This is a genomic window from Ornithinibacillus caprae (assembly GCF_009728145.1).
GTDB classification, from domain to species: Bacteria; Bacillota; Bacilli; order Bacillales; family Amphibacillaceae; genus Ornithinibacillus; species Ornithinibacillus caprae.
The window spans coordinates 1-57671 of record NZ_WOCA01000010.1 but is presented as its reverse complement, the minus strand read 5'-3'; the positions used below and the strand labels follow the sequence as shown (position 1 = coordinate 57671).

General features: G+C 34.9%; 56 protein-coding genes, 1 pseudogene and 1 other annotated feature (1 of these 58 running past the window's edge). Of the genes and pseudogenes, 38 read left to right on the top strand and 19 right to left on the bottom strand.

Going from position 1 to position 57671, the window contains the following annotated elements:
* From GMD78_RS13050 to GMD78_RS13040, 3 genes are all read left to right on the top strand, one after another.
* On the top strand, positions 1 to 1183 hold the 3' portion of the coding sequence (locus tag GMD78_RS13050) for an AbiA family abortive infection protein (RefSeq protein WP_155669256.1). The gene continues 749 nt to the left of window position 1, outside the view; the window shows 1183 of its 1932 coding nt (coding positions 750-1932); its start codon lies off the left edge, out of view; its stop codon occupies positions 1181 to 1183.
* Positions 1184 to 1890: 707 nt separating this feature from the next.
* Positions 1891 to 2217, top strand: a complete 327-nt coding sequence (locus GMD78_RS13045; RefSeq protein ID WP_155669255.1) for a hypothetical protein — start codon at positions 1891 to 1893, stop codon at positions 2215 to 2217.
* A gap of 564 nt (positions 2218 to 2781) precedes the next feature.
* Positions 2782 to 3093 carry a hypothetical protein gene (locus GMD78_RS13040; protein ID WP_155669254.1) on the top strand — a complete coding sequence of 104 codons (312 nt, stop codon included), beginning with the start codon at positions 2782 to 2784 and terminating at the stop codon, positions 3091 to 3093.
* A 346-nt stretch (positions 3094 to 3439) separates the two neighbouring features.
* On the opposite strand, the gene GMD78_RS13035 is transcribed toward GMD78_RS13040, so the two are convergent.
* Complete coding sequence (locus GMD78_RS13035) at positions 3440 to 4495, bottom strand: hypothetical protein (RefSeq protein WP_155669253.1); 1056 nt, start codon at positions 4493 to 4495, stop codon at positions 3440 to 3442.
* 366 nt (positions 4496 to 4861) lie between these two features.
* Positions 4862 to 6157 carry an AlbA family DNA-binding domain-containing protein gene (locus GMD78_RS13030; RefSeq protein ID WP_155669252.1) on the bottom strand — a complete coding sequence of 432 codons (1296 nt, stop codon included), beginning with the start codon at positions 6155 to 6157 and terminating at the stop codon, positions 4862 to 4864.
* 80 nt (positions 6158 to 6237) lie between these two features.
* Between GMD78_RS13030 and GMD78_RS13025 the strand changes: the two genes are divergently transcribed.
* Complete coding sequence (locus GMD78_RS13025) at positions 6238 to 7029, top strand: hypothetical protein (protein ID WP_196493813.1); 792 nt, start codon at positions 6238 to 6240, stop codon at positions 7027 to 7029.
* Between the two features lie 210 nt (positions 7030 to 7239).
* Entirely contained in the window at positions 7240 to 8427 is a 1188-nt protein-coding gene (locus GMD78_RS21615) for a YecA family protein (protein ID WP_246187659.1), read from the top strand.
* 90 nt (positions 8428 to 8517) lie between these two features.
* Here the strand turns inward: GMD78_RS21615 and GMD78_RS13015 are convergent, their stop codons facing one another.
* The 4 genes and pseudogenes from GMD78_RS13015 to GMD78_RS13005 all read right to left on the bottom strand — a co-directional run bounded on the left by GMD78_RS13015 (position 8518) and on the right by GMD78_RS13005 (position 9969).
* Positions 8518 to 9138 carry a tyrosine-type recombinase/integrase gene (locus GMD78_RS13015; protein WP_196493812.1) on the bottom strand — a complete coding sequence of 207 codons (621 nt, stop codon included), beginning with the start codon at positions 9136 to 9138 and terminating at the stop codon, positions 8518 to 8520.
* Positions 9139 to 9186: 48 nt separating this feature from the next.
* Positions 9187 to 9321, bottom strand: a pseudogene (locus tag GMD78_RS21980) (hypothetical protein); the annotation flags it as partial.
* Between the two features lie 11 nt (positions 9322 to 9332).
* On the bottom strand, positions 9333 to 9473 hold the full coding sequence (locus tag GMD78_RS13010; protein WP_155669249.1) for an isochorismatase family protein: 141 nt from the start codon (positions 9471 to 9473) through the stop codon (positions 9333 to 9335).
* A 142-nt stretch (positions 9474 to 9615) separates the two neighbouring features.
* Positions 9616 to 9969, bottom strand: coding sequence for a winged helix-turn-helix transcriptional regulator (locus GMD78_RS13005; protein ID WP_155669248.1), 354 nt, complete (start codon positions 9967 to 9969; stop codon positions 9616 to 9618).
* A 159-nt stretch (positions 9970 to 10128) separates the two neighbouring features.
* Between GMD78_RS13005 and GMD78_RS13000 the strand changes: the two genes are divergently transcribed.
* The 4 genes from GMD78_RS13000 to GMD78_RS12985 all read left to right on the top strand — a co-directional run bounded on the left by GMD78_RS13000 (position 10129) and on the right by GMD78_RS12985 (position 16463).
* Entirely contained in the window at positions 10129 to 11187 is a 1059-nt protein-coding gene (locus GMD78_RS13000) for an LLM class flavin-dependent oxidoreductase (protein WP_155669247.1), read from the top strand.
* A gap of 12 nt (positions 11188 to 11199) precedes the next feature.
* Positions 11200 to 11766 carry an NADPH-dependent FMN reductase gene (locus tag GMD78_RS12995; protein WP_155669246.1) on the top strand — a complete coding sequence of 189 codons (567 nt, stop codon included), beginning with the start codon at positions 11200 to 11202 and terminating at the stop codon, positions 11764 to 11766.
* 143 nt (positions 11767 to 11909) lie between these two features.
* Positions 11910 to 12161 (top strand) — a binding site (T-box leader).
* Between the two features lie 48 nt (positions 12162 to 12209).
* The gene (gene ileS / locus GMD78_RS12990) at positions 12210 to 15296 is read left to right on the top strand and encodes an isoleucine--tRNA ligase (protein WP_155669245.1); all 3087 of its coding nucleotides are present in this window, start codon (positions 12210 to 12212) and stop codon (positions 15294 to 15296) included.
* 78 nt (positions 15297 to 15374) lie between these two features.
* Positions 15375 to 16463, top strand: coding sequence for an NERD domain-containing protein (locus GMD78_RS12985; RefSeq protein ID WP_155669244.1), 1089 nt, complete (start codon positions 15375 to 15377; stop codon positions 16461 to 16463).
* Between the two features lie 60 nt (positions 16464 to 16523).
* Here the strand turns inward: GMD78_RS12985 and GMD78_RS12980 are convergent, their stop codons facing one another.
* Complete coding sequence (locus GMD78_RS12980; protein ID WP_155669243.1) at positions 16524 to 16736, bottom strand: hypothetical protein; 213 nt, start codon at positions 16734 to 16736, stop codon at positions 16524 to 16526.
* Positions 16737 to 16939: 203 nt separating this feature from the next.
* On the opposite strand from GMD78_RS12980, the gene GMD78_RS12975 reads away from it, so the two are divergent.
* The 3 genes from GMD78_RS12975 (at position 16940) to GMD78_RS12965 (ending at position 19759) form a co-directional block, all read left to right on the top strand.
* The gene (locus GMD78_RS12975; protein WP_155669242.1) at positions 16940 to 17245 is read left to right on the top strand and encodes a phasin family protein; all 306 of its coding nucleotides are present in this window, start codon (positions 16940 to 16942) and stop codon (positions 17243 to 17245) included.
* Positions 17246 to 17304: 59 nt separating this feature from the next.
* Entirely contained in the window at positions 17305 to 18984 is a 1680-nt protein-coding gene (locus GMD78_RS12970; protein ID WP_343042313.1) for an ABC1 kinase family protein, read from the top strand.
* A gap of 145 nt (positions 18985 to 19129) precedes the next feature.
* The gene (locus GMD78_RS12965; protein WP_343042304.1) at positions 19130 to 19759 is read left to right on the top strand and encodes a nitrite reductase; all 630 of its coding nucleotides are present in this window, start codon (positions 19130 to 19132) and stop codon (positions 19757 to 19759) included.
* 136 nt (positions 19760 to 19895) lie between these two features.
* On the opposite strand, the gene GMD78_RS21610 is transcribed toward GMD78_RS12965, so the two are convergent.
* Positions 19896 to 20273, bottom strand: coding sequence for a cupredoxin domain-containing protein (locus GMD78_RS21610; protein ID WP_343042303.1), 378 nt, complete (start codon positions 20271 to 20273; stop codon positions 19896 to 19898).
* Positions 20274 to 20518: 245 nt separating this feature from the next.
* Between GMD78_RS21610 and GMD78_RS12955 the strand changes: the two genes are divergently transcribed.
* From GMD78_RS12955 to copZ, 4 genes are all read left to right on the top strand, one after another.
* The gene (locus GMD78_RS12955; protein ID WP_343042302.1) at positions 20519 to 21703 is read left to right on the top strand and encodes a D-alanyl-D-alanine carboxypeptidase family protein; all 1185 of its coding nucleotides are present in this window, start codon (positions 20519 to 20521) and stop codon (positions 21701 to 21703) included.
* A 124-nt stretch (positions 21704 to 21827) separates the two neighbouring features.
* Positions 21828 to 22130, top strand: a complete 303-nt coding sequence (locus GMD78_RS12950) for a metal-sensing transcriptional repressor (RefSeq protein WP_155669240.1) — start codon at positions 21828 to 21830, stop codon at positions 22128 to 22130.
* A gap of 13 nt (positions 22131 to 22143) precedes the next feature.
* Positions 22144 to 24528 carry a heavy metal translocating P-type ATPase gene (locus GMD78_RS12945; protein ID WP_155669239.1) on the top strand — a complete coding sequence of 795 codons (2385 nt, stop codon included), beginning with the start codon at positions 22144 to 22146 and terminating at the stop codon, positions 24526 to 24528.
* A gap of 78 nt (positions 24529 to 24606) precedes the next feature.
* Entirely contained in the window at positions 24607 to 24810 is a 204-nt protein-coding gene (copZ, locus tag GMD78_RS12940; RefSeq protein ID WP_155669238.1) for a copper chaperone CopZ, read from the top strand.
* Positions 24811 to 24862: 52 nt separating this feature from the next.
* On the opposite strand, the gene GMD78_RS12935 is transcribed toward copZ, so the two are convergent.
* Both GMD78_RS12935 and GMD78_RS12930 read right to left on the bottom strand, forming a co-directional pair.
* The gene (locus tag GMD78_RS12935; protein WP_155669237.1) at positions 24863 to 25264 is read right to left on the bottom strand and encodes a hypothetical protein; all 402 of its coding nucleotides are present in this window, start codon (positions 25262 to 25264) and stop codon (positions 24863 to 24865) included.
* A gap of 104 nt (positions 25265 to 25368) precedes the next feature.
* On the bottom strand, positions 25369 to 25797 hold the full coding sequence (locus GMD78_RS12930; RefSeq protein WP_155669236.1) for a YugN family protein: 429 nt from the start codon (positions 25795 to 25797) through the stop codon (positions 25369 to 25371).
* Positions 25798 to 25923: 126 nt separating this feature from the next.
* Here GMD78_RS12930 and GMD78_RS12925 point away from each other — a divergent pair, with 126 nt between their 5' ends.
* From GMD78_RS12925 to GMD78_RS12910, 4 genes are all read left to right on the top strand, one after another.
* The gene (locus tag GMD78_RS12925; protein WP_155669235.1) at positions 25924 to 26064 is read left to right on the top strand and encodes a hypothetical protein; all 141 of its coding nucleotides are present in this window, start codon (positions 25924 to 25926) and stop codon (positions 26062 to 26064) included.
* Positions 26065 to 26280: 216 nt separating this feature from the next.
* Positions 26281 to 27513: an MFS transporter gene (locus GMD78_RS12920; RefSeq protein ID WP_155669234.1), complete on the top strand. Its 1233-nt coding sequence runs from the start codon at positions 26281 to 26283 to the stop codon at positions 27511 to 27513.
* Positions 27514 to 27566: 53 nt separating this feature from the next.
* Positions 27567 to 28184, top strand: coding sequence for a class I SAM-dependent methyltransferase (locus GMD78_RS12915; protein WP_155669233.1), 618 nt, complete (start codon positions 27567 to 27569; stop codon positions 28182 to 28184).
* Between the two features lie 21 nt (positions 28185 to 28205).
* Complete coding sequence (locus GMD78_RS12910; protein WP_155669232.1) at positions 28206 to 28814, top strand: class I SAM-dependent methyltransferase; 609 nt, start codon at positions 28206 to 28208, stop codon at positions 28812 to 28814.
* A 49-nt stretch (positions 28815 to 28863) separates the two neighbouring features.
* On the opposite strand, the gene nagZ is transcribed toward GMD78_RS12910, so the two are convergent.
* Together nagZ and pdxK are read right to left on the bottom strand one after the other, a co-directional pair.
* On the bottom strand, positions 28864 to 30552 hold the full coding sequence (nagZ, locus tag GMD78_RS12905) for a beta-N-acetylhexosaminidase (protein ID WP_155669231.1): 1689 nt from the start codon (positions 30550 to 30552) through the stop codon (positions 28864 to 28866).
* 220 nt (positions 30553 to 30772) lie between these two features.
* Positions 30773 to 31582 (bottom strand): pyridoxine/pyridoxal/pyridoxamine kinase, encoded by an 810-nt coding sequence (gene pdxK, locus GMD78_RS12900; protein ID WP_155669230.1) that lies wholly within the window; start codon positions 31580 to 31582, stop codon positions 30773 to 30775.
* A gap of 361 nt (positions 31583 to 31943) precedes the next feature.
* On the opposite strand from pdxK, the gene GMD78_RS12895 reads away from it, so the two are divergent.
* Positions 31944 to 32396 (top strand): MarR family winged helix-turn-helix transcriptional regulator, encoded by a 453-nt coding sequence (locus GMD78_RS12895; RefSeq protein WP_155669229.1) that lies wholly within the window; start codon positions 31944 to 31946, stop codon positions 32394 to 32396.
* A 165-nt stretch (positions 32397 to 32561) separates the two neighbouring features.
* Positions 32562 to 33125, top strand: coding sequence for an NADPH-dependent FMN reductase (locus tag GMD78_RS12890; RefSeq protein WP_155669312.1), 564 nt, complete (start codon positions 32562 to 32564; stop codon positions 33123 to 33125).
* A 35-nt stretch (positions 33126 to 33160) separates the two neighbouring features.
* Here GMD78_RS12890 and GMD78_RS12885 read toward each other — a convergent pair whose 3' ends face one another.
* A complete protein-coding gene (locus GMD78_RS12885; protein ID WP_155669228.1) occupies positions 33161 to 34054 on the bottom strand; it encodes a patatin-like phospholipase family protein in 894 nt (297 codons plus the stop codon).
* A 490-nt stretch (positions 34055 to 34544) separates the two neighbouring features.
* Between GMD78_RS12885 and helD the strand changes: the two genes are divergently transcribed.
* Positions 34545 to 36848, top strand: coding sequence for an RNA polymerase recycling motor HelD (gene helD / locus GMD78_RS12880; RefSeq protein ID WP_155669227.1), 2304 nt, complete (start codon positions 34545 to 34547; stop codon positions 36846 to 36848).
* A 221-nt stretch (positions 36849 to 37069) separates the two neighbouring features.
* Here the strand turns inward: helD and GMD78_RS12875 are convergent, their stop codons facing one another.
* The 3 genes from GMD78_RS12875 to GMD78_RS12865 are packed head-to-tail and all read right to left on the bottom strand — an operon-like array spanning position 37070 to position 39536.
* A complete protein-coding gene (locus GMD78_RS12875; RefSeq protein WP_155669226.1) occupies positions 37070 to 37630 on the bottom strand; it encodes a 5' nucleotidase, NT5C type in 561 nt (186 codons plus the stop codon).
* A 54-nt stretch (positions 37631 to 37684) separates the two neighbouring features.
* Positions 37685 to 38788 carry a bifunctional diaminohydroxyphosphoribosylaminopyrimidine deaminase/5-amino-6-(5-phosphoribosylamino)uracil reductase RibD gene (gene ribD / locus GMD78_RS12870; RefSeq protein ID WP_155669225.1) on the bottom strand — a complete coding sequence of 368 codons (1104 nt, stop codon included), beginning with the start codon at positions 38786 to 38788 and terminating at the stop codon, positions 37685 to 37687.
* Positions 38781 to 39536: a GTP cyclohydrolase II gene (locus GMD78_RS12865; protein WP_155669224.1), complete on the bottom strand. Its 756-nt coding sequence runs from the start codon at positions 39534 to 39536 to the stop codon at positions 38781 to 38783. Before GMD78_RS12865 ends, ribD begins: the two co-directional genes overlap by 8 nt.
* Positions 39537 to 39755: 219 nt before the next feature.
* On the opposite strand from GMD78_RS12865, the gene GMD78_RS12860 reads away from it, so the two are divergent.
* The 10 genes from GMD78_RS12860 to yfkAB all read left to right on the top strand — a co-directional run bounded on the left by GMD78_RS12860 (position 39756) and on the right by yfkAB (position 47736).
* Entirely contained in the window at positions 39756 to 40088 is a 333-nt protein-coding gene (locus GMD78_RS12860) for a PadR family transcriptional regulator (protein ID WP_155669223.1), read from the top strand.
* 2 nt (positions 40089 to 40090) lie between these two features.
* On the top strand, positions 40091 to 40600 hold the full coding sequence (locus GMD78_RS12855; protein ID WP_155669222.1) for a DUF2812 domain-containing protein: 510 nt from the start codon (positions 40091 to 40093) through the stop codon (positions 40598 to 40600).
* 169 nt (positions 40601 to 40769) lie between these two features.
* Positions 40770 to 41093, top strand: coding sequence for a PadR family transcriptional regulator (locus GMD78_RS12850; RefSeq protein WP_343042301.1), 324 nt, complete (start codon positions 40770 to 40772; stop codon positions 41091 to 41093).
* Entirely contained in the window at positions 41086 to 41646 is a 561-nt protein-coding gene (locus tag GMD78_RS12845; RefSeq protein WP_343042300.1) for an HAAS signaling domain-containing protein, read from the top strand. The genes GMD78_RS12850 and GMD78_RS12845 overlap by 8 nt, the downstream gene beginning before the upstream one ends.
* Positions 41639 to 42445: a DUF4097 family beta strand repeat-containing protein gene (locus GMD78_RS12840; protein WP_155669220.1), complete on the top strand. Its 807-nt coding sequence runs from the start codon at positions 41639 to 41641 to the stop codon at positions 42443 to 42445. Before GMD78_RS12845 ends, GMD78_RS12840 begins: the two co-directional genes overlap by 8 nt.
* A 170-nt stretch (positions 42446 to 42615) precedes the next feature.
* Entirely contained in the window at positions 42616 to 43251 is a 636-nt protein-coding gene (locus GMD78_RS12835) for a TetR/AcrR family transcriptional regulator (RefSeq protein WP_343042312.1), read from the top strand.
* Positions 43252 to 43363: 112 nt separating this feature from the next.
* Positions 43364 to 44278, top strand: a complete 915-nt coding sequence (locus GMD78_RS12830) for an ABC transporter ATP-binding protein (protein WP_155669219.1) — start codon at positions 43364 to 43366, stop codon at positions 44276 to 44278.
* Positions 44278 to 45882, top strand: coding sequence for an ABC transporter permease (locus tag GMD78_RS12825; protein ID WP_155669218.1), 1605 nt, complete (start codon positions 44278 to 44280; stop codon positions 45880 to 45882). Before GMD78_RS12830 ends, GMD78_RS12825 begins: the two co-directional genes overlap by 1 nt.
* A 92-nt stretch (positions 45883 to 45974) precedes the next feature.
* Positions 45975 to 46505 carry an RDD family protein gene (locus GMD78_RS12820; RefSeq protein WP_155669217.1) on the top strand — a complete coding sequence of 177 codons (531 nt, stop codon included), beginning with the start codon at positions 45975 to 45977 and terminating at the stop codon, positions 46503 to 46505.
* Positions 46506 to 46605: 100 nt separating this feature from the next.
* Positions 46606 to 47736, top strand: coding sequence for a radical SAM/CxCxxxxC motif protein YfkAB (gene yfkAB, locus GMD78_RS12815; RefSeq protein ID WP_155669216.1), 1131 nt, complete (start codon positions 46606 to 46608; stop codon positions 47734 to 47736).
* Positions 47737 to 47812: 76 nt separating this feature from the next.
* Here yfkAB and GMD78_RS12810 read toward each other — a convergent pair whose 3' ends face one another.
* The gene (locus GMD78_RS12810; RefSeq protein ID WP_155669215.1) at positions 47813 to 48514 is read right to left on the bottom strand and encodes a MerR family transcriptional regulator; all 702 of its coding nucleotides are present in this window, start codon (positions 48512 to 48514) and stop codon (positions 47813 to 47815) included.
* A gap of 197 nt (positions 48515 to 48711) precedes the next feature.
* Here GMD78_RS12810 and uvrA point away from each other — a divergent pair, with 197 nt between their 5' ends.
* The 4 genes from uvrA to GMD78_RS12790 all read left to right on the top strand — a co-directional run bounded on the left by uvrA (position 48712) and on the right by GMD78_RS12790 (position 54248).
* Positions 48712 to 51192, top strand: a complete 2481-nt coding sequence (gene uvrA / locus GMD78_RS12805) for an excinuclease ABC subunit UvrA (RefSeq protein ID WP_343042299.1) — start codon at positions 48712 to 48714, stop codon at positions 51190 to 51192.
* Between the two features lie 27 nt (positions 51193 to 51219).
* Complete coding sequence (locus GMD78_RS12800) at positions 51220 to 52953, top strand: ABC transporter ATP-binding protein (protein ID WP_155669214.1); 1734 nt, start codon at positions 51220 to 51222, stop codon at positions 52951 to 52953.
* 179 nt (positions 52954 to 53132) lie between these two features.
* A complete protein-coding gene (locus tag GMD78_RS12795; RefSeq protein WP_155669213.1) occupies positions 53133 to 53855 on the top strand; it encodes an EcsC family protein in 723 nt (240 codons plus the stop codon).
* A gap of 63 nt (positions 53856 to 53918) precedes the next feature.
* Positions 53919 to 54248 carry an iron-sulfur cluster assembly accessory protein gene (locus GMD78_RS12790; RefSeq protein ID WP_155669212.1) on the top strand — a complete coding sequence of 110 codons (330 nt, stop codon included), beginning with the start codon at positions 53919 to 53921 and terminating at the stop codon, positions 54246 to 54248.
* Positions 54249 to 54771: 523 nt separating this feature from the next.
* Here GMD78_RS12790 and GMD78_RS12785 read toward each other — a convergent pair.
* Entirely contained in the window at positions 54772 to 55692 is a 921-nt protein-coding gene (locus GMD78_RS12785; RefSeq protein WP_196493811.1) for an NHL repeat-containing protein, read from the bottom strand.
* Between the two features lie 252 nt (positions 55693 to 55944).
* Here GMD78_RS12785 and GMD78_RS12780 point away from each other — a divergent pair, with 252 nt between their 5' ends.
* Complete coding sequence (locus GMD78_RS12780; RefSeq protein ID WP_155669210.1) at positions 55945 to 57135, top strand: MFS transporter; 1191 nt, start codon at positions 55945 to 55947, stop codon at positions 57133 to 57135.
* A 204-nt stretch (positions 57136 to 57339) separates the two neighbouring features.
* Here GMD78_RS12780 and GMD78_RS12775 read toward each other — a convergent pair.
* On the bottom strand, positions 57340 to 57671 hold a 332-nt coding region (locus GMD78_RS12775; protein ID WP_196493696.1), incomplete at its 5' end, for a transposase.

Sequence of the window (57671 nt, the reverse complement as noted above, 5' to 3'; positions counted from 1 at the left end):
ATATCTTTGTTTTTTAGATTTGAGAATAGATAGTCTAATGAAATCTCTCGAGTATGAAGAGTATAGTATAATTAGATATTTAGATGATATTTATATTCCTTTTAAGCCTAATAACAATTCTGATAATAGCCAACCTATAAAAGAAGCTGTTGAAATTTTAGCTAAAATAAAGGATATTGCTTTCTATGATTTTCAACTTAACATTAACAATAAGACAAAAATATATAATTTAGGAAGTCCAAACGAGAAAGAAGAATTTTTTAAGGACAGTAAGAATGAATCTGTAATTGAATTTCTAGATGTTCCGATTGATACAGGTGATAATACCCAAGAGGAAGAAAGTCATGAAGTAATAATTGAAAAAATAATAGATGAATTAGAACGAATTAAGAATGGTGGGGTTAATTTAGAAAGAAATAATAGTGAGATTAACCAATACATTCTTCACAAGATTTTTGATAAGGATATCTCAAATCTATTGAATAAGGGAGAAAATAAGACAAAACTTGAATCAATATTTGAGGATTTTAACTTTGATTTGTTAAGTGTAAGTCCTTTGGTATTAACCATTTTAGTGATGAAAAGTGACAAAACAAAAGAGAAATACATTAATTATTTGCTATCAAAGGATGTTTCCACATCTAATGCAAGACTTCTCGTAATTGAAGCGTTACGTCAATTTAATTTTAATCATGAAAAGCTATTTCAAAAGCTATACGAAGATAAACACTTTAACGAAGTCCTAGAGCTTTATAAGATAACTGAATTTGATTACAAAAATCCTGGATATTTTGATTTAAGCATGGAATATATTTATTACTTACTGAATAATAACCCTTTAATTATAAAGCAGATGGAGCTTAGGGTGTTAAATGAAATGAGAGGAGATTATTCAGTTGCCCTAAACCATCTTGTAAATGAATTCCAATCAATTTGTTATTCGCTGGATACAATAAAATCTCAGAACTACAATGCTAATTCTATTGAAGTATTTTTAAAAAAACAAAGTATAGAACATTTTATTTGTATTAAATTAAGAAATATGTTTGATAGAAGAAATAATAATTTAGTATCCCATTCTGGAGATGAGAATGTTCAAGGCTCTGCAGTGACTAAACGTGAGTATGATTATTACAAGAGTGCTGTATCATTGTGTTTAAAACAACTTGAAACAGCTAACTAGGAAGGTAAGGGTTACAAGGTACCTCAGTTTAGTATTAATATAAGAATAAATTTTCCCTAAAAAGACTACATAACAGAAAGTAATGTAGTCTTTTTACTTTTTAATAGTTAATAAGAAGTAAATTAACCTAACTAGGGGATGGTTTAAAGGAATTTTTACTTTTACTCAGATTGTGCTCCGTGTAAGCACTTATAATCATAAATCCGTAAGCGGAATTCTACGATACGAATTAATCAAATGTCATTTTCTTGAAAATTTGCACACAAATTACAATTCTAAATAGAGTATATAACAAAGCCATATTTTCTTCTCAATAATGATTTAGCTAAAACAATGTATTATATTTACCTTAATGCATTTTATTTATGAAGGTCGAATTTTTAACTCCTAATCTTTTGTTAGGTTTTTTTTATGTTATTACATCACTTAAACGTAAAAAAAGTGGGATAAATATTGAATGATAATGTTACTAAGCACTAAGTATGTGTTAAACATAGTTCTTCTATACATTCATTCCTAGCAGTATAGGATTATCTAAGGAACATCTAAGTCGATAGTTAAACAACAGTAGAATGTAATTTCTTACGAGTTAAAGAAAAAATATATTTTTAGGGAGAAATGCTAATATGAATTCAACAATCAATGTAGTAGACGTGCCCTGTGGATATGGAAAAACATCTTGGGCAATACAATAATGAGTGAGTGAAATGGATAGAGACACACATCAATTCATATATGTGACACCCTTCTTGGAAGAAGTAAAGAGGGTTAAGCACTCCGTTACATCTAGAGAATCCTTTGAGCCCTTAGCAAGGAATGGAGAAACCAAATTAGACGACGTCCATAAGTTATTAGGGGAAGGAAAAGATATTTGCACAACTCATGCATTGTTTCAAATGGCAACTGCTGAAACCCTGGAGTTGATAAGGGTGAATAATTATACTCTAATATTTGATGAAGTATTAAATATTATTGTACAAGTTCCATTAAGAAAAAGTGATTTAACTCTTCTGCTAGAAGCGGAAGCTATTTAAATAGATGAAAAAGAAACTGGTTTAAAATATATAAAATGGAACGAGTCAAAAAAAGATTATGGATAAAGCAAAAGGCTTTAACTAACAATTTCATGTACTGTGATAATTCAGCACTCATTTGGAATTTCCCGTGTGAGGTTTTTTCATCATTTCAAAATACCTTTATATTGACGTATCTATTCAAGGGGCAAATACAAAAAGCTTACTATGACTTGCACGGAATTAAATATAGGTATCTATCTGTTATTAGTGAAAATAAGAGATTTTACCTAATTCCATATAAGGATAGGAAACCTTATAACAAAGAAAAGGTTAAAGAAAATAGATATTTATGGTGGAAGTCTGAATAAAATAGGTGATAATACTTTTGCATTGTCTAAAAGTTGGTTTGATAAAACTAAGAATAAGGATTTAATAATAAAGCTTAGAAATAATGCTAGAAATCACTTAGGTAACATTTGTGGTGAGAAAGTTAACAATGTTATGTGGACTACTGTGAAAGGTGATAAAGAAAAAATATAGAAAAAAGTGTCTCCAAAGGGTTTTGTGGGAGGATTTGTTCCCATGACTTCACGTGCAACAAATGATTATAGTCATAGGGAGTGTCTAGCATATTTAGTAAATAGGTTTCTTAATCCTATCGAAAAGAAATTCTTCGAACAGTATGGGGATGAAATCGATCAAGATACATGGGCTCTGTCAGAGTTAATTCAATGGGTATGGAGAAGTAGAATACGAAATGAATTATCTATTAGAATCTATATACCAAGCAGTAGGATGAGAGGTTTATTGAATCAATACTTAAATAGTGATGTATTTGAAGAGGCTCCAAAAGAAGCAATCATTACGGAACCACCTAGCGACTGGCATTTGTGATTCTAGGAAAAACAGTTGCCTAAGAGGGTGTTGAAAACCCAATAAAATCAAGGTGTTTTTGAAAAATCTCTTAAGAGAAGAGTGATTTAAATCAATAATTATGAAATAAAAATAGACGAGTTGAAAGCTTGCTTTCAACTCGTAGACAAGGACAAAGCGAAGCGTGTCCGCGGCAGTAAGTACTGAACTAAGAACCCTTTTTATTATTCTCTATAATCAAAGATTTTAATAGTTTATAATCTATTATTACAATACAAGGGGAATCTGGTTGGGATTGCTTTAAATTTAGTTAACGAATTAAAGAATTAGAGCAAGTTTGAGCTAGCCAGGACTTAACTCAATAATGTTATAATTCTATGACAAACTCATTTTTATTAAATATAGATTTATTTCCTTCCACGAGAAAGTCATTTACTAATTCGAATTTTTTTGAGTCGAGGTTATATTTGTTCTCTACCACTATTTTAATTCGATATTTCCCGTCATATAAAGGTGAGCTAATATAATTTATTAGTTCGAATCTTTTTCTTAAAACAGTTTGTTGTTTTCTGAAATCAAAGGATGCTATTGCCTCTTTGTCTTCATTACTACTCAATAGATGCTTTGATGATGTCTCAAGTACACTATAAGAGCTTTCATAGAAGTCCTTTCTAGGGATTGTAATATCATTAATTAGAACCCCATTATCACCTTTTAATTCGAAAAGGTAAATTTTTATATTTTCTATTTCAAAATTTGTAAATTCTATATCAATAGGTAGGCTACTTTCATCTTGAAAATTAACCTCTATTGTTTGTCCATAATTAGAAGATAGAACGGTTGAACTAAATGCCAGTATAATTAATAAAAATAAGATATAAAACCAAGAACTAAGCTGTTTCATTCTTAATTTTACAAAGCTGTATAATTTCTTAGAAAATGCAATGAAATTTCTTCTGGTATCTCTAATAATTAAAAGAATAATAATTGCTATAACAAAAGTGACATAAACACCTTTTAAGAATACATTAGAATTAAAAAGGGTTGTTTCCAAGATAATCACAAAAACAATTGAAAGAATGATTAAAGTAAGGTTAACTTTCAACATGACAAATATATCGTTAAAATTGTTGTTTGCTACTTTTTTTGCTTCTAAAAATAAAGATTCATCGTCAAACTGCTTTAAGGTCTTTAATTCAGAGTAAACATACTTTACTCCACTTACTAAGATTGATACAAACACACAAACAAAGACTAACGCAATAAAGTGTTCTGAACTATAAATACTATTAAGATATAACTTTTGCGAAAAAATGGTTAATAAAAGGTCTAAAGCCTTTAAAAGGACGTACCATATAACACCTAGAATTGTTAGAGTTACTCCTAACCTTGAAACTCTATCTATTTGTTTTGAATCCTTCACATGTTAGCCTCTTTTCTATTTATATTATGTTGCGTTTGGAATTACTAACCAACAATAGCTCCTGTAATATCACCTAAAAGAAACGCTATAGCTACTTTACCACTAAAATTATGACATCTGGTACAATATTACTATTTTTATCGTTAATCTATTTAACTTTAAATAGAATAATTGTTTTATTTAGTGTGTGTTCAGCTCGTTGAAAAACACTATAGGTTTTCTAGGATAATGTATTAATAACTTTTGGGGAGTTGCTGGGAAGCTTAAGTATGTAAACTATCCCTCCTCTAGACAGCAGTACACACTGTTATGTGGTCTATCCAGAAAGAAGGTTTCTTTTTTAAAATACTTTGCTGTTTATTACTTCTAGTAACCTTTTATTTCTTCGATAAAATTAAAGTAAAAGTGATAAGAGTCCTTATTTATTTTAATTTCTTTGGTGGATTCGTTAATTATCCTACATAAGAGTGATTTATCTAAACCTATAAGATGATAAAGAAACTCTTCAGGAGCATCAATGTGATTTTCATCGTGAACCATTTCAAGAATTTTGTAGAATTGAGTACTTAACTGTTCTCTGTATTCTTCAAATTTTTCGTCGGATAGGTCTTCGAGTAACTTAAATAAAATTCTTTCTCCTCTAGGTTCAAAGGTACCTTTTAATGAAATTTCTTCTCTTTTTGGTCTGTCCCTCCTAATAAATCTGGTAAAAATAATAGTTTCTTTTGCTAGGGTCTTAAAGTAATCCGAGAAAAAATCTTTTTCATTAATATTTAAAAGATAATCTTTATTATCTACCTTATCTACAATGGAGAAATTAACCAATGGGTTTTGCCAAATAGGATATCTTAAATAAATAGTTGGTCTAAAGAAAAAATCATTTGGTAAATCAAACATTAACGTTATACGTAAAAGTTGTTCTAAAGTTGGAAATGATTTTCCTTCAAAATGGTCATCTATTTTCGTCTCCTCAATACCCACTATCCTCGCAAATTCAAGTTTATTATACTTAGAGGGAATGAAGTTAAATATTTCATTTAGCTTCATAGAATATGTATTCGAGTTAAACGAAAAATTGTCCCTAAAATAGTCAACTAAAATCTTATGCATACCAACATAATGCCTTTGGTTCCGCTTAATAACTTGTAAATCATGTTCTTTAAATCTATAACTTCCTTTTAAGTTAATCTTACTTTTTATTGTTTCAAGGTCTTCACTGTTAGCTTCTACACTTCTAGTATTTCTCCTTACATATATTGCATTTTCTCTTACTATTATCCCCTTATTCCCATTTAAAGATTTAGGTGACACTCGAATTTTCTCTGATTTTGGAATAGATAATATGCCCAGTTTCATCTCGTTATCATCAATGTTATGATTAAAATATAATAACTTAATATCAATAGCATAACCCAATATAGATTCTATTTTACCTCCTAAATTAGCTTCATCTAACTCTTCTTCCACTCCTGTTAGATTGCCATTGTTATCGACGCCTAATAATAAATACCCACCCTTTGAATTAGAGAAAGCCAGAATATCTTTTATCAATTCATTAAATTTTTCTTTTGGCTTTATTGACATCTCTTTTTTAAAATCCCAACAGTTATCTTCTCGTCCACTCTGTACTAGTTCCAAGAACTTTGCTTTGCTAACTTCCATATCTCTATACCCCCTTAATTGGTAATTATTAGATTTTAGTATGCTATAATAGCTACACCATATTATGAAGAAGGTGTAACGTGTTGGAAACGAGTTATGAATCTTTGAAAACTAATCTAATAAAACACGATTTAACAAAATCTGTACAACAGTTAATGTTATTATACCTTGAAGATAGTGAATCTTTCATTAGAAACATACTCCTCAGTGAAGTATTATTTGAACCGATTACCTTAGGAGTTAAGGAAAAAGATATTCAGTTTATGAATAGGGTGTTTATTACTGCATTTAAGGTTATAGAAGAAAATAGCATGGAAGAGAAATATAATAATTTCGTTAAAGAATCTACAAGTTTGATAAATTCGATTAATATTATCTATCAAGCTATAAAAGAAAATAACGAATTACTATTAAAAAACGAATTTTTGGAAATTCCATTTAAAAAGCAAGTCCAGATGTATTGTACATTTATAGAGAGTCAAGCTATGTATGCACACAGAAATCTTAAAGACAAAATGAATCAAAAAAAATACCTTACAGGCTTAGAAGAGGTAGTAACGGAGGATGGTAAAAAACACTCAGTTAGTGATAATCTTGAAGCGATTATTGATTTATTTGATACTTTAATTAGATTGCTTCATTATAATTCAAAAGGGAAAATTGATGGGCAATTACACAATACATACTCTGATGTATCACCTTATCTTATTCCGAGTTTAGAAATGATTATGCATTTAACCTCTCATAAGCAAACGCTCGATATTTTGTGGGAAAAGATAAAGTATAGGGATTGGAATTTTTTACGTTATAAATCCCAAGGTGGTAACGTTTTTTACTATGTACCAAGAAATGATTACAATTTTAAACTTTAAAAAGCTGCCATTCTAAGGTACAGGTATAAGGAATTTTTAGATTTTATAACTAATCTCGATTTTAAAATTGCCAACACAGCTGTAGAAGAGGTTCAAAATAACATCAAGTTCTCGGTCAATAAACCTGAAGAAGTATTTAGCGTGGACTCTAAGTTACTTAATTTATGTTATCAAATCTTTAAACCAAGGATAAACTCGTCTATTGAGAAAATGAAAGATAAATTAGGAGATAGATTTCTAACAATAAGAATTGGTCACTCCAAGACTATTTCTCTATCCAACTTGTATAATTGTTTTAGTTATCTATTATCCATAGGGTTTGCCTATAGCAATAACTCTTCTCGTTATTTTAACGACTCTGATTTTTCTTTCTTAACTCCTGTTTTTGATATTAATTACTTTGTTGAGGGGTTTATTAAAAATTATGATATTGAAATAGAAAAGGCAAATGAGTTAATTGAGTTATTTATATTTAAGCCTAAGTTTATGAAGAAAAGCTTAGACATTTTCTCCCAACCGCTTATTTACGTTGGTGATAATCAGGTTGTGTTTTGTCCTCATCTAATAGAACAAATGAATTTAGAAAGAATAGTAGAAAAACATTTAAACGCTTTTAAGATACAACTTTCATCTAAAGGAACTAATTTAGAGAATAAATTAATTTCAATTATGAATTTTGCTCCATTTTTTAAGGTTAATAACACAAAGGTTAAGTTTATAGCTTACGACCAAAAACAAGTAGAATATGACATGATAGGTGTTATGGGTGACAAAATATTGTTAATTGAAATGAAATGTCTAACTCGTCCCTATTCAGAATATGAAATCCATGAAAAAGAAAGAGAAATCTTAAATGGGGTTGAACAAGTCAATAGAAGAGAAAAAATACTAATTAATCAACCCGAAAAGGTACAAAAATACATGGATATTAAATTACCTACAAGCTCACCTACCAAAGATGATATTATAAAGATAGTCTGTACTGATATTTTCGACTTCACTGGAAGAACTGAAGGGGATGTTTATATAACTGATACGTCAGTTTTTATGAGATTTTTCCTAGACCCTAATTTTGAGCAAATTGAAGTTCATGGTGAGGAACATACCGTAATCAACGTTGAAAGTTTATATAATGAAAAGCCTAGTTCTATGGAACTTATAGAATATTTAAAATTACCTTTTGCAGTTAAACCTTATTTTTCTAACTTAGTTGAAGAACCACAACAACTCCTGATGTTAAGTGAACATTCTAACAGGATTGCATTCAAGGATTATATAATACGTAAAAATCCTTTTGAAAAATCTAGTAGAATAAAACCTTCTACTAAGAAGATTGGTCGAAATGATATGTGTCCTTGTGATAGCGGGAAGAAATATAAAAGGTGTTGTGGTAGGTAACTGACTTCCTTTAATAATAAGGAAGTCAGTTTTTTAGGTTTTTCCACCGCAATAACTACTACAACCCTACTTTTTCGATAAAAGGTATATCTAAACTAACCCTCTTAGTGGGTCATGTTCATCCAATACTTTTTTCAACTCATACTGAAAATAGCCAATATATTGCCTAGTAACATCAATCTTTGAATGTCTCGCTAATAACTGTATTTCTCTTAGATTAGCTTTATTCATCAATATGCGTTTAATAAACACATTTCTCATAGCATGGGGAGAAAAGTCTCCTTCAATCCCTAAATCCCGCTTTAATCGCTTAATAAATAACTGTACACCATTCTTAGTAAGCCTTTGTCCCATACGATTAACAAATACAGCAGTAGGCTTTTCATTATATTTGTTATCGACATATTCTTTCCAAGAACTTAACTCTTTAGCTAGTGTTTCTGAAAGAGGAACTGACCCTTGCTTTCGGCTCTTACTTTTCCTGATTGTTACAGTGAAATCTATATCATTCCAATCTAGACTAACTAACTCATTTATCCTTAATCCAGTACCAATAAGAGTCATCATAATAGTGTAGTTTCGAATAAAATAAAAACTATCTTCACGACGTTTCTTTCTTCTTAAATGTCTAAGTGCCAGTTGAATGTCTTCCTCACGTACAAGTTTATTACCTTTACAAATATCCTTGTCAATTATCTCTTCCTCAAGCATCCACCTAGTCCATGCTCGTAACAACTTTATTTTAGAGTTAATGGTCTTGGGTTTATTCCCTTTTTCCATAAATTCTCGTAAGAACGACTTTATCACTTGAGTAGATAAATCTTGTGTATGCTCAATTCCTTGTTCTTTAACCCAGTCACCAAATACATTAAATAGATTCTCATAGGATTTTATGCTATTTTCCGTTAAGCTACTGGTGTCTGACTAGAACGTGCTTGAGCTATTAAATCTTTTAGATTTTGCAGCAATCTTTCTCCATTGTGTACTGCATTTTCTTCTTGAAACATGTCATTTTGAACATCAATAACTAAAAGCGCTTTCTTCATTATTCTCCCCCTTTTTTCTGAAACGTACGTTCCTATATGACTAGTATACACTATTTATATCGAGTGTTGTAAAAAACTGAAGATTTATGAAAAAAGTGTTTTTTTAGTGTTATTGTTATTATCCTCTTATTCTAGGCAAATATTAAAGAGTGTTCTCTTTGTTTTTCAATTTTTCCATTTTGTGTAATGTATGTTTTGTTCCCCACTCATGCATCATTTCTAAGATGGGTTGCAGGCTACGACCATATTCTGTAATGGAGTATTCTACCTTTGGGGGAACTTGAGGATATACTACTCGTTCAATAATATCCTCGCTTTCTAATTCTCGTAATTGTTTGGTTAGCATTTTCTGGGTAATTCCGGGCATACTCCTTTTTAATTCACTAAATCGCTGCGTGCCCTCCTTTAATAAATGAAGTAAAATAATTGGTTTCCATTTGCCTACTAATATTCCTAAGGCATCCTCTACACGGCATAATTCCGGCTCTATTTTCATTGTATTCCCTCCTATAGTATCTTTTTGTATACTATGGTTCATAAAAGTGCGTACTTATGTGATTTATTATTATGTTCTATAATAGCATTACACATGAAAAAGTAAATAATAATGATATAAATTAATAGTTATATTTTAGAAAGAAGGGTGTAAATCGTTATGGAAAAATACCGTATTGATCCGAGTAAAGGTCTTGAATTTGGACTTTATACATTAGGAGATCATATACCTGACCCAAATACAGGGGAGCGTATTTCTGCGCAGCAGCGTTTAAAGGAAATTATTGAGTTAGCTCAGTTAGCAGAGCAAGCAGGAATTGATTTTTTTAGTGTTGGAGAAAGCCACCAGGATTATTTTACAACTCAGGCACATAGTGTCGTACTAGCAGCAATTGCACAGGCGACTGAAAAAATAAAAGTTTCCAGTTCATCAACCATTATAAGCACTTCAGATCCTGTTCGTGTTTATGAAGATTTTGCTACGATTGACTTAATATCTAACGGACGAGCGGAAATAGTTGCAGGACGTGCATCTAGAATAGGGTTGTTTGATTTACTAGGCTATGATGTTCACGATTACGAAGAATTATTCGAAGAAAAGTTTGACTTGCTCTTAAAAATAAACGAAGAAGAAGTTATTAATTGGAGTGGACAATATCGAGCTCCATTAAATAATGCCAAAGTTCTACCACGCCCGAAAAATGGTTCATTACCTATCTGGCGTGCAGTTGGAGGGACACCTGCTTCTGCGATCAAAGCGGGGTATGCTGGTGTTCCAATGTATCTAGCTCACTTAGGTGGACCAGTTTCGGTGTTTAAACGTTCCATTGATGCGTACCGAGAAGCCTTAAGACAGCGTGGGTTTGATCCAGCGGAATTCCCTGTTTCGACAGCAGGTTTTTTCTATGCTGCAGAAACGACTCAACAGGCACAGCGCGAAACATATCCTTATATTAACGAAGGAATGAAGCTTACAAACGGACGTGGGTTTCCAAAGCAGCATTTTGCACAAGGAGCAGACCCTCGTGATGTAATGAATATAGGTAGTCCACAGCAGATTATTGAAAAAATACTTTATCAACATGAACAGTTTGGGCACCAGCGTTATATTGCCCAAATGGATTTTGGTGGTGTTTCGTTTGACAAATTAAAGAAGAATATTGAATTAATTGGAACAGAAATTCTGCCAGCAATAAAAAAACATACAGCCATAGACTAGGGGGGAGAATAGATGAAGATTGTTGGATTGTCCGGATCAAAGGTCGGATCTAAAACAAGAACTGCGATGAACTATACAGTTAATTCAATCAAGGAGAACTATCCGGATGTTGATGTTACCTTAATTGATTTAGCTGAATATGATGTCCAATTTAGTGATGGACGTAATTATTTGGAATATGACGGGGATACGGGATATGTAGCACAAACTATTATGGATGCGGATGCGATTATAATAGGAACCCCTATTTTTCAAGCATCAATCCCTGCTACTTTAAAAAATATATTTGATTTACTTCCAGAAAAAGCATTTCAAGATAAAGTAGTTAGTATGCTTGTTACTGCAGGATCACCAAAGCATTTTTTAATCGTAGAACAGCAGTTGAAACCCATTTTATCTTATATGAAAGCACAAATTGTTCAAACGTATGTGTTTATTGAGGAAAAGGACTTTTATCGAAAAGAGATTACGAATGAAGATGTGATCTTCCGTATCGATCGATTAGTAGAAGATACCGTTGTATTAACAGAAACGTACGGAAAAATTCGCCAAGCAAAAGACGAAGAGTACGGATTTTAATTATCGACAAAATCCGACAAGTGACAGGCACCTGCAGTAATCAACAATAATCGACAATAATCGACAAGTGACAGGCACCGCAATTAAATTCACCTTGACATATTTCGGTTCATACTATATTCTAATTCTTAATATTAATCGGTTAAAATTCGTTGACGAGAACGAGTATGCAGGAGTCCTGATCCACAGAGAGTTGGCATTTGGTGGAAGCCAATGATCAGTTCGTGCAGAAAATCCTCTCCGAGAAGGAAAACTGAAAACTTATTTAAGTTTTCCCGGGTATCCGCCGTTAAAAGGATCGCGTATGCTTGTACGTTGGTTGAGTGCTAGAAGTCGTAATGTAAAAACGACTTCCTAGAATCAGGGTGGTAACACGGGTAGAACTCGTCCCTATTATAGGGGCGGGTTTTTTGTATGTTAAGAGAAAAAAGGAGGAAAGAAGTATGAAAAGAGTAGAAGGTAATGAGTCAGCACTGCAGCGAGAGAACCGCATAAAAGGAATTTGGGAACAGGAAGGTACCTTTAAGGCATCGATTGAAAATCGAGAAGGAAGTGAGACATTTGTATTTTATGAAGGTCCACCAACTGCAAATGGACTTCCACATGCAGGACATGTTTTAGGAAGAGTCATCAAAGATTTTATCGGGCGTTATAAAACAATGCAAGGTTATCAGGTTGTCAGAAAAGCAGGGTGGGATACACATGGTCTGCCAGTAGAACTAGGTGTTGAGAAGAAAATAGGCATCTCTGGGAAACAACAAATTGAAGCATACGGTGTAGAAAAATTTATTGAAGAGTGCAAGAATAGTGTGTTTAATTATGAACGGGAATGGCGTATTTTTACCGAGGCAATTGGATATTGGGTAGATATGGATGATCCTTATGTGACGCTTCGTAATGAATACATCGAAAGTGTTTGGTATATCCTCTCAACTATTCATGAAAAAGGTTTATTAGACCGTGGACATCGGGTAACGCCATACTGCCCAAGCTGCCAAACATCGCTTAGTTCGCATGAAGTAGCGCAAGGATATAAAGACGTAAAAGATTTGTCTGTTACGACTAAATTCAAAGTAGATGGTTCCAATAATGAGTACTTTTTAGGGTGGACGACAACGCCCTGGACCTTGCCAGCTAATGTCGCACTGGCTGTTCATAAGGATTTGGAATATGTCAAAGTCAAAAGCCAGGGAGAAGTATATATTTTAGCGAAAAAATTGGTCGATAAGGTAATGACAGAGCCATATGACGTATTAAGTACTCATCATGGAGATGAGTTTGTTGGTCTATCTTATCAACCACCTTTTGATTTTCTTAAGTTAGAAAAAGGTCATCAAGTAATTGCTGCTGATTTTGTAACCGATACAAGTGGTACGGGGATTGTTCATTTAGCACCAGCACATGGAGAAGATGATTATCATGCGATCAAAGCTAGTGGTTTAGATTTTGTGAATGTAGTCGATCAAACTGGTCGTTACACAGAACAGGTAGGACCACTGGAGGGGGAATTTGCCAAAGAATCGGATGTTCGTATTATAAAAATGTTAGCCGATCATAATCTATTATTTGCCAAAGAAAAATATGAACATAGTTATCCCCATTGTTGGCGCTGTGATTCTCCACTTATCTATTATGCAATGGAAGGTTGGTTTATTAAAACCACAGAAATTAAAGATAAAATAATAGAAAATAATGAGACAGTTCATTGGCATCCGGAGCATATGAAGCATGGTCGATTTGGAAACTTCCTTGAAAATATGGTTGATTGGAATATTGGGCGTAATCGTTATTGGGGTACACCACTAAATGTGTGGGTTTGTAAGAGTTGCAACCATCAATATTCTCCCAAAAGTATCCAGGACTTGAAATCTCATGCTAAACATGCAGTTGCAGATGATTTGGAGCTGCATAAGCCATATGTAGACAACGTTGTACTTGAATGTCCTGCCTGTCAAGGAGAGATGAATCGAACAAAAGAAGTAATCGATGTTTGGTTTGATAGTGGCTCTATGCCATTTGCTCAGTACCATTACCCATTTGAAAATCAAGATGTATTTGAAAAACAATTTCCTGCAGACGTGGTTGTTGAGGGAGTGGATCAAACAAGAGGTTGGTTCTATAGCTTACTAACAGTCTCTTCTTTATTTACTGGTAAACCTTCTTATAAACGAGTATTGTCATTAGGACATATTCTTGATGAAGAGGGACGGAAAATGTCGAAGAGTAAGGGAAATGTTATTAATCCGATGGATCTCGTTAAGGAATATGGAGCTGATGCACTAAGGTGGTCGTTACTTGTAGATAGTGCACCATGGAATAATAAACGATTTTCTGCCAAGATCGTGAGTCAGGCTAAATCTAAACTAGTGGACACATTAACAAATATCCATTCCTTTTTTACGATGTATGCGGAAATTGACAATTTTGATCCTTTTATGGACGGAAACGGTGAAAAGACTTTACTCGACAGATGGGTTTTATCCCGCCTCCATACCGTAACGATGAATGTAACGAAACACTTAGATGATTATGCATTTAACCCGGCAGCCAGGGAGTTAGCTAGCTACGTAGAAGAAGTAAGTAATTGGTATATCAGAAGGTCACGAGATCGTTTTTGGAGCGAGGAAAAGAATGAAACCAAATTAGGAGCGTATCAAACATTATACGAGGTACTAACCACATTAAGTAAGCTACTTGCCCCATTTACACCATTCATTGCAGAAGATATTTATCGAAACCTAACGGGAAAAAGTGTACATTTGGCTGATTATCCGAAAGTAGATGAGAAACAAATCGATGAACAGCTTGAATTAGATATGGATGGCGTACTGCAAGTAGTGGAGCTTGCTAGGCATACACGTAATGCAGCAAATATCAAAACGAAACAACCCTTGTCGGAGTTAACGATAGTTGGGGAACGAGCAAAATCATTAGCGAAATATAGCTATATCGTTGAAGATGAAATCAATGTAAAGCAAGTTCAGTTTCAGGTCGAGAATGATCATGCGGTGCAATATGAACTTCAATTGAATTTTCCAACTGCTGGGCCGAAACTAGGAAAACAAGTTTCTGTTGCTCAAGAGGCGTTAAAAAAGTTATCTGCTGAAGGAGCTTTAAAGGTAGTTAACGAAGGCAATTTTGAATTTGAGACTGATTCTGGTGAATTGATTAGCGTCGGCTTGGAGGATCTACAAGTCAAGCGGACAACAACACCGGGCCTAGAGATGTCAGGAAATGAATCCTTTACGGTGCTATTAAACACAAGGGTCACAGAAGCATTGCGTAGTGAAGGATTAGCTAGAGAGCTCGTTCGGGCAGTCCAGGTTTATCGGAAAGAACTCAATTTACCTGTTGAGCAGCGTGTGACTGTCACATTTGACGTAAGTAACTTTATGAGGCAAGTGATTAAACAACACCAAGAAATGATCGAAAGCAATCTATTAGTTAAACAAATTAATTTTGCTCAAAAAGAATCAATGAAATACGTTGAAATCGAAGGAGAAAAAATAGGGATAAACATCGAAACATGAACATTCGACAAATTTCGACGAGTGACAGGCACTTGTCATGATATAATAAGGTATCATTGTTAAGAGAGTGTGTGTTGTATGGCTGTTTTTGTGGGGAGAGAGAAATTGGTACAGGGGTTTTGGGAGGCGGAGTTAGAGGTTGGTGATGTACTCTGCAGGATTCTGCCAGATGATACGTATATCATTGCCCAACCAAATATTGGGGAGAAGCTTCCCGATTTCTTAGTTATTTCTCCAACGTATGGTTTTCGTATTATCGAAGTAAAGAACTTGACTATTTCTTCTATAGAAGACGTGTTTTCAAACGGTCTCCTTCAAACAAAGTATGGAAACAAAAATCCGTTTGCTCAAGTAAAGTCGTATGCTGTAGCTTGGAAAAACTACCTGTTGTCTAATCACAGAAATATGGGATTAGATGATCCGTTTAGAAATATTGGCTATGTAGTGATTCATAAAGGTTTTTCAAAATTAGAGTTTGAATATAAATTCGGACGTCAAATTCATACATGGGCTACAGGTGATGCCGATAACTATTATAAGTATCATTTCTGTTTTGATGAATTGGACAGTAGCTTTAATGAATTGTTAGCTGAGGCAACTAGATTTAGAAGCTATTCCAATTCATTAAAAAATTATCAAATTAAAGAGATAGTTGAGCATTTAAAGATATCACCTAGTAAACAAACTGATGATCCCGCACTATATAACGAGCAGAACAAAATAACGGATAAGGGAGCGGAACATCAGCCAAAAAAATCCTCACGTAAAAAATGGCTTGTTAATTTAATTCTAATAGCCCTAATCATTATCAGTATTTTTTCAGTCATAAAATTTTCAGGGTATATTCATGTTGGATCAAAAAGTAGCTCAACGGGATCTATTAGCAGCCTTATAGAGAATGAAGAACAAACAGAGGCAATCATTGAAATAACGGCAACGGTTGAGCGATTCTTCTATGATTCAGATAATGATACGAAGTTTATCACTCTAACGGATCATACCGGAAATATGGAAGCAGTTATTTTTAGTGATGTTGACGTACCAATTATCGAAGAAGGGGAAACTTATATCTTTAAAGGGTATATTCAACCATCTGAAGATGAGGAGAAAATGGAATTGAATGTAACGGATGTCGATGAACCTAATCAAAAAAACTCTGATGACTAATTTGCATCAGAGTTTTTTTCGGCCTTATACTGATAAGAATAATTAAGAATTGGCAAAAGCCTAGGAATTATTAAATGTTTGTGATATCTCTTTTTCTGCAATTACTTCATTAGCAGCTTCTAACTTTTTATGTTCTTTTACCGAATCTCCGGTTATCTTATTCATAGAATCAAATGGATAGTTTTCTTTTATTCCACTATGCATGCTGATATTTCCTTGTCGATTGGCTTGAGTAGGCATATCAAATGTTTCTTTTTTGTCTTGTTTCTTCATTTTCTTCTCACCTCTAATATAGCTTTTGTTTTCAACTGGTTTTTATGCCAAAAAATAATGAATGAACATCATCATATTCGGAATACAATAAGTCTAAGTGCTATAATAGTAGTGAAGGATAATATAATAATTAGTTACAAAAGGTTTAATTCTAGTAACACTTTTTAATAATCGAAACTCGAACAAAAAAGGAGAGGATTATAATGAAAAGTACGTTTAAAAAAGGATTGGCTTTAGGACTTGGTTTAGCTCTAACAACGAAAGAGCAAGCAGAAAAAATTGTAGATGAGTTAGTTGAAAAAGGGGAATTAAGTAAGCAGGAATCCAAGGAATTTTTTAATGAATTACTTCAAAAAGGGAAAGAAAAACAAGAAGAACTTGATGATAAAATGAATGAAAAACTAAATCAACTATTAAGTGAACTCGATTTAGCTAAGAAAGAAGAGCTTCAAGAATTAAAAGAACGTATTACGGAATTAGAGAAGAAGCTAGCTCAAAGTGAGAAGTAATACGTGAAGATAACTAAGCGATTTAATTGAAATACAGCTTATGAAGGGGGGGATTACTGATCTTCGAAAAACAAATTCGTCACATACAACGATATCGCGATATTGTAATTGCATTTTCCAGGTATGGCTTTGGATTCCTCGCAATGGAATTGGGTCTACATGACCTTTTGTCATTACCCAAACGCATGTTCATGAAAAGCTCGAAACAAAACCGTACCAAAACAACTGGAGAACGGGTTCGTTTATTTATGGAAGAGCTAGGTCCTACCTTTGTAAAGCTCGGCCAATTTGCTAGCACGAGGTCGGATATTCTACCTAGTGATATTATTATAGAGTTGGAAAAACTTCAAGATCATGTCCCGCCTTTTCCAACGAGAGATGTAAGAAATATTATAGAGGATGAACTTGGAGAACCAATTGATAATGCTTTTTCTGAGTTTCAGGAATCTCCCCTTGCAGCTGCTTCGATTGGACAAGTTCATCGAGCTGTCTTAACGTCAGGGGAAGCCGTAGCAATCAAAATTCAACGACCCAATATTAAAGATAAAATTAGAACAGATTTGGAAATACTTAAGGATATTGCAATATTGGCGGAAAAGCGGCTAGAATGGGCTGCGAGATATCATGTAAAGGATATCATTGATGAGTTTGCTAAATCATTGTTAGCAGAATTAGATTATCGAAATGAAGGACGAAATGCAGAAAGAATTAGTAAACAATTTAATGGAAAAAAGAAGATTTATGTGCCTAAAGTGTATTGGGGCCAAACAACGGAAAAAGTGTTAACCATGGAGTTTGTAGAAGGTATCAAATTACATGATAAAAATGAGCTAATGAATAAAGGTTATAATCCAAGTATATTAGCTGAGCGTGTCGTAAAAGCAATGTTTCATCAAATATTTATAGAGGGATTTTTCCATGGCGATCCCCATCCAGGAAATATCTTAGCATTACCAGAGGAGAAAGTTGTTTTTGTAGATTTTGGATTGGTTGGAAGAGTTACTTCTGAAATGAAAGGTCATCTCTCTATGTTTGTTATTGCTTTAATGCGTCAAAATACAGATGGCATGATTAAAGCAATCAATCGCATGGGGATGATTCCAGATGATGTAGACATGCAAGAATTAAGAAGTGATGTTGAGCTACTTAGAGAGAAGTATTATGATGTACCATTAAGTCAGGTTAGCCTTGGCGAATCAGTAAATGATCTATTTTCAGTTGCTTATCGTCATCATATTCGAATTCCTGCTGATTTAACCTTGCTCGGAAAAACACTTCTAACCATTGAAGGAATCGTTGAGAAATTAGATCCTGAGCTAAGTATTATAAAACTAGCTGAGCCATTTGGAAGAGAATTACTAAAAGAACGATTTCATCCGAAGAACGTAGCTGATAAAGCTTTTAAAGATCTATCTGAATATGGAGAAATGCTTTCAGAATTACCGAAGAATATTCAAGATCTGAAATCTGTCATCAAAAAAGGAAAAGTTAGATTGGAAATTTCCATGCCAAAATTAGACGAATCCTTAAGAAAGCTTGATCGAATTAGTAATCGTCTCTCTTTTAGTATTGTATTACTTTCCTTTAGTATCATCATGACAGGATTAATTATAGGATCAGCATTAGTTAGTCAATCGACACCACTGTGGGATATTCCAGTTATTGAACTAGGTTTTATCGTAGCGATCTTAATGTTTCTATGGATTTTATTTGCGATATTCCGATCGGGATGGTTTTAGTAACGGATTCAAGAAAAATTATACGTCCATGAATAAAGCCATCAACATTAGGTGGCTTTATTTATTTTTTTAAAATACATTGAATACTATACTGGGGTATACTATAATATGGTATAAATACATCTTTAAAGGGGAAGAAAACAACGTGCAAACGAAAAAGTATATTCCGTTGGCTGTCAATGGAGGTATTGGTTATGGTGCAAAGTTAAAACCAAAGCAATTGGCTGTTTTAGGGCAATATTTAGAAGAAGAATCAGAAATAGAGTTGACAACATTACAGCAGCTGATTGTTCAAATACCTGAAGAAGAATTAGATGAGGTAAAACGTCGGTTTGATGAAGTTGGACTCTCTTATTATAAGGTTGGAAAGTTTGTAAAAAACATTCGAACGTGTAACTTCTGCAAGGGAGAAGAGGAAGAGGGAATGCCTGTTGCTAAGGAGTTGAACAGGAGAATTGCTGGGCAAGAAGTGCCATTTACATTGCGTCCAGCTTATACAGGCTGTCCGATAGGATGTGGCGAACCTTTAATTAATGATATCGGTATAATGAAGGATCAAGATACCTACGAATTGTATATTGGTGGTCTGTCTAAAGGAAGAGATGCAAGGCCTGGAAAATTGGTAAGAGCAAACCTTGAACCAGAAGAATTATATGATTTAGTAGATAGAATTTTAGATATTTATCGAGAAAATGGAAAGAAAAGAGAGAAGTTCTATCGATTTGTTGACCGATTTGGCTTTGAAAAAATTATTGAAGAACTTGAGGCTGTATAATATAAGAAGAAAAAAACGCTTGATACAACTTGTATTCAAGCTTTTTTTCATGGAAGCGAAAGCATAAACTTTCCTATCCTGCATAAGTGAAACGAAGGCATTCACCATAAGAGTTTGGCGAATGCCAAGTTAAGAACTATTTTACTATTAATTTGGCTGTCATTTCACTGTGTCCCTGACCACAAGGGATACTGCAATATATGGTATATTCTCCTGGTTCATCTGGTGTAAATGTAGCCTCACCTTCTCCTTCAATGTTTACATCAAATTCATCAATGGAAATACCGTGCATTCCTTCTTCATTCGTTAATGTTATTTTAACTTCTTCACCAGCATTTACGGTGTATTCTGCTTGGTCAAATTCGAAATTTGTTGCTGTTAGATCAACTAGTTGGTTAGTGCTAGAAGACTCGTTTGATGTATTACTTGCCTCTTGATCTACATCATTACCACCACAAGCTGCAAGGATTAATATGAAACTAAATAAGATTGTCACTAATAAACCTTTTTTCACTATAATTACCTCCTATATGGTTATTACTTACACTTTCAATAGTAATTCGTAAATATCGAGTTTCTGTGCAGATAAAAAGGAGAAAATATGAATGTTTAAAGATCTAAAAAATGTTACGTGCAACTAACAATATTATTTCAAGTTTACAACTTTCATATTTTCTGCAAAATTATACTTTACAATTAACAAGACAACCTTTGTCAGATGACAATTTGTAAGAAGATATTACACAAGTAGGTGATCATGTGAAGAAAGAGATATTCTTATTTATTATTATTTTCATCATGGCTACAACCATTCCATTTGAAAAGAGTGCACACCTCAATTCAAATCCTCCCAGTTTGGTTAGTGAATCCGCAATTGTAATTGATGCAAAAACTGGTGAAATTATTTATGAGAAAAATATAGATAGCAACATGTATCCAGCTAGTATCACTAAAATTGCAACAGCAATTTATGCGATAGAAAATGGAAATTTAGATGAAGTTGTAACAATAAGTGAAAATGCAAGAAATACAGGCGGATCCAGTGTCTACCTTGAAGAAGGAGAACAAGTACCCCTTAAAAAACTCATTCAAGGACTGTTAATCAACTCGGGAAATGATGCAGGTGTGGCAATTGCAGAGCATCTTAGTGGAAATATAGAACAATTCTCTTCTGATATAAATCAGTACTTAGAAGAAAAAGTGGGAACTAAGCATACTAATTTTGAAAATCCACATGGTTTGTATGACCCAAACCATCTCACAACAGCAGAAGATTTAGCAACGATCACTCAATATGCTATGGAAAATGAAGTGTTTAGAGAAATCAATGCTACCATCGAGTTGGATTGGGAGGGGGAAACGTGGGATACAACTCTAATTAATCATCATAAGCTAATGCGTGAAATACCATATGAGGGTATTACGGGTGGAAAGACTGGTTTTACTGGGCAATCCGGTTTTACATTAGCAACAACAGCGGAAAGAGAAAATTTAAGTGTAATTGTTATTACGCTAAAGAGTTATTCACAGGAGGCTTCATACACGGACACTATGAATCTATTAGACTATGCTTTTGAAAATTTCCAAACTACTAGTATATCTAAAGGGACAACTTTTTCTACAGGAGATGTTGATTATGAGGTAACGAAGGATATCTTTTATACCCACAAAACTGATGTTGAAGTGGAAGAAAAAATAAATGAAGAAGGTATCTTAAACGTACTAAACAAAAATGATGATACATTGATTGCTACTTTTCAGCTAGATCAAGTGGATTCAGAAGCTAATGATCGGAGTTTAGCGAATAAGGAAACGGAACATGTAGAATTGGCCGAAAAGAAAATGACTTTATTTGAGAGTTATATTATTGAAATTACTTTTGTCTCCATTTTTATATTAGTTTTAATGGGTATTATAAATCGTAAGCGCTGGAAGTTATTTTAAGCAACGTTAATCCATACTCCCCATCTGCTTTAATTACCTAACTTATAAATTAATGAGTTTTATCGGTTGACAGTTATACGTTAGGGGGGTATAGTATAAATATAAAGTAAAGGAAGTGATTAATTTGGATAAATTCCTTCATGATCACCCATCAACACCTAGAACAAAGGATGAAAAACAAGCGGTTATCAATCGATTAAAGCGAATAGAAGGTCAAGTTCGCGGGATTCAAAAAATGGTTGAAGAAGACCGTTATTGTGTAGACATTTTAGTGCAGATAAGTGCAATAAGTGCGGCACTAAAGAAAGTAGGGTTCTCTGTAACAGAGCGTCATATTAAGCATTGTGTTAGTGATGCAATAAAGTCGGGTGAAGGTAATGAAACCATAGAAGAACTAATGGAAGTTATGAAGCAATTCTCCAAGTGAGGGGGGTATTAAAATGAGTGAATCAAAACATGTTACTGTTGGTGTAACAGGAATGACTTGTGCTGCTTGTTCCAATCGAATTGAAAAAGTATTGAACAAAATGAATGGTGTAGAGGCACAAGTAAATTTGACTACAGAAAAGGCTAGTGTAGACTATGACCCAACTTCGACCAACATAGATGATATTACAGCAAAAATACAAAAATTAGGATATGGTGTACAAACAGAGAAGGTTGAGTTTGATGTTACTGGAATGACTTGTGCTGCTTGTTCGAACCGAATTGAAAAAGTATTAAATAAACAAGAAGGCGTAAAGCAAGCACATGTAAATTTGGCTACAGAAAGTGCTACGATTGAATATAATCCCGGTTTAGTTGAAGAGTTAGATTTGATTGGTAAAATTCAAAAGCTAGGCTACGATGCTAAACGGAAGGCAGAAGAAAAAGAAAAACAATCACAAAAAGAGAAACAACTGAAGCAAATGAAAATGAAGTTGCTTGTTTCTGCAGTACTTTCTGCTCCATTACTAGTAACGATGCTCGTTCATTTGTTTGGTGTTGACGTTCCACATATTTTTATGAATCCGTGGTTCCAGCTAGTGTTGGCAACACCTGTTCAATTTATTATTGGCTGGCAGTTTTACGTAGGTGCATATAAAAACTTACGTAATGGTGCAGCCAATATGGATGTATTAGTTGCATTAGGGACTAGTGCCGCTTACTTCTATAGTTTGTATGAAGGGCTGAAAACAATCGGAAACCCACATTATATGCCGCATCTTTATTTTGAAACAAGTGCCATTATCATTACGCTTATTTTATTCGGTAAATACTTGGAGACAAGTGCAAAAAGTAAAACGACTTTAGCTATTTCTAAATTGCTTAACTTACAAGCTAAACAAGCGCGCGTAATTCGAAATGGTGAAGAGGTTATGGTCCCAGTTGAAGAAGTAACAGTTGGAGAGCGAATGGTTGTAAAACCGGGTGAAAAAATACCGGTTGATGGTATCGTTGTAAAAGGTAGAACATCAGTAGATGAATCTATGATCACCGGTGAGTCGATTCCAATTGAGAAGGATGCAGAGTCTACTGTAATAGGCTCTACGTTAAATAAAAATGGTACGATTGAGATGGAAGCAACAAAAGTCGGTAAAGATACAGCATTAGCATCCATTATTAAAGTAGTGGAGGATGCACAAGGATCCAAAGCACCAATCCAACGACTAGCAGATGTTATTTCAGGATATTTTGTTCCAATAGTTGTAGTAATTGCTGTATTAACATTTATTGTTTGGGTAGCTTTTGTTACTCCTGGAAACGTGGAGCCAGCACTAATTGCTGCAATTGCGGTTTTAGTAATAGCTTGTCCATGTGCATTGGGATTAGCAACCCCTACTTCTATTGTGGTAGGAACTGGGAAGGCTGCAGAGAATGGTATTCTGTTTAAGGGTGGAGAGCATTTAGAGCGCACTCACCAACTCGATGCGATTATTTTAGATAAAACTGGAACCATTACTAAAGGAAAGCCAGAGGTAACGGATTTTACTGGTGATGATGAAACACTACAATTGTTAGCAAGTGCCGAAAAGGGATCTGAACACCCACTTGCAGAAGCAATTGTAGCGTATGCGACGGAGAAAGAAATCAGTTTATTAGAAACGGATGAATTTTCTGCTATACCAGGTCACGGTATTCAAGCTACGATTTCTGGAGAACAAATTCTGGTCGGTACTAGAAAGTTAATGAATGACCATAATATTGATGTGAACCATGTAGAAGATGAGCTACTTGATTATGAAACAAATGGTAAAACAGCGATGTTAATTGCAGTTAATAGTGAGTATCGTGGTATTGTTGCCGTCGCAGACACAATCAAAGAAACTGCAGTAGAAGCAATAAGCCAGCTGAAAGATCTAGGGTTAGACGTTATTATGCTCACAGGGGATAATCAACGAACTGCCCAAGCAATTGCAAAACAAGTAGGAATTGATCAAGTTATTGCGCAAGTGTTACCGGAAGAAAAAGCTAACAAGGTAAAAGAAGTACAGTTACAAGGGAAGAAGGTTGCGATGGTTGGTGATGGTATTAACGATGCGCCAGCTCTTGCGATTGCAGATATTGGAATTGCTATCGGTACTGGAACAGAAGTTGCAATTGAAGCGGCTGATGTTACCTTACTTGGCGGAGAGCTGTTACTTATACCAAAAGCCATTAAATTAAGTAAAGCAACGATCAAAAACATTCGACAAAACCTGTTCTGGGCATTTGCGTATAACAGTGCGGGGATTCCGATTGCAGCATTAGGATTGCTTGCACCATGGATTGCTGGTGCTGCAATGGCATTTAGTTCTGTAAGTGTTGTTTCTAACTCCCTTCGTTTGAAGCGAGTTAAGATATAAAGGAATCTTACCTTATTGGGGACGGATTCTCCCCAATAAGGTAAGTCACCAAAAAAATCTCGAAAGGGGAAATAGATGATGCAAACTAGTTTAGATGTAAGAGGAATGACTTGTGGCCACTGCAAAATGTCTGTAGAGGGCGCATTAAATGAATTAGAAGGTGTATCAAGCGTAGAAGTAGACCTAGGAACTGGAAAAGTTCAAGTTACTTATGACGAATCAAAAGTAACACTAGAACAACTACAAGAAGCAGTAGAAGACCAAGGCTACGACGTAGCATAACAAAAATCGAGGGGTGCCTGTCACTCCTCGATTTTTGTCTTTTTATGTCGAATTACTTTCTCTCTTTTAATATGTCTTGGATTATTTCGGTATGGAAGGCTGCCCATGCTTTCTCACGGAAATGTAGGACTAAACTAATGGTTAATACAGTTAGGTAAACAAAACTAAATATAACCCAATTTTTACTTCCTGATTGGAATAAGAAATCTTGTAAGTGGCTGGAAAATAAAAAAAGCAACCATGGAATTGCTGTAGCAAAAATAGGAATAATCCCAGATCCATTTTTCTCTTTAACCATCCGATAATAAATTAATTGTAGTGTGTCCGAGTCAAGCGATTGATAAAACTTTTGAATTTCTTGTGTTTCTTTAAGATAGCCAATGCTTCTGACCTTACCAGGTGACTTTTTTGCGTGAAGATATATTTTATGCGCATCACCGCGAAATGAAAACATTGAATACACCCTTTAATAGTAGATCATTTCATACAACATAGTATTAGTCATATGATACTCCAACAAAAAAATACCCCCAATATATGAGGAGGTATTGTACGAAGTTAGGATACCGATTTATTACTTGGTATATTTTTTGCTAATTGATTCACAGCCTGTTCTCCAACTTCTTCCCACTTGGATTTATGTTGAATCTGTCCATCCTTATCGAGGGGTTCCTGGAATTGATTAATTCCTGTAGCAGCTAATAAGGAGTTTTCACCTTGATCTAAACCGATATGTACAACATGCTTAATGACAAACGGCCGTTTAAATTCAAGCAGTGCATCTGGTCTATCAAGCTGACCTTTTAACACGTGAAACGGAATTCTTACATAAATTGTTTCACCGCCTTCTCGCCATATAATGGAATCGAAAAAACCACCATCATATTCCCAGCTTCCACATAATCCAAAGCCATTGTGCCTAGCAATACTCATCATTTCACCAAAATGGGCAGTTCTACCTTCAATTTCTGTTTCTAACTCTAACAATTATCTCACTCCTATATATATATGATCTTTATTAGCTTTTACTATAAATGGAATAAAATACCTAACAACATATTTCTTTATAGAAATATGTTGGGGGAATAGTATAGGTAAGGAGGTTGATAGGTAATGCCTTACAAAGGGAAAAATCAATATAAAGTGACTTTGGGTGAATATAAAAATAAAACTGGTGGATTAGCGTTTGGCTATGAATACACGAGTGGAAATCGAACCAAACAACAGCAAAAACCTAAAAATAATAACCATTAAATTATAAAAAGCACCTGAAATTTGAGGTGCTTTTTTTAAATATAAATTAATTTAAAATCTTTGCTAAACCATAAAATTAGTGATATATTTTCATATGTATTTCTCCTTCATTTCCCCTTTTTCCTCATTTAATTTTCCTCTATTCAACATAGTATGATCAACAAGGTGGTGTTACGTAAGCGTGGTTAAACATTTTTTTCAACATGTTTACTATGGTTGGTTTATTGTATTTATTGCTGCGCTCGGGGTATTTTTCTCCGGACCAGGTCAAGCGTATTCAATTCAGCATTTATTGACCAATACATAAATGATTTTGGTTGGTCACGGTCACAAGTTTCTGGGATTTATTCTGCAGCAACTTTAATAGCAGGGTTAATTATGATGTTTGTTGGAAGGTCTATTGATAAATATGGACAGCGTGCAATGATGGTGACAATTGGAACACTATTTGCACTAGCTTGTTTTTTTAATAGCATGGTGTCTAGTATTTGGATGCTTGCTATTGGTTTTTTTCTTGTAAGACTACTTGGTCAAGGAAGTATGAGTTTAATTCCAAATACGTTGGTCGCACAATGGTTTGAGAAAAAGAGAGGCGTTGCTTTCAGTATAATGACACTAGGAAGCTTTGCGAGTGCAATGATGTTTCCAATTGTTAACACATGGATGATTGAAACGTGGGATTGGCGATTTGCGTGGCAGGTTTGGGGCGTTTTGCTGTTGGTAATATTTGTTCCAGCGGCACTCTTAGTTGTCCGCAATAAGCCAGAAGACGTAGGATTAGAACCAGATGGATTCGTTGTAAAAAATGAGGGAAAAAATCAACCAATAATGGCTACCAAGCTATTAGAGGCTGAACAGGATTGGACACTTAGTGAAGCGAGAAAGACAAAAGCCTTTTGGGCAATTTTAATATGTGTTGGAATACCAGCAATGGTAAATACGGGGATCACATTCCATATTATCTCCATTTTTGGATCGAATCAGTTATCCCCAGAAATTTCAGCAATCGTATTAAGTTTAATGGCTGTAGTAGGTATCCCAATGTCATTTGTTTCTGGATTTATTACAGATAAAATTCAAACCAATTATTTGCTTGTGGTTATCTTTTTGATTGAGATAGTATTGCTCTTAATGTTGTTAATAACTAATAATATACTTATGGCAATCTTATTTGGAACGCTATGGGGAATTGCAAATGGTCTCGAGCGGATTGGATTAAATGTTATTTGGCCAAACTATTTTGGCAGAAAATATATCGGTAGTATTAATGGAGTTGGTGTTACGATGGGAGTGATTGGTTCATCGTTAGGCCCTCTTCCATTTGGAGTAGGTTATGACCTTTTTCAAAGCTATACACCTGTACTTTTAGCGACATTGATGTTTCCCGTTATTGGTGTAATCTGTTCTTTAATTGCTAAAAAGCCAGATAAATCCCAATTAGCAGGTTAGTATATATTGTTCTCAAGTGTTAAAATGAAACTAAAATTGAAGCGGTGAATTTGATGTTAAAGGATACTGGGGAACGCGTTATTCCTGAAAAAATGAAAATATTAAATGGACTATTACTAGAACATATTGCAAGGTATCATTTTGCTACTCATTACGTATATGGTAGGGTTCTAGATTTTGCAAGTGGCTCAGGTTATGGTTCACATATTATTGCAAAATCTTGTAAGAAAAAAATAGACGAAATAATTGGTGTTGATTATGACAATGATACGATCGAATATGCTAAGGGGAAATATTATCATCCGTTATCAACATTTTTGGTAGGAGACGTAACCGACCCAGAGATTCCAAAAAAATTAGGAACGTTCGATTGTATTCTTAGCTTTGAAACAATTGAACATATAGGTGATGAGGAACGATTTTTAAAAAATGTGTACCAACTGTTAAAACCAGGGGGGACATTAATTCTCTCGACGCCCTTTGGTGAAGGTAGAGGTAAGCCTAGTGGACAGGAGTTTCATGTCCATCAATTAACTGTAGATGAATTTAAACATTTATTTGGTGATTATCAATCTACATCATTCTATTTTCAAAAAGGTGTCGTGATTGAACCAGCATGTGCTGCCGAAAATAAGGATTATCCGCTAGGGATAGCTTTATGTAAAAAATAAAAGGGTATGTAGGAGTCAGCGATGAAAGAATATTACTATGATAAATTATTAAACATCCGTACAACTGGAAAGGGACCTACAAATAATACTACAAATTACCATCCTTATGAACCGACACCATATAGTGCGCTTGAAGAATTATTCGCTAACTATGAGGTGAAGCCTACGGACTATTTTGTAGACTTTGGTTGTGGAAAAGGTAGGTTGAACTTTTTTATACACTATTATTATCAAACTACGGTGACTGGAATAGATTTCAATCAAACATTTTATCGTCAAGCAATGGAAAACCTTCAACGATATAAAACAAAGACGAAAACCAGTGTAGAGAATGTGAAATTTCAATGTAGTAAAGCTGAACAATATATTATTAACCCAAAAGATAATCGTTTTTATTTTTTTAACCCATTTTCTGTACAAATTTTTATGAGTGTTATTCATAATATTCTAAAGTCTATGGAGCAATATAACAGAGCGGTTGATTTGATTTTATATTACCCATCGAAGGAATATATCTTCTATTTAGAGCATCACACAACCTTCGAACTGAAAGATGAAATATTATTACCATATGCTTATGAAAAAGATTCCTCCGAGAGATTTTTAATATACCACTTAGCTATATCATGAGAATAACAAAATTCGAGGAGTGCCTGTCACTCCTCGAAATTTTGTCGAATTATGGCAGTGTTTTGCGTATTAATTTGTTAAGTTTTTCGATTTCAATGGTATTTATTTGCTGGTGATCGATAGTATAGTTTTGTTTTAATTCTAATATTCTAGTTACACTTTCATTAATTCTTTCTTCTGTTATTATGCCTTTTTTGACTACTTGCTTTATGGAATTAATGGTGTTTACTACATTTTGGTACTCATGAGCTACTAGCAATATATCACTCCCAGCATGAATGGATTGAACGGCAGCATCTCCTAATTCATAATTATTTTCAATTGCATCCATTGTCATATCATCGGTAATGATGACCCCATCAAAATTTAATTCTTCCCTTAAGATGTCTGACATAATGTTTTTGGATAGGCTGGCAGGATATTGGGAATCGATCTTCGTTAAAAGTATATGAGCAACCATGACAACATCAGCCCCATTTCGAATGGCATGTATAAATGGTTTTAATTCTAGTTCATGAAGCTCTTGAATATGTTTATCTACTATTGGTAATTCCAAATGTGAATCGACCGACGTGTCACCATGACCAGGGAAGTGTTTGACCACTGAAATGATGTTTTGTGATTGGATTCCTTTCATTGTTTGTATTCCTAGTTCACTTACAATATCAGGATTATTTCCGAATGAACGGTTGTTAATAACGGGGTTATTAGGGTTACTATTCGTATCAAGTACCGGTGCGAAATTAAGGTTCATTCCAAACTCGGTTAATTGTTTTCCTAATATGACTCCGATTTTATAGGATAGTTCTACATCATGAATATCCCCAATTTCCTCATTTGTGGGTAGTTTTTCCAGGTTACCAGGTAGTCGATTAATTCGTCCACCTTCTTGGTCGACACTTAAAAAGAGAGGGATATCATTACTGGCATTCTCTGCTTTAATTTCGTTTATAAGCTTCTTTGTTTGCTCTACCGTAGTTAGATTTTTAGGATAGAAGATGAAACCTCCTACTTTATAATCTTGAATAAGCTCTTTTGTATCAGTTGTTATTTCTGTACCGGAAATTCCTGCGATAACCATCTGTCCAATCTTTTCATCTAAGGTCATTGTTTCAATTTGAGATAAATAATCTTGATCACTAACATTTTGGTGAGAAACTAACGATATATGGTGAACGGTAGGATTAGGGATGGACTCTGTAGGTTTTGGTAGTACCCATTTCAAATCATAGGATTCTCCAATACGGTATACAAGTATAACTTGATCATATTGTTCATCCTTGTAGTAACGTTCCTCATCTGGCTCTCCTTTGATAGTTAAAATATCCTTCATATGTATTTGACTTAATTCTTCATGGTAGGAACGTATATCGTATATGATTGAATCAGAATACCCGATAGTTATATGGTGTTCGGAATACTCACTATACGTACGGTTATTCGTTTCTGCTGAGTGATTAGATTTTCCCCATAGGCTCACTAGCTGATCTATTTTTGTTTCGCCGGCAATAATAGGGACGTCCTTTATTCTACCTTCTTTTGCCTTTTGAAAGATAGACTCAATAGTTGCGTGTGATAATTGCGGTACATTCTCTTTCATTATCGGGGTGTGTATGGACTTAGGAACGGTCTTGAAAAGATAGGTCTGTTCTGTTGGTTTATATACATTTCCAAATACGATCATTCCAAGAATACATAGTATCCCTAAAATAACACTTAACTTAATTTTAATTCTCATGGTTAATCTCCTATATTAGATTATGTATCCATTGTATTAGACGAATTAGATTTTAATGTTGTTTCAATCCATAAATAGGAGAAAAAGATGGAGAACAATTACTACAACTGTTCTCCATCTTTTTTAGCAATAGGAATGTTTAAACTTTCCTACCCTGTTTGTATAAATACAACTAAGGCATACACTATAATGGCTTGTCGAATACCTAGTTCTACTATTATTAATTATTAAACTGATTATAAGCACCATGCATAACTGGTCCTACATATTGATTTAGCTTCCAGCCATGAGAAATTGCTGCTGTAACGAATTCCTTTGCAGCTTCTACTGATTCTTTCACTGATTTCCCGTTTGCTAAATTAGCAGTGATAGCTGCGGCAAAGGTACATCCGGCACCATGATTATAAGTTGTATCAACTTTCTCTTTTTCTAAAAGAATAAATTCTGTGCCATCATAGAATAGGTCAACTGCTTTTTCATGATCTAACGCTTTTCCGCCCTTAATGACTACATTTTTAGCACCAAGCTCAAGTATTTTTTCAGCTGCTTCTTTCATTCCCTCTACTGTTTTAATTGGACCGGTTTTTGCAAGCTGTCCAGCTTCAAAAAGGTTAGGTGTTGTAATGATCGCACGTGGAAGTAGAAATTCACGCATCGCATCTGTGTTTTCCGGTTGTAATACTTCATCTTCCCCTTTACACACCATAACAGGGTCAAGTACATATTTATCTAAGTTATATTCGTCAATTTTTTTAGCGCCAAGCTCAATAATGTCCACAGATCCAAGCATTCCCGTTTTCATTGCATCAATTCCAACGGATAGAATCGTATTCAATTGCCTTTCAACTATAGCCACATCTATTGGATCTACATGATGGTTCCAGTTGTTTTCTGGATCCATTGCCACAATAGAAGTTAATGCGGTCATCCCGTACACACCGTGTTCTTGAAATGTTTTTAAATCTGCTTGTATACCTGCGCCGCCGCTAGAGTCAGAACCAGCGAGGGTTAAAGTTTTTTTCAATGTCATTGGTGTTACCCCCTTACGTTATTTTTCATTCCTTCTATAGAATATAACAATTCATATAAGAAAAAAAGAATTAAACCTTACCTATTAAGTCGGAAATATATAAGCAACTAGTTGGACATTCCTATAAATCATGCCTTATACTAAAAATATCTTGAATTCAAGATAAAGTGAATCTCCATTCGGTGGAGGCTATTCCCCCTACTGATTAGTAGCACTGTAAGGATTTGACCAAAAGGATTCTAGACGAACTGGACATATACGGGAAGCTGATCCTCGCTTATCCTTATGAGTCACCTCAAATCATAAGGTGAACCAACTGTTTGTAAACATGCGGGATAAATAATTGGAAGGGCTGAAGAAGATGAACCCAGCTAAAAAGGAAAAAGACAGTGATTTATCTGTTAAGTTATTTGTTGTTCTAACTCGTGCATTACAATCTGTAGAAAAACAGGTAGTAAAGGATATTAAAAGTCACGGACTTAACTTAACGGAGTTTTCGGTTCTTGAACTGTTATATCATAAAGGTGATCAGCCCATCCAAATAATTGGACAAAAAGTATTATTAGCGAGTAGTAGTATTACGTATGTTGTTGATAAATTAGAAGAGAAAGAATTTCTAAAAAGAAGAGCATGTCCAAGTGATCGCCGTGTAACGTATGCAACTATTTCAGAAAAGGGAGAAACTCTAATGGATGATATTTTTCCCAAACATAAAGAAGCGATGCGTGAAATTATGGGTGGATTAGAAGCAGAAGAAAAAGAGCTAGTTATAGGTTATCTAAAGAAACTAGGGCTTTATGCACAAGGTTTATAGAAAAATACCATTTTTTATCCTGTCTTTCGTGTTCTATAATAATTATCTCTATTTCGTGATATTTGATTTCAAAATAATTTGTTTTAAATTGGATTATGTCCATTTTTTATATGGGAATTGGAGTTTCCCGCCAAAATATTTCATACAACTAGGAGGAGTTAAATGATGCTAAAAATAGGTATTGTATTAGGGAGTGTACGTCAAGGACGTAACGGAGAAGCTGTATCTAACTGGATCTATGATTTTGCTACAAAACGTAATGATGAAAATGTAGAATATGAATTAGTGGATCTAGCTAACTATAATTTACCGATGTTAGGTGCAGAAGTGCCTGAATCACAAAAACTAGAGGCAGAAGCAGCTATTAAAGGCTGGTCTGAAAAAATTGCTTCGTTTGATGGCTATATTTTCGTTGTACCAGAATATAATCATGCAGTAGGTGGAGCGTTCAAAAACGCTACAGATTACCTAAAAGCAGAGGTTCATAACAAAGCTGCTGGTTTTGTTGGGTATGGTAGCTTAGGTGGTACACGTGCACATGAAAACTTACGTTTAATTCTTGGTGAGTTACAAGTTGCTGACGTTCGTACTGCTGTTACATTCTCATTAATGTCTGATTTTGAAAACTTTACAGAATTCAAACCAGCTGACTACCATGAGAATAACGCTAATGAAATGCTTGATCAAGTGATTTCATGGAGTCGCGCTCTACAAACTGTTAGAGGATAATATATTAAACCTCACCACAAATTGGTGAGGTTTTTTCATGAAGAGATATTGTCTTGAAAATAATAGCTTTGGTCTGAATTCTTTAAAAAACGCTGTAAATCTTTTAATTTATTTTCTGCCTCTTCATATCCTTGCATGTATAGCAATCGTAATTTGTCCTTGTTCCTTTCAATTCTACTTGCCTTTAAAGGCTTTTGTGGTTGTATGATAAATACTTCTCCCTGTTGTTCCATTTTTAGTAACATTTGCATCGTTTGGTTATAGAGATTGTGCCTTGTCTTAAGTAGATTTATGAAATTTGGATAGTCTTTAAAAACACGCTTAAATAACCAATGAAGGTTACTTGGTTTTTTGACATACCCTTGATTCCTGGTAAGAACAACAACATGTTTTGGTGTACCACTAGCTATTGAAGGATTGATTGGGATAGCATCTGAGATACCTCCGTCCATTAATTCTTTATTTTTATAACTTACACTTGGGGCAAGAACAGGTAATGAACAAGAGGCGCGAATAAGATTTAATAAATCAGATTTTGTTTCATAATGATCAAAATAAAAAGGCTTCCCGGTATTCATATCAGTAGTTCCTATAACGAACTTGGTTGGGGTTTTTGATAATGTGTCGAAGTCAATTGGGAATGAGTCATTTGATAATGTATTGAATATAAAGTCCATACTAAATAATTCCTTATGTTGAAGCATACGTAGAAAGGATATGGATTGACTATTTTTCCAAATTTGTTCAAGAATCTTGTAATTTCTTCCACGCTGTTTTGCAATATAGGAACTACCAACTAATGCTGCAGAAGAGGTCGAAGTTACAAGCGGAAATTCAATTCCCTGATCATGAAAGAAGTCAAGTACCCCGGCTGTATATGCCCCTCTCATTCCACCACCTTCTAACACAAGATTTGCATTGTATTTCAATAGTTACACGTCCTTTATTTGTTGTTACTTTGAAAGTAGAACGATAGAAAAAATAAAACCTCACTACTATTATAGCGTGCTATAGCGAGGATCTTTAATAGTATTGTAAATCCTTTTTAACATCTTGCAAAGTTCGAAGTACAATCATGTTTTATACGACCTTATCAAAACGTATATGCGGTATCTATGATTCCTATTCATCAGTATATGAGCTACGTATTAGTTGAATATTAAAATAATGGAGTTTACTACTTATCATATGCGGGATAAAAATGAAGAAAGAAGGGAAGCTAAAGCCACCCTTCTTTCACGTTTTAATAAATAATGGTAATAAATATATACTAAAATAAACCGAGTTGAAATGTTTACATAATAATGGTATTATAAATAAGTTACGAAGAATAATTAAACTATAATATAACTATCCAATTATATTATAGCATCCTGGATTAACAAAGTCAACAATAAAGATTAGAATGGGGTTGATCGGATGAGTAATAAAGCTAATAATCGTGCTGCAGAACAACAACGCGTGGATAATGTGATCCATGAAATCAACCAGAAAGCACAGCAATTGCATGCAAAGGCAAAGGGCATAAAAGATGATGTCATTGATTTACGAAAGACGTTTTGGGACGATGTAAAGGTAAATTTAGACGAACCAGACGATATCATTGAAACGGAGGCAAGTCTGAAGCAACAAGCAGAACTGTTATCCCAAAGAGAACGAAGTCATGGAAAAATTGATGAACAGCTAAAAATATTAAAACGGTTAAAAGAATCACCATATTTCGGACGAATTGATTTTGTCGAAAGTGGTGAAAAGGAAGCGGAACCAATCTATATTGGAATTGCGTCCTTGATGGATCGTGATGAGGAAGATTTTCTAGTTTACGACTGGAGAGCTCCTATCTCTAGCTTATATTATGACTATTCTCCTGGTAAAGCTGCATATGAAATAATAGATGGAAAAATAACTGGTGAAATTACGTTGAAGAGACAGTTTATTATTCGTCATGGCTTAATTAAAGGTATGTTTGATACCGGTGTAACCATCGGTGATGAGCTATTACAACAAGCTCTTGGAAACAATGCTAGTTCTACTATGAAAAATATTGTTGCTACCATACAAAAGGAGCAAAATAGAATCATACGGAACGAACGGAGCAATTTATTGATTGTTCAAGGAGTGGCAGGAAGTGGAAAAACCTCTGCTGCACTGCAACGAATTGCTTACTTAATGTATCGATACCGTGAGGAGTTACATGCTGAAAATGTCGTCATGTTTTCACCGAATCCATTGTTCTCAAGCTATATAGCAAATGTACTTCCTGAGTTGGGTGAAACCAATGTAAGGCAAACTACGTTTTTAGACTATTTAAGGGAACGAACCATAGACTCTGTTACCATTGAATCGCCTTTTGAACAGATGGAATATGTGTTAACGAAAAAGGATGATGAAGACTATAGAATTCGGTTATTAGGTATGGATTATAAATCAAGTCAGGAGTATATGGAACTTATAGATGAGTATATTTCTAGCCTAGAAAACGGTGGGATTCGTTTTAAAAATATTACATTTCAGAAGCGGATTTTAATTTCTAAAGAAGAGATTGCGAATTACTTTTATTCTTTGGATAAAGAAATTGCGATACCAAATAAGATTGAACTTGTAACGAAGTGGTTATTGGAGAAAATACGTGAACATCAAAAGACAGAGATTGATCAGGACTGGGTGATGGAGCAAGTAGAATTACTAGATAAAGAAGAATATTTAAAAGCATATTATAAGGATAATGAATTTGAAAATGATGTAAGTATGGAAGAGGAGATACTACGTAAAGAGATTGTGAGACGATTTTTCTCTCGTATTAAAAAACAGATCAGAAATTTAGAGTATGTTAACGTTCTTGCAACATTCTATAGGTTCTTTTTGGAGTGGGAGTCAAAAGGAAATACACCGCCAAGCTGGACCGCAATCGCTAAACAAACAGCTTCATATCTGAAAAAAAGATTTCTAACGTGGGAGGATGCTACTCCGTATGTATACTTTCAAGAAAGGATACTTGGGGATAATTTGGACCGTTCTGTAAGGCATTTATTTATAGATGAGGCTCAGGATTATTCTGCTTTCCAATATGCATTTATTAAAAGAGTGTTTCCGTATACAAGAATGACTTTACTAGGTGATATTAATCAAGCAATTTATACTCAAGTAACGAAAGAAAATCCGCTTATACCAGAGGAAGTGGAAGGGAATCATGAGCGAATTACATTGAATAAAAGCTATCGCTCCACAAAGCAAATTGTTGAATTTACAAGTTATTTTGCTCCTGGAGAAGAGGTCATCGAACCATTTGAACGAGAAGGCGAATTACCGAAAATTGTTCAATCTTTAAATGGAAAAGATATAGTGGAAACATTAGTGAATCAAGTTACTGAACTTCAGGAAAAAGGCAATGAAACGATCGCAATAATATGCAAGACAATGAGTGAAACTAATAAGCTTTATGAACAATTAAAGGATATGCTTCCGATCAGCATTATTCATGAAGAAACGTATACATTTCAAAAGGGATTATTGATACTACCAGTCTATTTAGCAAAAGGTATTGAATTCGACGCGGTAATTATTCCAGATGCCTCTGCTCAAGGTTATGTGGAATCAGATCGAACACTTTTTTATACTGCATGCACACGTGCGATGCACGAGTTGGCTATGGTGGTTACTGGTAGTGCCTGCCAATTTATAGATGAAGTTCCTAAGGATAAATATGAAGTAATATCTCGTTAGTTTTAGAGCGCTTAATAAAACAACGGTTTATGTAATGGATAAAATGCTGAATTATGGCCGAGAAGTACTGAATTAATGGATAAAATGCTGAATTATGGCCGAGAAGTACTGAATTAATCGATAAAATGCTGAATTATCCCCGATAAATGCTGAGTCAACTTTATCCTAAATACACCAAAAGGACGTTCCGCTATCTTAGTCGGAACGTCCTTCTTTTATACTTACTTTAAAACGTTCATAAAATTTGCCCAATCAACAATTCGAGGTAATTCTAGCTCCTGATTATAGGACTGATCCTTTACGAATAATTTTACATCTGTTTCTGATAATGTCTCTAATACAGCAGGTTTATCGTCTACATAATAATCTAGTTTAAGGTCTTGAATGATATGAATCTTTTCATCATCCTTCATTCCATAAAAGAAGTAATCATTTTGAATAGGAAATCCTTGTTGCTTCATCCATTCTTTCGTACGTTCTCCATGCTCCTTTGGCCGTGCGGTAATATAGTATATTTCATGCCTGTCTCGTTGAAGTTTACGCAGTGTTTCAACAGCATCGGGAAAAGGAGGGCAATCCGTATAGTAAATTTCTTCTAAAGAGCTATCCCACATTTCCTTTCCTTCTACGTCAGATAACCCAAATGGTTCATGAATCTCTACTCGTTTAATCGCTAGAAAATCATCACGTGATAGCTGTTGATTGAGCTTCCTTTTATATAGATTAAAAGCATGCTCTCTTAAGTTAATTAATGTATCATCAATATCAAAACCAAATTTCATATTATCCCTCTATTGTATGTGTAGAATGATCGTATCCATTCGTATCCGCAATTTTTACTCTGTATCAAGTTTATATATGGGATACCCAATAAATTTAAAGTCGCTTCCAATCCGCACAATATCTGTATCTCTTAATTCGACAGCTTCTTTCATGAGCTCGAAACCTGTTCCTTCTAAGAATGTTGGTGCATCTTTTCCGCCGATCAATTTTGGCGCGAAATATAAGACAACTTTATCAACAAGTTTATTTTCTAAAAATGATGCATGGATATTTCCGCCACCTTCAATGAAAACAGATGATACTAATTTTTCGCCAAGGATCGTTACTACTTCGTTGGGATCCACAGTTGAAGCTCGGTTTGTTACAAATACCGAAACACCTGCATCAACAAGTGCCCGTTTTTTATCTGAATCATGCTGTTGGCTAGTAAATATCCATGTTTCTGCTTCTTGATCTGTCACCACTTTAGCATCCAATGGAATTCTTAATTTTGAGTCTAAAACCACTCGAATTGGATTACGACCATTAGGTATTCGTGATGTCAACGAAGGGTCATCCTCTATTACTGTATTAATCCCTACTAGAATAGCCATGTTTTCACTTCTTAACTGATGAACATCCAACCGAGATTCCTCTGAAGTGATCCATTTGCTATTTCGTGTACGGGTGGCAACTTTTCCGTCTAAAGTTGTTCCGGCCTTCATCGTGACAAAAGGCTTCTTCTCAACAATAAACTTGTTGAAGACTTCATTCATATGTTTAGATTCTTCTTCACCTATCCCCACTTCTACTTCAATTCCGGCGTTCTCTAAGATTTTGACGCCATTACCAGCTACTATTGGATTTGGATCTAGCGTAGCAATGACGACTTTCTTCAAACCGGCTTCTACAATAGCTTCAGCACATGGACCTGTTCTACCATGGTGAGAACAAGGCTCTAGTGTCACATAAATGGTACCGCCTTTTGCTTGCTCTTTGGCCATTCGTAGTGCGTGGATTTCAGCATGAGGTTCTCCAGCTTTTAAATGTGTACCTATCCCTACAATACGATTATCGTTAACAATAACAGATCCAACTAATGGATTTGGATCTGTTTGACCTTTTGTTGCTTTAGCGTTTTGTATAGCCAAATCCATATAAAATTCATGGCTAGTCATTGGAGCAAGTCCTCTCCTCTTCAAGGTGACCAGACTTTGTTATTTTAGTTTGTAGATATTTTTCATTGTATTCGGAGATATCGCCCCATAGTGGAACTCTACCTGATACAGGTAACCCTGCATTTTGTAATGCCTCTAATTTTAATGGGTTATTTGTAATCAAGGTTACTGGCTTAGAACGAAGTCTTTGAAGTACTCTTATTGCATCATCATAGTTTCTAGAGTCATTCACAAAGCCTAGATTTTCATTTGCTTCTACTGTGTCGTAGCCATTTTCCTGTAGAACATACGCCATAGCTTTTGAGAATAAACCAATACCCCTGCCTTCATGATTTGCTAAGTAAAAAATCGCCCCCGCTCCATGCTCCTTAACCTTTTTCATCGATTCTTTTAATTGAAAACCACAGTCACATCGTTTACTCCCAAAGATATCTCCTGTATGACAAATTGAATGCATGCGAATTAATGCATCATCACTATTTTCGAAATCCCCGTAAACGAGTACACTAGATTGTTGATTTTCAGCTAAGTTTTTGGATGATAAATTATCGATAATTTGCTGATAATCATCGGTAACGGTCTCACAATTTAACCAACAATACCAATTGAATTCTACTGTTTCCCCGTATAAATTAACTGGAAGCTTAACTGGCCCCACTAAATATATTGCACCATCCGTTGTTTGAATGGATTGGATTTTGTCTTTTAATATCGATAAAACTTTTGATTCTAGCTTCATTTGTCCCATATTGTTAAACTCCTTTCATTTCATTTAGTATAAATAAAAAAATCAATGTCATCAATTTATCTTTCTTGTAGGGAATCTTAGTATAGTGATTAGAGTATTTTTCTTATCGTATGTGCGTTGTTAATTATTGTTTAAATATACTTGACTCATTAAGATAGTCTTGTTATTATATCGGTATACGATATATCGAGTTACGATATAGTTAGGCGGTGAAGATTCATGTCGAAACAGCCAGAGGAGTTTCTACCTTTATCCCAAGCAACGTATTATATCTTATTATCCTTAAGAGAAATACGTCATGGCTATGGAATTATAAAGGATGTTGAAGAGATCAGCCGAGGAGAAGTAATAATGGGGCCAGGGACGTTGTATGGTGCTTTAAGTAAACTTGAAAAGCAGAACATCATTACAAAAGCAAAAAATGACGATGATGATCGACGCAAGTATTATGAATTAACTAATTTAGGCATACAAGTTCTACAATTGGAATTTAGTCGGTTGAAATCACTGGTAGAAAATGCAAAATATATAATGAAAAATATGGAGGGATAAATATGACTGTTAAAAAGTTTAGAGTGTTCCTTGCATCTAATCTAGAGAAAGAAGAGCAATGGTTAACTGAAATGTCGAGGAAAGGGCTGCATTTAAAGAAATATCGATTCTGTATGTATTATTTCGATGAAAATCTAAATGAATCCTATATATATCAAACAGATTTTCGGCCAGATGCAGAAGAAGAATATTTTCAGTTATACCGTGATGCTGGTTGGCAACATGTAGGGAATGCATTAAATCTATTCCATTATTTTCGTACGGAAGCAGATCAGTCTGGAATAAAGAAATTATACTCGGATGCTGAGTCCATTAAAGATTCGTATAAACGAATGATCTCATTTTATATTACTTTATTTTTATTACTTTTAGTGAGTCAAATTGGAATTATTGCAACTTGGAATGGTTATGTTCTGCAGTATATTTCCTTGTCTATTGTAAGTTTAGTGATTTTATTATACCTCTATATGTTTTGGTCATTCCGAAACAGGATGAAATTTTATAAGAAATAAAATGTAAGAGCACGGGATAGCAAGTAGCTATTTCCGTGCTTTAACTAATTATTAAATAGTACCTTGCAATAAACAGTAGTGTGTGTTAAATTGTAGTTGTAAGGTATAATTTTTATCACAGTACTATACAATGTATAGTACTCATCCTTTTCGTGAGGTGGAATCAATCGTGAATGTACAATTTAAAAAAGGTGTTTTAGAGTTATGTGTTCTCGTCTTGTTAGATAAACAGGATCGGTATGGATATGAGTTAGTACAAAGGATATCAGATCGGATTGCAATTTCTGAGGGATCCGTATACCCATTATTAAGACGTTTAACCAAAGACGGGTATTTCACAACTTATTTAAAGGAGTCAACTGAAGGGCCATCCCGCAAATACTACAAGTTAACCGATGAGGGAAGAAGGTACTTGGATGAACTTCTTCAAGAATGGGAGACTTTTACGAATGGAGTAAATCAATTAATAGAAGAAGGTGTTAATCGTGAATAAGAAAGAATTTATGGATAACCTAAATGCAACATTAGGCAAGCTACCAGTTGAGGAACGAAATGATATTTTACAGGATTTTGAGGAACATTTTACTTTTGGCTTAGAGGAAGGAAAGACGGAAGCTCAGATTGTGGAGTCGCTTGGTTCACCAAACCATATTGCTAAAGAATTGGTTGCTACTTACCACGTGGACCAAGTAGAAGGAAGTATTACCGCTGGAAATATACTCCGTGCAGTTTGGGCGGTAATTGGCCTTGGATTTTTCAACTTGGTTATTGTATTAGGTCCTTTTATTGCATTGGTAGCTATCGTAGTCTCAGGCTGGGCGGTAGCGGTCTCTTTTATTGCTTCCCCGCTGTTAGTTCTTGTTAATATGACGATTGCACTAGATCATTTTGTGTTGTTTGATTTATTCTTTTCACTTTTACTAGCGGGACTTGGTTTGTTAATTGCTATTGGAATGTTCTATGTGACAAAAGTATTAATGAATGCTTTTGTTCGTTATTTGACATATAATGTGAATCTTGTAAAAGGAGGCATGAAGAATGCCTAAGAAGAAGTTATTAATAACGATTGCAGTTGGTTTAATCATTATAGGTGGCGTAGGAAGTATGTTAACGTTTCGCACGGCTTTCGCATCGGAGCCGATAACAAAAGAAGAATCTTTCGATGATCAAGATATTATAAATATCAACATTGAGTCAGATAATTCCAGTGTGGAAATCTTACCAACGAACGAAAAGAACACAACAGTAGAATTCATTTCCTCTGAAGGAAGGAATAAAAAGTATAACTTTAAAGCTGAAGTCGAAAATGACTCTCTTTACGTAGAATTGAAGGAAAAAAGGTTTTTCAATTTTATTAGTTTCGATTTTAGTTTTTCAGGGCCATCGTTAAAAGTTTATGTACCTGAAAAACAATATGAAGCATTAACTATTGATGTTATAAATGGAAAAATCAACGTAAATGATTTACATGTAAATCATGCGGAAGTTGAGTCAGTAAATGGTGCTATACAATTACGAAATATGGAAACTAATACAACAAATGTGAGTTCAGAGAATGGGAAAATTTTACTTCAACATGTTAATGGTGACATCTCTAGTAATGTGACCAATGGAAGCATTAATCTAGTCGTGGATCATTTGGATCGTCCCATGGATTTAGAGTCTGTTAATGGAAAAATTAGTATCCAAACAGATCAAGAACCTACGAATGCTACGATAGATGTTGAGGTTGTCAATGGAAAAGTCGATATTCTGGGGAATGATTCTAGACATACTGTTATAGGCGACGGTGAGAATTTAATTAAGCTACAAACGGTGAATGGGAGTATCAAAGTTTCTAAATAATTGATTTAAAAGAGGTAACATCTATGTTCTTAGATGCTACCTTTTTTTATTTGGAAAAAAATTACCGAACTAACATTGACCACCCTGGTCTAAAATGTTAAACTAAAATCGACCGATGTGGTCTAAAAATAGATGGAGATAAATAAACTCTTGATGAGAGGTGATTTAAGATTAATCAAACATTTTACAACCTCGATAAAGATAAACAAGAAAGAATCATAAATGCAGCACTATTAGAATTTGCTGAAAATGGATATGAGAAGGCTTCGACAAACCGAATAGTAAAATGTGCTGGTATTGGTAAAGGGATGCTCTTTTATTATTTTAAGAATAAAAAAGAACTATACCATTACCTTGTGGAATTTAGTTTAGATACTATCTTAAGTGAATTTTTCGACAAAATTGATATGAATGAAACTGACTTTATAGAACGCTTAAGACAAATCGCAAGAATTAAATTTGAATTCAATAAAAGATACCCAAATGTGCTTAGTTTTCTAGCAAACATTTTTATTAAAGAAGAATCGGATATTTCACGAGATTTGAAACAACGACATGAAAAAGTTATGCAAATGGGTTATTCCATGTTATATGAAAATATTGATACCACGCTATTTCGTAGCGATGTTGATCCAGAAAAAGCGTTTAAGCTTATCAGGTGGTCCATTGAAGGTTACCAAAATGAACTAATTAATCACTTTAAACAGCAAAACTTGGTTACTACGAATATGGATCCTTACTGGGATGAGTTTTATGACTATCTAGAAGTGTTAAAAACCATTTATTACACGGACAGGAAAGAATGATTTTTTTGACAGATAAGAAAGTATAAGCTTTCTTTACTGGATAAGTGCAACGAAAGCTTTCGCTCTGAATTAAGGATAAGCAGGCTTTCTAACAAAAAAGGGAGGGAATAGAATGAGTGTGTTACAAGTGTATAACCTGAAAAAAGAATTTGGGAAGTTTAAAGCATTGGATGGGGTTGATTTAGAAGTAAAGAAAGGGGAAGTATTTGGATTTATTGGTCCAAATGGTGCAGGGAAATCGACAACTATTAGAATACTGTTAGGGATCTTAAAAGCAACCGAAGGGAAGGCAAGAATTTTTGGAAGAGATGTTTGGTCTGATGCTGTTGAAATTCATAAACGTATTGCTTATGTACCTGGAGATGTTAACCTATGGCCAAACCTAACAGGTGGAGAAGTTATTGATTTATTTGTGAAATTACGTGGGGGAAATAATAAGAACAGACGTGAAGAACTAATTAAACGATTTAACTTAGATCCATCAAAAAAATGCCGCACCTATTCAAAAGGTAATCGTCAAAAGGTTGCACTTGTAGCAGCATTCTCATCGGATGCAGACCTTTATATCTTGGATGAACCAACATCAGGGTTAGACCCATTGATGGAACAAGTATTCCAAGAATGTGTTATGGAAGCAAAGGAAGCAGGGAAAAGTGTGCTTCTATCCAGTCATATTTTATCAGAAGTTGAAAAGTTATGTGATCGTGTAGGCATTATTCGTCAAGGGAAAATAATTGAAACAGGTTCATTAAGTGAGTTACGTCATTTAACGCGAACCAACTTACTTGTTGAAACGAATAAACCTATTACTGGATTACCAGAATTAAATGGTGTTCATGAGGTGGAAAAAAGAGATCAAGCACTAGCATTCCAAGTAGATACAGAGGAATTAGATGCAGTGATTAAACATGTTAGTCAGTTTGGAATCGTGAAATTGGAAAGTGCACCACCAACGCTTGAAGATTTATTCATGCGTCACTATGAAGGAAAAGGGCAAACGGAGTCAGGAGCAGGGGGGAGATCCTAATGGCTAATCCGATTTACAAACGAACTGGCCGTCTTGCCAGGTTAATTTTGAGACGGGACCGTATTCGTATTCCACTGTGGCTAATCGGTATCTGTTTCTTTACATTTATCGTACCAATAGCTTTCTTGGGTTTATATGAATCCCAACAAGATCGCGATGTCATGGCAGAAACGATGGAAAACCCAGCTATGATTGCGATGGTTGGCCCTCATGATTTAAGTAATTATACTCTCGGTGTTATGACAGCACATCAAATGTTACTTTTAACTGCAGTTGTTGTAGGATTAATGAGTATCTTACTTGTCACTCGTCATACTAGAGCTGATGAAGAAGATGGACGTATTGAAATGATACGATCGTTACCAGTAGGGCGTTTATCTAATTTAAATGCAACACTAGTGGTTTATACGATAACTCATATTCTTTTAGCTTTAATTGTAGGGTTTGGCTTATATGCATTAAATATAGAAAGTATGGATTTAGAAGGATCCTTACTTTACGGAGCTGCTTTAGGTGGAACTGGAATTGTTTTTGTAGGGGTTACCGCATTTTTTGCACAACTAACCGAGAGCTCACGTGGAACAATTGGGTTTTCGATAGCAGCCCTACTTATTGCTTATTTGGTACGAGGAATTACGGATGTAAGTAATGAATCACTAAGTTGGTTATCTCCGCTAGGGTGGGTAACGAAAACAGAGGCTTATGGCGTAAATAATTGGTGGCCAATTCTATTAATGTTAGGTGTATCTATCATTTTATTTATTATTGCAAATTACTTAAATGCAATTAGGGATTTGGAGGCGGGATTTCTTCCATCAAGACCTGGTAAGAAGCATGCATCTTCCTTTTTGCAATCTCCAATTGGGCTTGCGTTACGACTTCAACGTACAGGCATCATCTCGTGGGCAATTGGGATGTTTGTTATGGGGGCATCCTATGGTTCTGTTTTAGGTGATATGGATTCCTTTTTTGAAGGTAATGAAATGATGATGCAAATATTAGCATCATCAGGAGAAGGGCACTCGTTTACGGAACAATTCTTACCAATGTTAATGATTGTTATGGGTATTCTAGCAACTGTTCCTCCGGTTATGGCAATGAATAAATTGTATGGGGAAGAGAAAAAGAATCATGTGGAACATTTGTTAGGAAGAGCTGTTTCTCGGACTAAATTAATGGCAAGCTATCTAGTAATCTCTGTTATTAATGGATTTGTGATGATTTCATTAGCTGCTATAGGGTTATGGGCGGCTGGTGTGTCTGTCATGGATGAACCATTTGAATTTGGTACGATTTATGGTATGGCGTTAGCTTACTATCCAGCGATTCTAGTGATGATCAGTGTTTCCGTATTATTCATAGGGTATTTGCCAAGGTTGACGAGTCTAATTTGGTTTTATATATTTTACTCGTTTATGGTGCTTTACCTGGGAGGAATTTTCCAGTTAGATGATTGGGTTGGCCAATTATCACCTTTCGGCCATGTTCCACAATTACCAGTTGAGGATATGACTTGGATGCCAATTGGAATATTAACTTTGATTGCTATTGTTATAACGGCAATTGGTTTTGTGGGTTATAATAGAAGAGATATACACGGATAATAATTGTAACCTCGAATTCCATAATGAAGGAGTTCGAGGTTTTATTTTATGCTAGAATAAAGTGATGAAAATGATTAGGAAGGAGGGTTGAAATGAATAAAGAACCGTCTAAAAATGCCTCATTAAAAACTCGTTTATTCGCTTTCCTCTTAGATTATCTCCTCATTATCTTATATGGTGTTTTGGTGATAGGAACGGTTTCCGTTTTTTTTCGTCCACTGATGACATCGTTATTCACTGAATCGGTGGTTACTGCACAACTTACAGGATTTCTAATGATGACTCTACCAGTTTCCCTGTACTTCATTATAGGTGAGTGTTCCAAAAGACAAGGGACATGGGGGAAGCAAAAGGTAGGGATTCGTGTTGTAGATCGGCAAGGAAATCGTATTGGCTTCGTGCGTTCTGTTTTAAGGACGGGGGTAAAATTTTTACCCTGGGAACTGGCTCATTTCGGGGTGTATCGTTTGATGTTACCAACCATCTTATCAGATTCAACGGTACTTATTATACTTACTTCTGTTAACGTCGCAATTTTAATCTATGTTTTAATGCCGTTAACTAATCCAAGTAGAAAGTCCGTATATGATTTTGTGGCTGGAACGGAAGTTGTTCGAAGTTAAAATATGTGGTAATTTCATGAAGGAACATTGTTGAATACAAATGCGTTTTGATTATAGGATGTACAAACATCATGAAAATACACCGAAAGGAAGTTTCTAGATGAATGCAAAACTAAATGTTAAGCCGTTATCTCCACAGTTTGATCCATGGGAGGCATATATGGATGTGGAAGAGCACGGAAAAATGACCTTATCTAATATTGAATTTACTACTACATATCTCTGTAATATGCGATGTGCGCATTGTGCGGTTGGGTATACGCTGCAACACCAAGATCCAGCTGCATTGCCAATTGACTTGATACTCAATCGTTTAGAAGAAATTCCACATTTACGTACACTAAGTATTACTGGTGGAGAGCCAATGATGAATAAAAAGTCAATCAGAGAATATGTGGTACCCCTGCTTAAATATGCACATGAACGAGGAGTAAGAACACAAATTAATTCTAATTTAACGCTTCCTTTTCAACGCTATGAAGCTATAATTCCATATCTCGATGTTTTACATATTTCACATAACTGGGGAACTGAAGAAGAGTTTGCAGAAACTGGTTTTGCACGTATGGAGCGTAAACCTTCTGAGGAAAATCGAAAAAAGTATTTTGCGAGAATGGTAGAAAATTCGCAAGCACTCGCTGGAGAAGGTGTTATGGTATCAGCAGAGACAATGTTAAATAGACGAACTTACCCCTATTTAGAGAAAATTCATGATCATGTTTTGGAAATGGGTTGTACTCGACATGAAATACATCCGATGTATCCAGTTGATTTTGCTAGTAATTTAGAAACATTACATCTAGATGAAATTAGATTGGCGATTACAAGATTACTAGATCATCGAAAAAAAGATTTATGGATGCTGTTTGGGACATTGCCGTTTTATGCATGTAACTCGAATCAAGAAGATTTAGCACTTCTAAAGCGAATTTATCAGGAGAAAAATGTAACGGTTCGAAATGATCCAGATGGTCGTTCACGGCTAAATGTGAATATATTTACTGGAGAGGTAATCGTGACAGATTTTGGCGATGAGGAGCCTTCTGTTGGAAATATTCAAGACACTTCCCTACCAGAAGCATATTCTCGATGGTTAGAAACGAGTACAGCAAAACAGTTAAATTGTCATTGTCCAGCTGTTAAGTGTTTAGGACCGAATCTATTGGTGAAAAACGCCTATTATAAGGATGTTGATTTTAATAATAGGACAGCAGCTATTAGTTTGAAATAAGGTTTATTAAACCACCGCGTATTTACCCAATGTAAATATTCGGTGGTTTAATTTTATCATGCATCCACCGTCCATCTTATACTAAGTCTAGTACTTCACATAATTTGTACAATTCACAGATGCCATGGAATTGATTGCGGTTTTGGAAATTAATATTTTCAAGTGCTTCTTTTGTTGCTTTCTTGGCTTCTTCTATATTATTATGTTCGATTTCTTTTACAATATTTTTCATGATTTCTAAATAGTGAACGGTCCTTCTGAGTGCTCGAATAACAAGGATTTGACGAAGGTGCATTTGATTGAATAATCGGTACCCATTTTCTGGGTCTCGTTCTGGCGTAATTAACCCTTCCTTTTCCCAATGTCGAATAGCAGAAGCTGGAACATCTGCTAGTTTGGAAATATATCCTATGGTCATTTTTTCTTTACTAAAAGTCTCAGGAAGGGTGGAGACAAATGATTCTTGTAATAGTTCATGGGTTTGGTCAGTTAGTACTTTCTCCTGTTGTAGTTTAGCTTGTTCTTTATTTACCGTCCAGAAGGCTTCAGCTGTTTTATTATCCTGAATATATTTCATTACGGTTCTAGTAATGTCCATACCGAACCCAGGATACATCGCTCGAATACATCGAAAGTATGCAACATGTTCTTCGGTATATAAGCGATAGCCGTTCTTCTTTCGTTTAGGAGCGGGGACAATCCCCCATGCTTCATAATGACGTAGTGCACTAGGGGTTATGTCAAGTGATCTTGCAATTTCAATTGGTTTATAATACATCGCTTCACCCTCTTTATTAACTTTTCTAAAGAACATCATAAACTATTACCCAAACATTAACAATAAACATTAAAGTATTGTGACGGATTTTTTAGATGAAATACCGTTATCAAAGGATCAATTTTATTCGAATAGGGTCTTGCATTAGTGTTGTATGATGAATTTGTAAAGCTTTTAATAAAGAGGAGGTTGGTTATGTGAAGGATGTCATAACAATTAAAGGTGCTTATGAAAATAATTTGAAGCATGTATCTGTAGATATCCCAAAAAACAAATTAGTTGTACTAACGGGTCCTTCTGGATCAGGGAAGTCGACGTTAGCAATGGATATTCTACAACAAGAGTGTCAAAGGCATTATATGGAGTCCAGTGGCATGATTTCTTCTTGGTTCACCAAGCCAAAGGTTCAATCTATCAGTGGATTATCACCATCCATTAGTGTTGGCCAGCATATAACAAATCGCAATCCCCGGTCTACAGTAGGAACTGTGACGGATATGTATACCTATTTGAGAATGATTTATGAAAAGTTAGGTGAACGTACATGCCCGAGCTGTCAGACAAAATTTTCACCTCTAATCGATACCAACAAAGAAGTAACTCACATGGAAGAATCTCATCATGATACGGAATATATCAATTGCCCTACCTGTAATTATGAAATGGAGAGATTAACAAGCTCCCATTTTTCCTTCAATACGATAGCTGGAGCATGTGAAACATGTAGTGGTTTAGGAGAAGTAGCTGAGATAAATACCCGAGCAGTATTTAATGAGGAACTTAGTTTACGAGATGGAGCAGTTCGCATTTGGTACGATTCATATGCAGCCTATCAAATAAGCACATTAGAAGCTGCTGCTTCCTTTTATGGGCTTCATTTTAATGCTGATCTTCCGTTAAAGGATTATGATGATGTTCTTTGCGATCTGTTGTATTATGGCGTTGAAAGTGACCATTTTATGAAGCATTTCCCAGATAAGAAGCCACCTAAAAAGGTTAGTGATGGGAAGTTTGAAGGTGTACTTACAGGGATGTGGAGAAGGTACAAAAAAAAAGCTGGAGATACTAGTGAAGCGGTATACTTTTATAAACAGCCATGTAACGTATGCTACGGGGAACGTTTAAAAGAGGAAAGTAGGCTTGTTAAAGTAGGAGGGGCTCGGATTACGGACATCACTCGATCTTCTTTAACGGAATTTCTTGACTGGCTGAAGGTTTTACAAGAAAAACATGCTCAAGATGAAGATTCACTTATGGAAACAATCCTTCATGATTTAATAAATAAAGTTACAAGAGTAGTTAATGTGGGGTTAGGTTATCTATCAATGGATAGACAAGCTATTTCTTTGTCTGGAGGAGAGTCACAACGTTTACGCTTAGCCTCTATTCTAGGTTCAGGCTTAACAGGTGTACTCTATATACTTGATGAGCCTACTGCTGGACTACACCCGAAAGACACGAAAGGTTTAATCAATGTGTTGAAGCAGTTACGTGATTTAGGCAATACAGTTTTAGTTATTGAACATAATATCCATGTGATGGAAGAAGCAGATCATATTATAGACATGGGACCGGGTGCAGGTCAATTAGGTGGAAGTATTGTAGGAGAAGGAACATTACATCAATTAGTAGAACAAGCAGAATCAGTTACTGGAGCTTTTCTAAAAGAAAACTACTTCCAACCAAAACCTCGTCGAGAAGGTAATGGACAATTTGTAACTATTCACCAGGCAACAAAGCATAATTTAAAAAATGTTACAGTATCCTTCCCATTAGGTTCCTTTATAACGGTAACAGGTGTATCGGGGTCAGGAAAATCTACCCTAGTGTACGACATACTTGCAGAAGGGATAGCAGGGAATCCTGTAAAAGGATACGAGCAACTGACTGGATTAGAGGAAATTAAGGAAAAAATAACGGTTGATCAGTCTCCGTTAAGTCGGATGAGGCGTTCCAATGTAGCTACTTATACGGATGCTTTCACTTTAATTAGAAATTTATTTGCTAAATTGCCTGAGGCGAAACAGCAAAAGCTAACCGCTAAAAACTTCTCTTTTAACACAACTGGTGGAAGATGTGAAAAATGTGAAGGTCTTGGGACTGTTGCAGTAGATATGTACTTTTTACCGGACTTAGAAGTAAGGTGCCCTACTTGTAAAGGAAAACGATTTAAGGAAGAAATTTTGGCTGTGAAAATGCAGGGTTATTCCATTTCCGATATTCTTCATATGAGTATTGAAGATAGCTTGCCGTTGTTTCAAGATCAAAAGAAAATGTCAACCATCATTCATTTATTATGTGAAGTTGGACTTGGTTATTTAAAATGGGGTCAATCACTTACAACCTTATCTGGTGGAGAGGGGCAGCGACTAAAATTAGCCAAGGAGCTAAATAAATCTAACGCAGGACATACCTTATATGTTTTGGATGAACCGTCAACAGGCTTGCATCTGAGTGATGTGAAAAATCTGTTGTTATTATTAAATAAATTGGTAGATGCAGGAAATACAGTCATCGTGGTCGAACATAATAGTGATATTATTCGAGATTCGGATTGGGTGATTGATATGGGTCCCAATGGTGGAGAAGAAGGAGGAAAAATTATTGCCGAAGGGACACCAGAACATGTTGCTGCAATAAGAGAATCCTATACTGGTGCTTTTCTTGATTTGAAGTAAAGCTTTGTTAGAGACAGGAGAATTCATATGAAAAAACAAGATAATGGCATGAAACCTTTTATATCTTTAATTTTATCTACCAACATACCTAAATTGGCACTTACGATAGGATCAATAGGTAGTATTATTACAATGCTTGTCGGACTTTCCATTCCACTACTTACGAGAGAACTAGTGGATGGATTCTCCGTTGAAGCATTGAGTACAACCCTAATCATTATCATTCTAGTTGTCTTTATTTTACAGGCCGTAGTAGATGGGGTATCTACGTATTTATTATCAGCTGTCGGCCAGAAGATTGTAGCTAGATTGCGTGAGATGATGTGGTTAAAACTGATCCGTCTACCGGTTAGTTATTTTGATAAACAACCGAGTGGTGAATCTGTGAGCCGTGTTGTTAATGATACGGGAATCGTAAAAAACTTAATCTCACAACATTTTCCTCAATTCATTACTGGGCTGATTACGATTGTCGGAGCGATCGTAATTTTGCTCATTATGGATTGGAAGATGACGTTATTAATGTTACTAGCTGTACCCGTTACGTTCATGATCATGATTCCACTGGGCAGCCGCATGGCGAAGGTGTCAAAAGGGTTACAGGATGAAACCGCAACTTTTACGGGTAATATTCAACAAACATTAAGTGAAATTAGGTTAATGAAATCTTCGACAGCTGAACATGTAGAAGAGAAAAAAGGAACTACTGGAATTGGGAAGTTATATGATTATGGATTAAAAGAAGCTCGGATTTTTGCGCTTATCGGTCCATTTATGTACACCGTAGTCATGTTTGTTATTGTGGTTATTATTGGCTATGGTGGAATCCGGGTTGCAGAAGGAACGATGTCAACAGGGTCCCTAGTTGCGTTTTTGCTCTATCTTTTCCAAATTATTTACCCCATTACATCGTTTGCTATGTTTTTCACAGAATTACAAAAAGCTAAAGGTGCTACAGAGCGAATTATTCGTATTTTAGAGGTACCTGGGGAAATGGGACAGGATGGAATCGAAAAAAATATAACCAATGAACCTGTTCATGTTTCCAATGTTTCTTTCTCCTATGAAGAGGGAGAGTCGGTCCTAAAAGACGTAACGTTTACTGCTAATCCCGGTGAAATGATCGCATTTGCTGGACCAAGTGGGGGAGGAAAAACGACGTTATTCTCCCTGCTAGAACGATATTATGAACCAGATCGTGGTGAAATAAGAGTAGGTAACACTCCTATTCAAAAGCTGTCTTTAAAGTCATGGCGAAGTCAAATCGGATATGTCTCTCAGGAAAGTGCAATGATGGCTGGAACCATTCGTGAAAACCTAACATATGGATTACCAAATGTAGATTTGATTCCAGATCAAAGATTATGGGAAGTAACAAAGATGGCCTATGCGGATGAGTTTATTCGATCGTTTGATAAAGGATTAGATACAGAGGTTGGGGAGCGAGGTGTAAAGCTTTCAGGTGGGCAACGCCAACGGATTAATATCGCTCGTGCCTTTTTACGAGATCCTAAAATTCTCATGATGGATGAAGCGACAGCTAGTTTGGATAGTCAATCAGAGGGTATTGTCCAGCAAGCTTTGACAAGACTAATGGAGGGAAGGACCACATTTGTTATAGCGCATCGATTATCCACCATTGTTGATGCGGATAAAATTATTTTTATCGATAAGGGAAGAGTAACAGGAAACGGGACCCATCAGGAATTAATTGAAACTCATGAACTATACCGTGAATTTGCCCAACAGCAGTTAACATAAAGTAATCTTCAATCAGTAGCAGTTTCATCATCCCCACTTTACTACATAGGATCCCCTTGTAGGTTTGAAGTGGGGGTTTTACCACGTGTTATATGTATGGATAAATTAATGGAACATTGTAAAGAGGAAAGGTATGATAATGTGTATAAAGATCGATATCGATAATAAGGGTGAATTCAATGAATGAGTATGAATCGCGTATATATGAAGATATACAAGCTTGGCGTGTGAAAATTCTTAAACGTGCAGGTTTGGTCAATCGTCTTTCGAAAAAAGCGCAGAATAAAATAAATAGTATGATTCCAGAGAAGGCCCATCAAGTAATTACAGAAGCTATTAAAAATATGGTGAAGGCTACGTTGGTTGGATCAAATATAACTACTAAAAAGCGACAAACAGGATTGAGTTTATATGAACGGGACGAACTTGTTAAGGAGAAGTTGTCAGCTTATCGCAAAACGGCAACCGTAGAAGGAGCAGGTACCGGTGCCGGTGGAATCTTTCTTGGGCTAGCAGATTTTCCGTTGCTGCTTTCAATTAAGATGAAATTTTTGTTTGATGCAGCTAATGTTTATGGATTCGACACAGATAAATATGAAGAGCGTTTGTTTATTCTACATATCTTTCAACTTGCTTTTTCCAATGACGAAAAAAGGCGAGAGACGTTTTTTATTATCGACAATTGGGAAGAACAGAAGGAAAAGCTTGTCGACATGGATTGGCATGTTTTTCAACAAGAATATCGCGATTACATCGATCTGGTTAAAATGCTACAATTAGTACCTGGCTTTGGTGCAATTGTCGGAGCATATGCAAATTATAATCTGATGGATCAATTAGGTGAAACTGCAATGAATGCCTTTCGCTTGCGGTTGTTAAAAGAATCTCCCAAGGATTATTAATTGTTTTTTGTTTTCAAAAGTGGAACAATAAGAAGGAATTCACTTGGATAGGAGATTAGATAGATGAAATGCAAAATAAATAGAAATGCTGCTAAAGTATTGAAAAAGATGCTGGAAACAGATGAAGCAGACGGGAAAATGATTCGTGTATTTGTAACTCATATACACGGGGATCATGCACACTATGATATTGAATTAGATACACCAACAGAAAATGATGAGGTGGTTCATACTGACAAGGATATTAATATTATTCTAGAAAAGGGTAATGAATATCTTGACGGTATATGGATTCAGTATTTTTATGTTCCACAGGAAGAAATGATTATTACTAACCCTAAAATGGTAATTATGTCCTCCGTTCAGTGTGTAAACGGACATAAAACCTTCTAAAATGTTACTTTGTGTGTGTCTTATATAAAAAGTGTGTAAATTCGTTTGTGTGTGTACTTATAATAATTACTAAATAATACACCGATGTCAACGTTGAAAGGACAAGTTTTTAATTTGAAACATAGATTGAATTTATTATCTATCTTAAATCGATGTGACAATAAATGTCAGTAATCCTTACTTCTTTTCATTTAAAAGTCCGTACTATCTTAAAAATGGAAAAATATATATTAAACCAAGCGGACTAGAGAGACAGAGATATATGAGGAGAATATCCTTCTGTATAATTTAGATTACATGCAAAAAACATTTAATAATACAGAATGTCATGGATAATAGACGAAGAATAAATGAGAGAATGCCACGGATTGGCGGTATCTAAATGATTTCTGAATAAGTAAATCACCGAACGGCAAGGTATTTCTTCAAATCTATTTTTACTTAATAACGGAATAATGAAAAAATAACCTAAACTCTATATAGAACTTAGGTTATTTTTATAAAAAAGTATTATAATCTACTTTCAAGCAAAATCATAAAATCTCCAAATAGAACCTGTTGGTGAACTACAAACGTAGGCTTCTTTATAATCAGGACTAAACCTAATACATGTTGGAAAATTCAATCCCTGTACAATTGGTGGAGTAAATCTATAATCTTTACTCTCGAATGGATTGATTTCCATTACAGTCCCTTTTCTTGGCTGCGTAACATATAACATAAGGTTATCTTTATTTTGAATCATCCCACCCATTAAATCTAAACCAGTAGCAATTGGCTCGACCATATCAACTAGGTCTAAGAATGGAGCTGGTATATCTGGGTCATAAACGATAGTCCCCATAACAGAGCTACTAGAAAGAGAATGAATCTTACCTTCCCTATCTAGCATAGTGGTTTTCCAACCAGAGCAACCAGAATACAGGAACCAGTTCTCTCTAAAATTGTCATTAAATTGTTTTGTAGGTAGCAATCCTTCTAAACCAGGTAATGGTAAAGCTGGGATATGAGTTATTTTTTTAGAAATATCGCCATTTTCCATGTTGACTTTAACTACTCTATTTGAAAAGTTTGATTCTCTTTCAACAACTTCTAAGTTGCCATCCTTTACAACTATACTGTAAGGGCGGTTGAAATTATCAAAATTCAACTCTTCATTATCGCTATCCTTACCTATATTCGTTACTCTATTTGCAAAGGTTTCACAAACGTATATTCTTCCATCCTCTAAAGGAGCAATACTTGAAGGCCCATTTAAACCATCAAAAACAATATTGTCCTCTGTAATTTTTCCGCCATTGGTAACATCACTTACTCTTCCTGCACTAGTTTCGGAAACTAATAATCTACCGCCTTTTGTCCATTCCATATGCGAAGGTGTCTGTAAATTAGTTGCAAATACTTCAACTTTACCCTTTGATAAATCCAACTTAGTATTTAGCATTAATACCATTCCCTTCTTCAATTTTTAGACTTAGACTTTTCCAAACGTTACCGAGTGATCTTTATTAATTATATTAGTACTTTTATAAATCACCTCCTAATTTTTTACTTATTTACCTCATGTTAGAATATATAATAGTTAAATTATTAAGTCAACTCTTTTTATTAAATATTTTGAAAGAAGAAAAAATTTTGCACATAATTATAGAAATATGTATATTTGTAATTAGAATAATATCTGGAGGGGTTAAAAATGTGGAGAAATAAAAACTTCATTATGTTATTTAGTGGACAAATAATATCATTTATAGGGATTGCTTTATTTTCAACCTCCCTGCCTTTTCTAATCATCTACCTGGATGGTCAAGCAAGTGACATCAGTGCAACTCAAAGTATGTTTATTATACCTCAACTCTTTATTCTTCTTTTTGGCGGCATGCTCGTAGATCAACTCCCTAAAAAATTTCTGATTGTAGTCATTAATATAATGAGAGGTATTGCCCTTTTACTTATTACCTATCTAATAATAAGCGGCAATATACTTATTTGGCATATTTACTTACTTACCTTTTTCTTGGGAGCATTGAATACTTTATATCGACCAACATTAAAAGCGATATTGCCAAGTATTGTTGATAGACAACATCTGGTTAAAGCGAATTCCTATAGATCGATGGCACAACAAGTTTTGGAAATGGCGGGGCCAGTTCTAGCCGCCTATTTAGTTGCGACTTTTGGCATATTTATAACCTTTGGAATAAATGGTTTATCATTTTTGCTTGCCGCCTTTGCCTTTGCATTTATTTTTTTAGAAAAAAAACCGCAATTAGAGTCTAAAAAATCAATGTTCCTACAATTTAAGGAAGGATTTCAGGTTCTATTTAAACATAAGTGGTTAGGTTTAAGTATCTTGATTGGTTCCATAGTTAACATAGGTATTGCTTCATTTGATGTTATCATCCTCCCAATCTATGCAAATGAATACTTCAAAGGAATTGAAAGTTTTGGTTGGTTTTTGAGTAGCATGGCTTTAGGGGCATTTTTAGGAGCATGGTTAATTAGTAGACAATCAGAAGTTTCCAAGAGCTTCAAAAAATACTATATATTTATGTTTAGTTTGGGGCTATTAATATTGTTTTTGTCATTTTCTAAGTATTTTCTAATATCTTTAATAATCATGTTTGGTATAGGATTTTCCATTACATCATTTGTAATTATATGGGATAGTACCGTTCAAGAATTAATTGAAGAAGAATATCTCGGTCGTGTTACAAGTCTGCAAATGTTTGGTGGTCTTTTGTTTTTACCAATCGGTTACTATATATTTGGATTTATGATAGATCACATAAATATTCGGTTTGCTACGATTTTAAGTGGTTTAATTATTATATCGGCATCTCTCGTAGGAGTTTTAAATGATAAGTTTAATCGTAGACAATATTAAAATAAATATCTTTAGTAAGTATTAATTTTAATAATTAACTGGCATCAGTAAAGCTAGTTGTTAATTAATAGAAAAAATCAAGCAATATTTTGCTTGATTCAGCTTGTAGAGAAAGTAGGTGTTTTTTCTCTACAAGCTTTTTTAATTCTGTCATAACTATTTCATTAAGTAAGAAATTTTTAATGAAAATAAACTCCCACACACCTAGCCTAGCTTTGCTAGGTGTGTGGCAATCTTCTTCATGTTCTGGCACGCTGCTGTGAGTAGTACTTGCTCACTCGCATTGTGCAATCCCCTTAACCTGCAGTAGCGAAGCCCATGCAGTTCTTTCGAATCTGCGAAGCTCCGCTCAACTTTTTCTTTTCTATATTTATAAAGCATTTTTCCAGATTGTGATAACCTATTCAATCTAACTTTTTCCTTGAATTCTTCCCAAAGATGCCGAGTTATTACTTTTTGATGGTTCTTCGATCTTGTACATTGGTCTAATAATGGGCAACTTGCACACAATTTGGGGTCTGATTTATATTCCCTGT

What these genes read in the sequence shown, in the direction of transcription:
- GMD78_RS13045 (WP_155669255.1), top strand. Translation starts at nt 1,891, where the DNA reads ATGGATAGAGACACACATCAATTCATATATGTGACACCCTTCTTGGAA.
- GMD78_RS13040 (WP_155669254.1), top strand. Translation starts at nt 2,782, where the DNA reads ATGACTTCACGTGCAACAAATGATTATAGTCATAGGGAGTGTCTAGCA.
- GMD78_RS13030 (WP_155669252.1), bottom strand. Translation starts at nt 6,157, where the DNA reads ATGGAAGTTAGCAAAGCAAAGTTCTTGGAACTAGTACAGAGTGGACGA.
- GMD78_RS21615 (WP_246187659.1), top strand. Translation starts at nt 7,240, where the DNA reads ATGAAAGATAAATTAGGAGATAGATTTCTAACAATAAGAATTGGTCAC.
- GMD78_RS13015 (WP_196493812.1), bottom strand. Translation starts at nt 9,138, where the DNA reads ATGCTTGAGGAAGAGATAATTGACAAGGATATTTGTAAAGGTAATAAA.
- GMD78_RS13010 (WP_155669249.1), bottom strand. Translation starts at nt 9,473, where the DNA reads ATGAAGAAAGCGCTTTTAGTTATTGATGTTCAAAATGACATGTTTCAA.
- GMD78_RS13005 (WP_155669248.1), bottom strand. Translation starts at nt 9,969, where the DNA reads ATGAAAATAGAGCCGGAATTATGCCGTGTAGAGGATGCCTTAGGAATA.
- GMD78_RS13000 (WP_155669247.1), top strand. Translation starts at nt 10,129, where the DNA reads ATGGAAAAATACCGTATTGATCCGAGTAAAGGTCTTGAATTTGGACTT.
- GMD78_RS12995 (WP_155669246.1), top strand. Translation starts at nt 11,200, where the DNA reads ATGAAGATTGTTGGATTGTCCGGATCAAAGGTCGGATCTAAAACAAGA.
- ileS (WP_155669245.1), top strand. Translation starts at nt 12,210, where the DNA reads ATGAAAAGAGTAGAAGGTAATGAGTCAGCACTGCAGCGAGAGAACCGC.
- GMD78_RS12985 (WP_155669244.1), top strand. Translation starts at nt 15,375, where the DNA reads ATGGCTGTTTTTGTGGGGAGAGAGAAATTGGTACAGGGGTTTTGGGAG.
- GMD78_RS12980 (WP_155669243.1), bottom strand. Translation starts at nt 16,736, where the DNA reads ATGAAGAAACAAGACAAAAAAGAAACATTTGATATGCCTACTCAAGCC.
- GMD78_RS12975 (WP_155669242.1), top strand. Translation starts at nt 16,940, where the DNA reads ATGAAAAGTACGTTTAAAAAAGGATTGGCTTTAGGACTTGGTTTAGCT.
- GMD78_RS12945 (WP_155669239.1), top strand. Translation starts at nt 22,144, where the DNA reads ATGAGTGAATCAAAACATGTTACTGTTGGTGTAACAGGAATGACTTGT.
- copZ (WP_155669238.1), top strand. Translation starts at nt 24,607, where the DNA reads ATGCAAACTAGTTTAGATGTAAGAGGAATGACTTGTGGCCACTGCAAA.
- GMD78_RS12935 (WP_155669237.1), bottom strand. Translation starts at nt 25,264, where the DNA reads ATGTTTTCATTTCGCGGTGATGCGCATAAAATATATCTTCACGCAAAA.
- GMD78_RS12925 (WP_155669235.1), top strand. Translation starts at nt 25,924, where the DNA reads ATGCCTTACAAAGGGAAAAATCAATATAAAGTGACTTTGGGTGAATAT.
- GMD78_RS12915 (WP_155669233.1), top strand. Translation starts at nt 27,567, where the DNA reads ATGTTAAAGGATACTGGGGAACGCGTTATTCCTGAAAAAATGAAAATA.
- GMD78_RS12910 (WP_155669232.1), top strand. Translation starts at nt 28,206, where the DNA reads ATGAAAGAATATTACTATGATAAATTATTAAACATCCGTACAACTGGA.
- nagZ (WP_155669231.1), bottom strand. Translation starts at nt 30,552, where the DNA reads ATGAGAATTAAAATTAAGTTAAGTGTTATTTTAGGGATACTATGTATT.
- pdxK (WP_155669230.1), bottom strand. Translation starts at nt 31,582, where the DNA reads ATGACATTGAAAAAAACTTTAACCCTCGCTGGTTCTGACTCTAGCGGC.
- GMD78_RS12895 (WP_155669229.1), top strand. Translation starts at nt 31,944, where the DNA reads ATGAACCCAGCTAAAAAGGAAAAAGACAGTGATTTATCTGTTAAGTTA.
- GMD78_RS12890 (WP_155669312.1), top strand. Translation starts at nt 32,562, where the DNA reads ATGCTAAAAATAGGTATTGTATTAGGGAGTGTACGTCAAGGACGTAAC.
- helD (WP_155669227.1), top strand. Translation starts at nt 34,545, where the DNA reads ATGAGTAATAAAGCTAATAATCGTGCTGCAGAACAACAACGCGTGGAT.
- GMD78_RS12875 (WP_155669226.1), bottom strand. Translation starts at nt 37,630, where the DNA reads ATGAAATTTGGTTTTGATATTGATGATACATTAATTAACTTAAGAGAG.
- ribD (WP_155669225.1), bottom strand. Translation starts at nt 38,788, where the DNA reads ATGACTAGCCATGAATTTTATATGGATTTGGCTATACAAAACGCTAAA.
- GMD78_RS12865 (WP_155669224.1), bottom strand. Translation starts at nt 39,536, where the DNA reads ATGGGACAAATGAAGCTAGAATCAAAAGTTTTATCGATATTAAAAGAC.
- GMD78_RS12860 (WP_155669223.1), top strand. Translation starts at nt 39,756, where the DNA reads ATGTCGAAACAGCCAGAGGAGTTTCTACCTTTATCCCAAGCAACGTAT.
- GMD78_RS12855 (WP_155669222.1), top strand. Translation starts at nt 40,091, where the DNA reads ATGACTGTTAAAAAGTTTAGAGTGTTCCTTGCATCTAATCTAGAGAAA.
- GMD78_RS12840 (WP_155669220.1), top strand. Translation starts at nt 41,639, where the DNA reads ATGCCTAAGAAGAAGTTATTAATAACGATTGCAGTTGGTTTAATCATT.
- GMD78_RS12830 (WP_155669219.1), top strand. Translation starts at nt 43,364, where the DNA reads ATGAGTGTGTTACAAGTGTATAACCTGAAAAAAGAATTTGGGAAGTTT.
- GMD78_RS12825 (WP_155669218.1), top strand. Translation starts at nt 44,278, where the DNA reads ATGGCTAATCCGATTTACAAACGAACTGGCCGTCTTGCCAGGTTAATT.
- GMD78_RS12820 (WP_155669217.1), top strand. Translation starts at nt 45,975, where the DNA reads ATGAATAAAGAACCGTCTAAAAATGCCTCATTAAAAACTCGTTTATTC.
- yfkAB (WP_155669216.1), top strand. Translation starts at nt 46,606, where the DNA reads ATGAATGCAAAACTAAATGTTAAGCCGTTATCTCCACAGTTTGATCCA.
- GMD78_RS12810 (WP_155669215.1), bottom strand. Translation starts at nt 48,514, where the DNA reads ATGTATTATAAACCAATTGAAATTGCAAGATCACTTGACATAACCCCT.
- GMD78_RS12800 (WP_155669214.1), top strand. Translation starts at nt 51,220, where the DNA reads ATGAAAAAACAAGATAATGGCATGAAACCTTTTATATCTTTAATTTTA.
- GMD78_RS12795 (WP_155669213.1), top strand. Translation starts at nt 53,133, where the DNA reads ATGAATGAGTATGAATCGCGTATATATGAAGATATACAAGCTTGGCGT.
- GMD78_RS12790 (WP_155669212.1), top strand. Translation starts at nt 53,919, where the DNA reads ATGAAATGCAAAATAAATAGAAATGCTGCTAAAGTATTGAAAAAGATG.
- GMD78_RS12785 (WP_196493811.1), bottom strand. Translation starts at nt 55,692, where the DNA reads ATGCTAAATACTAAGTTGGATTTATCAAAGGGTAAAGTTGAAGTATTT.
- GMD78_RS12780 (WP_155669210.1), top strand. Translation starts at nt 55,945, where the DNA reads ATGTGGAGAAATAAAAACTTCATTATGTTATTTAGTGGACAAATAATA.